Here is a 56,729-nt window from a genome sequence, read left to right as displayed (position 1 = left end):
CTTCGGCGGTGTTGAAGGCCTTGCAGAAGGCATGGGCGGCAATCCTGCGAACCTGGTTTATGAAGCATCCAACGGTCTTTTAGGCGCATTTGGTGGCTTCCTTGCGGTGCTCGGCGTGATTATTCTGCCAATCACTTCTGGCGATACTGCATTCCGCTCAGCGCGCCTGATCCTTGCTGAGTTCTTCAACATGCCACAGAACCAGATGCCAAAGCGCTTACTGCTGGCGATCCCCCTGTTCATTGGAGGAGCACTCCTTACTCAAGTGGATTTCGGCGTGATCTGGCGTTACTTCGGCGTCGCCAATCAGGCAACTGCCGCACTGATGCTTTGGACTGCAGCTGCCTATCTGCTGCGCCATAACAAGCTGCATTGGATCTGCACTATTCCGGCAACCTTCATGACTACCGTTGTTGTGACCTTCCTGCTGAACTCCACCAAACTTGGGTTTGGCCTGCCAATGACGGTCTCCACCATCGGCGGCATCCTCGCAGCCCTGCTGATTGCCTCAGCAGTCTGGGTGAAGGTGAAGGGTAAAGTCGTCGACCACGAAGACGTGCTTGAACCTGGCGAGTAACCCTCCCTCCACTCGCCAAAGCAAAACAGCGCAAGGACCCTAGTCCCTGCGCTGTTTTTTTGTACTTACCAGCCTTCCAAATTTCACTATAAATAAGAAAAACTTATCGCATCGTGCAAAAGATGCAATTTCACTTAATGTGTTTGGCGACCTATATTCAGTCTAGAATTTGCTGGATGCATCGTTTCGTCTCACCGCTTAAGGTAAACGCTACGTCAAAACCAGCAAGAGCCAAATTAGATAGTGGAGACAGCAATGCACGGTAACGATGTCAAGACAGCCGGTGTTTGTCCGGTGGTACATGGCGCGAATACATCGATGGATAAGCCGGTTACCCGATGGTGGCCTGATGCTTTGAATCTCGACATCCTCCATCAACATGGTGCGCGTACCAACCCGATGGACCCAGGCTTCAACTATCATGATGCTGTCAAATCACTCGACTTCGAAGCGGTGAAGGCAGACGTCCATGCGCTTATGACCGACAGTCAGGACTGGTGGCCAGCGGATTGGGGCCATTATGGCGGCCTGATGATCCGCCTTTCATGGCACACAGCTGGCTCTTATCGTCTTGCAGATGGTCGCGGTGGTGGCGGTTCCGGTAACATTCGCTTTGCCCCGCTTAACTCCTGGCCTGATAACGCAAGCCTCGATAAAGCGCGCCGTTTGCTTTGGCCTATCAAGAAGAAGTACGGCAATGCTCTTTCCTGGGCTGATTTGATTATCCTCGCAGGTACAATCGCCTATGACTCCATGGGTCTGAAAACCTTTGGTTTCGGATTTGGCCGTGAGGACATCTGGGGGCCAGAAATCGACACCTATTGGGGATCTGAAAAAGAATGGCTCGCACGTAGTGAAGAGCGTTATGACGATCTGGATGATCCTTCAACGCTAGAAAACCCGCTTGCCGCTACTCATATGGGCCTGATCTACGTGAACCCGGAAGGCGTGAATGGCGTTCCCGGTCCGCAAAAAACGGCTGATCAGATCCGAGAAACTTTTGCTCGTATGGCAATGAATGACGAGGAAACTGCAGCGTTGACCTGTGGTGGTCATACTGTTGGTAAGACCCATGGACGGGGTGCCGTCGACAACATCGGTGTCGCACCAGAAGCCGCTGGTCTGGACGAACAGGGATTGGGCTGGTCCAATCCTGGACAAGACGGCAAGGCAACGAATGCCTTTACCTCTGGCATAGAAGGTGCGTGGACCACACACCCAACCACATTTGATATGGGCTTTTTCGATATGCTGTTCGGCCATGAATGGGAGCAGGTAAAATCTCCCGCTGGCGCGTGGCAATGGGAACCCGTCTCCATCAAGGAAGAAGACAAGCCTATCGATCCAACCGACCCGTCCGTTCGTCATAATCCAATCATGACTGATGCGGATATGGCGATGAAGGTTGACCCGATCTACAACGAATACTGTCAGAAGTTCATCGCAGATCCTGAATATTTCAGAGATACATTTGCACGTGCGTGGTTCAAGCTGACCCACCGCGACATGGGACCGAAGGCAAACTATCTTGGCCCGGATGTACCGAAAGAAGAGCTCATCTGGCAGGATCCTGTTCCAGCAGGCAGCACCAACTATGATGTTGCTGCTGTGAAAGCAAAAATCTCATCAAGTGGTTTGAGCAATGAAGACCTGATCAAAACCGCTTGGGACAGCGCGCGGACCTATCGCGGTTCCGATATGCGCGGTGGTGCTAACGGTGCTCGCATCCGCCTTGCTCCTCAAAAGGATTGGGTTGGTAATGAGCCTGACCGCCTGACCAAAGTTCTGGCTGTGCTTGAACCGATTGCGGCAGAGGCAGGAGCCTCAGTTGCAGATGTGATCGTGCTGGCAGGGAACGTTGGTTTAGAAAATGCCATCAAGGCAGCTGGTTTCAACGTAGAAGTTCCATTTGCTTCTGGTCGTGGAGATGCCACTGATGCGATGACTGATGCCACATCCTTCTCTGTATTGGAGCCTATTTCTGATGGCTTCCGTAACTGGCAGAAGCAAGAGTACGCTGTTAGCCCGGAAGAAATGATGCTGGATCGTGCACAGCTCCTCCGCCTGACCGGATGGGAAATGACTGCGCTCGTTGGTGGTCTGCGTGTTCTTGGTGCCAATTATGGCGGATCAAAGCACGGTGTCTTCACTGACCGAGAAGGTCAGCTGACGACAGACTTCTTTGTCAACCTGACCGACATGGACAACAGCTGGCATCCACTCAAGGATGGTACCTATGAGATCCGTGACCGGAAATCTGGCAAGCCAAAGTGGACTGCAACCAGCGCTGACCTTGTGTTTGGCTCCAACTCAGTCCTACGAGCATACGCTGAAGTGTACGCTCAAGATGACAACCACGAAAAGTTCGTCCGCGACTTCGTGGCAACATGGACCAAGGTCATGAACGCCGACCGCTTTGACCTGGCAGCCTAATAAATAAGATAAGCCCGGACAGGACACTGCCCGGGCTTCCTCTTGCAACTCCATACAGGTGCCCTCTCTACCCCAGCTATATCCGGTTGCGCTCCTGTGGTTTTCCGGTTAAGAACCTCTTGACCTCGGGGTGCGCGTATTTGTCGTGCTGAGATGCTTTAGTGGCGAACCCGTTGAACCTGAACCGGCTAGAACCGGCGGAGGGAAGGGTACCGGTTTCATCCATCCTTGCCCTCTCGCCGCAATGGAGGATGACTTGAAACATCTGTTAATTGCTGCGGGACTACTCACTGCAACATCAGCGATGGCTGCTGAGAAGCCTCAACTGACAGTTTACACCTATGACAGCTTTGTTTCTGACTGGGGCCCAGGCCCAAAAGTGGAAGAAGCGTTTGAAGCTGTATGTGAGTGTGACCTGAAACTTGTTGGCATCGAAGACGGCGCAGCACTGCTTTCCCGCATTCGCCTTGAGGGTCAAAACTCAGATGCCGATGTGGTACTGGGCTTAGATACCAATCTTGTTGAGACTGCCAAGAAAACTGGCCTGTTTGCACCGCACGCTGTTGAGGCCCAATACACGCTGCCAGTGGAATGGGCTGATGAAACCTTTGTGCCGTACGACTGGGGCTACTTTGCCTTCGTACACAAGAATGGCGAAACCGTACCAACCAACTTCCGCGAGCTTGCAAAGAGTGATGCCAAGATCCTTATTCAGGACCCACGCTCCTCAACGCCAGGCCTTGGCCTGCTGCTATGGGTGAAAGCGGCTTACGGAGATGAAGCTGCTGATGTCTGGGCGGACCTTTCCGACAACATCGTGACCGTTACAAAAGGCTGGTCCGAAGCTTATGGTCTTTTCCTTGATGGGGAAGCGGACATGGTGCTCAGCTACACCACATCACCGGCATATCATCTGATTGCTGAAGAAGATAACAGTAAGACCACTGCCGCGTTTGAAGAAGGCCATTACATGCAGGTTGAAGTGGCGGCAAAACTTGCCGGAACTGATCAGCCTGAGCTGGCAGACAAATTCCTGAACTTCATGGTTTCAGACGCTTTCCAGACAATCATTCCAACGACCAACTGGATGTATCCTGCTGTGACACCAGAAGGTGGTTTGCCTGCTGGCTTTGACACATTAAAGGTGCCTGAGAAAGCTTTGTTCTTTAAACCTGAAGAAGCTGCTGCTGCAAGAAGTGAGGCTCTGCCGGAATGGCTAGAAGCGCTCAGCCAGTAAGTTCGCTTCCCGGTGTTGCCGCGGCATTTCTTGTCGCGGCACTTATACTTGGCACGCTGGCTGCAGTTGCATTGCGTGCAGAAGCGGGCCATGGCTTTTCCTCTTCCGACTGGCCTGCTCTCAAGTTTACGCTTACTCAAGCCGTGCTTTCTGCCGTGATCAGTGTGGCACTGGCTGTGCCCGTTGCACGGGCCTTGGCACGACGTCGGTTTCCAGGTCGCAGTTTGCTCATAGCATTGCTTGGTGCCCCCTTCATTCTTCCAGTTATCGTTGCCATTCTTGGGCTACTGCAAGTGTTTGGCCGTGCAGGCTGGATATCTGATGTGCTTGTCTATTTCGGCGCTTCGCCTATCCGCATCTATGGCCTCCACGGTGTTGTGTTGGCCCATGTTTTCTTCAACCTTCCGCTTGCAACTCGATTAATTTTACAAGGGTGGCAAGAAGTCCCTTCAGAGCGTTTTCGCCTTGCTGCACAGCTGGGGTGTGATGGAAAAGCTCTGTTTCGACTGATCGAACTGCCCATGCTCACCCGCATTTTACCCGGCGCACTGGCTGTGATCTTTGCTATCTGCCTGACAAGCTTTGCTGTTGCTCTGACACTTGGTGGGGGGCCACGGGCAACAACGATTGAGCTGGCGATCTATCAGGCATTTACATATGACTTTGATCTTGGACGGGCCGCGCTGCTTTCTGCATTGCAACTCACGCTCACTGCTGCAGCAGCCTTTGCAGCCCTAAAGCTTTCGCGCGGTGAAGGGTTTGGTGCAGGACTGGACCGAGCGATCCAGCGCTGGGATGGTGGTGCACCTGTTGCAGACGCCTTCTGGATTTTGCTTGCAACGTTCTTTTTACTTTTGCCGCTCAGTGCCGTTGTTCTTTCAGGCCTTAGCGGTCTGTTTCTGATGCCCTTTATTGTGTTGAAGGCGGCGCTTGTTTCCGTTGCTGTCGCTGCAGCCAGCACGGTGATCTTGTTGCTGTTCGCATTGCCTATGGCAGCAGCCGTTGCCGTTCGCCGACATAGTGTGGTTGAACTTGCTGGAATTTTGGGATTAGCGGCATCCCCGCTGGTGATTGGAACGGGTTTGTTTATCATTATACGTCCATGGGCAAACCCGTCAGACCTTGCTCTTCCTGTGACAGCACTCGTCAATGCGGCGATGGCATTGCCGTTTGCACTTCGCATTCTTGTCCCTGCTGCGCGAGATACGGTTTCACGTCATGGACGGTTGGCCTTGTCTCTAAATATGGAAGGCTGGGTGTTCTTTTCACGCGTCCTCATTCCACGTATGCGGCCACAGATCGGGTTTGCTGCGGGGCTTGCTGCGGCGCTTTCCATGGGAGACCTTGGCGTGATTGCCCTGTTTGCAGATCCGGAAATTGCAACGCTGCCTTTACAGATTTACCGCTTGATGGGGGCATACAAAATGCAAGCAGCAGCCGGCGGAGCTCTTTTACTGCTTGTGCTTTCAATGGCACTATTCTGGATTTTAGATCGGGGAGGTCGCTGGCATGCTGAAGCTTAGCTCTTGTCTCATTGCAAATGGCCGGTTCCAGTTGCAGGCCAATTTGTACGTTGAAGCTGGCAGCAGCGTCGCCGTTATTGGCCCCTCCGGCGCAGGGAAATCAACTCTGCTTGAGGCCATTGCTGGATTCCGCGAGATATCGCAGGGGCAGCTTTTCTGGAAAGAAGGTGAACTCACCAAACAGGTTCCAGGAAAACGCCCAATCGCCATGTTATTTCAAGATGGCAACCTGTTCCCTCATTTAACTGCCGCACAAAACGTGGCTCTTGGTTTGCGGTCTAACGGAAGGCTCTCAAAGCCTGAGCAAGAGCAAGTCACAGCTGCTCTTTCACGGGTTGGACTGGCAGCTATGGGAGAGCGTAAGCCAGCTGAGCTATCCGGTGGTCAACAAAGCCGCGTCGCCCTTGCCCGTGTTTTGGTTCAGCACCGTGATCTGTTGTTACTCGACGAGCCCTTCGCCGCCCTCGGCCCTGCTCTTAAGGCCGAAATGCTGGATCTTGTCGCGGAGCTCATCGCAGAAACTGGCACGACGCTTCTTATGGTCAGCCACGACCCACAAGACGCCCGCCGCATTACCAGTCAAGCAATTCTAGTCGCCAACGGGTCAGCGCACCCACCCGCTGAGACCGCCCAACTCCTCAACAACCCTCCGCCAACATTGCGGGAGTATTTGGGGTAGCATCTTCGCTGATGAGGTCCATTTTAAGTTGGCTGGCACCGTCTACTCAAAAGCGTGATTGGTGTAATTGGCGCATCTCTGATTTTATCTAGCGCATCTCTGATACGACAATGTGAATGCCAGATGGCTTCAGTTGATCTTCATGAGAGCATATAATTTTCAGACATATTACTAAAGATGTCTGTCTATGTGAGGTAGCGTTCAGATCATGGGTTTACTTCAAGATGGTCGTTGGGTCGATCAATGGTATGACACTTCAGAAGCAGGTGGTCGTTTTTTGCGCAAGGACTCTCAGTTTCGGAGTTGGATCACTCCTGACGGTGCTTCTGGCCCAAGCGGTCAAGGTGGCTTTAAGGCAGAAGCAAACCGCTATCACCTTTATGTCTCGCTCGCCTGTCCATGGGCACACAGAACTCTGATCTTTCGCAGTCTCAAAGGATTAGAGTCTCAGATCTCGCTTTCTGTTGTACATTGGCACATGGCAGCAAATGGCTGGACATTTAGTGAAGGCGACGGTGTTGAACCAGATCGAATTCATCATTCAGACTTTCTGCATCAAGTGTATACGGCTGCACAGGCCGATTATTCAGGTCGAGTGACCGTCCCGGTTCTATGGGACAAGAAGAGCGGCACTATTGTCTCGAATGAATCCGCAGAAATCATCAGGATGTTTAACTCAGCTTTTGACGAGATTGGTGCAAAGCGTGGAGACTATTATCCTAAAGCATTGCGATCTGAAATTGACGCACTGAACGAACGTATCTATTCCAACGTTAACAATGGTGTTTACAAAGCTGGTTTTGCCACCTCCCAAGCTGCCTATGAAGAAACCGTCGTCCCTTTATTTGATACATTAGACTGGCTTGAGAACCGGCTCGACGCCCAGCGTTATCTAACAGGCAATGAAATCACAGAGGCTGATTGGCGCTTGTTCACGACACTTATCCGATTTGATCCTGTCTATGTCGGGCATTTCAAATGTAACTTGCAGCGTATAACGGATTATCCAAATTTATCAGGTTATGTGCGGGATCTTTATCAACAACCGGGCGTCGCAGAGACTGTTAATATGGACCACATCAAAGGCCACTATTACACCAGTCATGACACAATAAACCCAACGCGGATTATTCCGGCTGGCCCACTGATCGATTACTCCCTACCCCATCAGCGTGAAGTGTTGGGATAATCTGCGATACCAGCTAAGTACTGTTCTCTAAGACTTCGCCTTTCGGAATACTGCGGGGGTGGCGCCGGTCCAGCGTTTGAAGGCGACGGAGAAGGCGGCTTGGTCGGCGAAGTCGAGTAGGAATGCGACTTGCGCGATGCTGTCAGTTCCCACCAACAAGCGCTTTGCCAGATCACAGCGGGCAGACTCTACCAGAGACTTGAAATTGGTGCCTTCCTCGGAGAGTTTGCGCGTCAGGGTCCGGCGGGTCATGCAGAGTTCTTTGGCAACTTCATCGCCGCTCGGCAGGCTACCGGGCAAACGGGAACGCACCAGTTTGATGACTTTGGCAGACAAACCAGTTCGGTTCTTTGGCAACTGGCTCAGTCGCTCCTCTCCATGCTTTACAAGGTGCTCGCGCAAAGCTGTGTCGGAAGTAGCGATCTGAAACTCGAACCCACCAGTGGGCAACCTCACACCGTTGATCGATTGAACGCCTGTAACCGCGCAGTCTGCCAGCTCAGAAAGACGCGCGCAGTGCTCTGTGTCCTCACATTCCAACATGACGGACATTTTTCCAAAGCCATCGCCCGCAATTTGCTCTGTGCGCTTGAGCAAGCCAAATACCAGAAACTCACGATGTCTTGGAAACTGATGCGCGCTCAAAATAGTGCTGCTCAGGCAAATCGTGGGCTCAGTCTCGCTTCCATCCAGCTCAAACTGTAGATCGGGGTCTTCCAGAGCGTAGAACCGCTGCACGAAGCGAAAGACCTGCCCAATATTGTCGCTGGCCTGCGCCAGATAAGCCAGAAGTGTTTTTGCGCCGGGGGAAGCCAGTCCCGCGCGAGCTGCAAAGGTTGGGTCTTCCAAAGCCTCGCAGGCTGTTTCCAGCGCGGCGGCTTCGCGTTGCAGATCTATTCTGGCTGTTGCGTCGCTCAGCTCCTCAACTGAAACACCGACAGCCTCCAGGATCTTGTCAAAGCCGAGAGCCGCGTTTGGCTCCCGTCCATATACTTGCGCTGCATGGCGCAATCGGTAGGCGCTTATGCGTGTCATGCTGACTCCACCATTCTTAAAGAAGCCAGTTTTCTGCTTATCTGCAGATTTAGCCTCTCAAATGTCCAGAAATCAAAAACCGATGACCAGAACTCTAAAGAACGTCCTTTGCTCATCCGTTAATTTACGGACATCAACAAACGGTGCTGCCTAGGACGGTAGCTTTCTAATCAAAGCAAAGGACATTCACCGTGAAGTCGATCATCCTTTCAAGCGTCATGGTAATGGGCGCATTCACCACGCAAGCCTCAGCGGCAGGTGGTGAACCAAGCTGGTGGGTTCCACCAGGACAATCTGACAGCTACTCCATTGTTAGTCTTGTTGTTTTCTTTCTGGCCTTTCTTTTGGTTGTGCATCTTTATTCCCGTTTTGACCGCTATGCGGAACACAAAGCAAAGGGAACACCGCTTCGCACAACAGTGCCCGTGATGCTCACAGTGGCTCTTGCTTACGAGGTTATGCCCGCGCTGTCTCATTTCAGTGTGTTGCTTCCAGCGGCTCTTATCCTCACAGCCATCGCTCGCGATTTTATGCTGTGGTGGACTCCTAAAATGCAGGAGGCAGGCAAATGATTGAGCTTCTTGTAACCTCTTTTCCCTTCGTGTTGCGGGTATGGTACCTGCGCTGGAAGGGCATGCCGATCACCCTTTACAACGTGCACTACGCCTTGGTTTTGTGGATATTTATGGCTCTCGCCGTCTTCTTTGCGGTGTTCTATTACTACCCGAAGTCGTTCACCGGCATCGTGCCTTTCAAAACGGTTCCTGTCGTTGCCGAAAATGGCGGAACAGTCACCGAGGTCTTCGTAGAAGGTGGAGACCACGTCAAAGTGGGTGATCCATTGTTCACCACTGAAAGTGCGATGGAAAAAGCCAAGGTTGAGCATGCCAGCCGCAAGATTGATGAAATCAAGAGCTCCATTAAAACAGCGCATCTTGAAGTGGAAACAGCTGATGCAGCCCTGGATGCCGCCAAAACTGGCTTGAAACAGGCTGAAATGACACTGGCGGACCACGAAGAGCTTAAATTGAAGAACTCCGCCGCATTTCAGCGTGGCAGACATGAGCGTGCAATCTCTCAAAGAGACACAAGCGTTGCTGATGTGAAAGCGGCAAAAGCGAAACTGGAAGCAGCTAAAGTTCAGGCTCATTCTACGCTTCCTTCCCAGTTGGCCAGTGCGAAAGCCACGTTGGAGCAGGCAGAAATTGAGCTGAAGAAAACAAAAGTTTACAGCCTGGTTGATGGTGTGGTTGAGCAAGTGACCTTGCATGTTGGAGCACGAGCTGCTCAGGCGGCAATGGCCCCCGCAATGGTCATCATCCCGGACCGGACAAAGCGCGAAGGTTCCCGAGTGGTTGCTGGTTTCTCTCAGGTTTCTCGCACCGAACTTTACGAAGGCATGGCTGCTGAGATCGCTTGTGAAAGCAACTTCAACATCGCGATGTACCACACAGTTCTTCCAGCACGGATCACTCGCATTCAGGAATCTATTTCTTCAGGTCAGATGGCGCCAACAGGTCGGCTGATGGAACCAGGAGAACGTGCGAAACGCGGTCAGGTCGTGGCTCACCTCGATCTGGTCTACCCGGAACACCAGAAGTTTCTCGTTCCTGGCAGTGGATGTGTTGTTCAGACTTACACAACAGACCTGAAAGATGACATGGCAGGCGGTGTAACAGCCCACGTGATCTCAGCCCTCGGCGTCATCAAAGCAGTCGGTCTTCGAGTGAAAGCATGGCTCGGCCTTGCGATCGGAATTGGCCTTGCAGGATCCACTCACTAAGAGCGCAGTTTCAAAAAGTTTCTCCTGATGTCGGAAAGCAAACCGATCAAGAACTTAAAGATCCGGACTGGTTCCGCTCGGGAGTACCATCGAAGAGAGCAGCCCCAACTGGCAATCTGAGCAATCCGTTCTCTTCAAAGCAACCCAGTGGTCAGAGCAGTAAGGACTAACGGCGAGAACCCTGAAAGCCGAAGCAAAGCCTTACGACCACCAATAAAAAGAAGAAGAAAAATGTCTATTAAAGCCCTGACAATCGCAGCAGTTGCCCTCTCCGTTGGTTACACAGTCGACTATAACCCAAGACCTTCACAGCTTGGCACCAAGTCCATCTCACCAATCTCCTTCAAGATAGGTGAGGCAAATGCCCAGACAGCAGAACGCAACGCAGCCCGCCGGACCGCACGCCGCACATCCCGCCGCGTCAACCGTCGCCAAGACATCGCAGGCTGCACACCTTACAACGCTTACTACAACTGCGGTGGCGTCTATTACCAAGCCGTCGTTGAAAACGGCGCAACAGTTTATGTGGTTGTAAATCCATAAGGGAGATTACCGTCCCTCCCAGATGTCCCACCGTCCTGGCATCATGGATGGACAACCACAAAAGGCCTCTCCTCCGAGAGGCCTTTTTTCTGTTTGCGGTTAGTGTGTGAGAGTGCAGGATTTCAGATTAAAGCAGCCCCTTGTCCCAATAGGGCTTATCGCCGCCGATTTCGGTGGAGATGAAATCGATGAAGCTACGGGTTTTGGTGGGGAGGTATTGGCGGTTGGGGTAGACGGCGTACATGTATTGAGTTGGTAAGGTGTATTCTGGCAAGACTTGGCGTAACTCTCCTGATCTTAAGTAGTCACCTGCAGCGAAGGTGGTCAGTCGACCGATCCCGCAACCTCCTAAAACTGCGATTGTGAGAGCATCGCCATTGTTGACCTGGAAATTACCGGAAGCTGCAATTTTGACTTGTCCGTCAGGGCCTTCTAGGGTCCATTCTTGCTGATCACTAAAATATGCGTAATGCAGGCAGTTATGGTAGAGCAGGTCTTCCGGGATCACTGGGACTCCGAACTCTTCCAAGTAACTTGCAGAGGCTGCCAGCATGTTGCGGCACGGCGCTATCTTTCGAGCGATTAAAGACGAGTCCTGAAGGCGCCCTCCTCTGATTGCCAGATCAAATCCACCATCGACTAGATCCACCCGGCGATCATCCATGATCATGTCGATGCTGATTTCTGGATTATTTTTGAGGAACTTAGGGATCAGGGGAGCTATATGTAGCCGGCCAAATGTCATTGGGACATTTATCTTTAACCGCCCCTTCGGCTTGCCCTGTAGCTGCGCAACGGCACTTTCTGCTTCCTGTGCTGCTGCCAAAGCATCTACTGCGCGAGCGTAGTAAAGTTCTCCTGCTTCAGTGAGGCTAATGTTGCGGGTGGAGCGGTGGAGAAGGCGAGCTCCAAGATGCTCCTCCAACAAAGATATACGCTTGCTGATAGCTGACTTAGAGACACCGAGTTGCCGAGCAGCAGCGGCAAATCCCTTTTGCTCAACCACCGCAACAAAAACGGGTAGTGCACCTATATGTTCCATTAGTCTGCTCTATTCGTTCTCTTTTTCTCACCAACAAGTTTCCATATTAGGTGATTATCGTAAAATGGGAAACTGACTAAGTTCTCTTCAGAAGAAGAGGACAGTCCAATGGCTATGATGCTGATCAATGGGCAACTGCATGAAAAACCCAAAAGCAGTGACGGAACCTATCGCCCTATCAGCAGCGATATTCGTAACTGGATAGAGCCGGATGCAGCTGCTGAGTTTCATGTAGAAGAAAACCGCTATCACCTTTACACATCACATGCTTGTCCGTGGTGCCATCGCGTGATGGTTATGCGGTCACTGATGGGCTTGCAAAGGATCATTTCTGTCAGCGAGATGCATCCAATCATGGAAGATAAGGGATGGCGGATCGACCAAACCTTATTTGACGATACTGCAAGTGTCCCGAGAGACACATTTATCTATGAAGTCTATTTACGGGCCTTCCCCCAATATACTGGCGCGCTTACCGTTCCGCTCTTGATCGATAAGAAGACAAACAAGATCGTCAGCAATAACTCAGCAGACATCATGCGGATGCTGAACACGTCTTTTGCTGGTTTGGCCTCCTCAAGCACCAATTATTATCCAGCAGCACTGCGGAGTGAGATTGATGAGCTTGCTGACTTCATTCAGGAAAACGTGAGTTCTGGTGTCTATCGCGCTGGCTTTGCAACGTCTCAGAGTGCCTATGATGCTGCTGTTTCCAAGTTGTTTGAAGCTTTCGATCTCTTGGAGGTGCGGCTGAGTGTTCGACGGTATTTGGCGGGTGCTCAAATCACTGAAGTTGATTGGAAGTTTTTTGCCACTCTCATTCGGTTCGATGCTGTTTACGTAACGCATTTCAAGACTGATCTCTGGCGTATCGCAGATTATCCCAATCTCAGCTCTTATCTCCGTGAGCTCTACCAGCATCCTGGCATCGCTGAGACAGTGAACTTCCAACGCATGCGGGAGCATTACTTCCGCAGCCACCGTCATCTCAACCCCGCAGGTATCGTTTCAATTGGACCGCAGTCGGACCTGCTGAAACCACATGGGCGCGACCAGATCAGGATCTTCCAGAAAGGAGCTGCGTAATGGATCGGCAGGTAACTTATCCAGAAATTGAAAAACACAAGAATCCAACAGGTTACATCACCCTGATCGGGGCAATTGTTGGCGTTAATTACGCTCTTGCCAAGTTTGTGACGAAAGCTGGGATCACGGCGTTGAGCGCAACATTTGCGCAGTTACTATTGGCAGGTTTGTTCCTCTACCTCTTGCTTCACCTGAAGCATGAGAGCCTCTCGCTGAAACGCCGCCATATCAAGTATTACATCATCAATGGCTTTCTTGGGATCACTGTCCCCTCGCTTGTTGCTTACCTGGTCCTACAGCATATTCCGGCTTGGCTTTTGACTGTTCTGGTAACTTTATCGCCTTTGATTACGGCAGGATTCTCATCAATCATTGACCGAAAGCTGATTGCGCTACAGCGACTTATCGGGATTTTGATTGGGCTTGCCGGGATTAGTTTTGTAACGCTCAGCAGTGCTCAAGTCAGTCAGTTTGACCCTATCTGGATTTTGATTGGGGCAGGCATGCCTTTCTCTCTGGCTATTGCAAACATCTACCGCAACAAAGCCTATCCTAAAGACGCCTCCTCAGTGGGTACAGCAACTGGAACCATGTTCTCGCAAGTGCTGCTGCTGCTGCCACTCCTTCTTCTCAGTGATAGCCCGTCAGCACTTGTTGAACCGATGATGGACATCTGGTGGATGATTCTGGGCGTTGGTTTTCTTAGTGCAGCTAGTTATGCGCTGACGTTCTTTATTCAAGACAGAACGGACAGTGTTGGCTTCAGTCAAGTCGGATACTTCGCCACAGTTTCCGGCATTTTGGTTGCTGCGCTGGTGTTTTCAGAACCCATCAGCATGGCCATCTTCGCTGCCATTGCCGTTCTCTTCGTTGGGCTGGCACTGACGAACGGACACATTCAACTCACAAAATCTCAAGCTTCCTGAACACTGAGCTTTCAGATGCAGAAATCCTCCCCCCAACCTAAAAGAACGATAGGAAAGAAAATGTCATCACTCACTAAGGCACACGTAGATGCACGCGACTTTGCCAATAAGCTCTATCAAGCTGTCGACTCTTTGAACGCTGATGCTGTCGGATCCTTCCTTGCACAAGACGTAAGGTTCCAGCTTGGAAATTTTGATGAGATTTCAGGTTACAAGCAGGTTGTCGATGCAAATGCGGCCTTTTTCCAATCCATCGCAGCGATGTCCCACACACTCAAAGACGCCTGGAGTGTTGGTGATACGGTCATTTGCACGGGCGCAGTGCATTACACGCGCAATGACGAAAGCACACTACAAATCCCCTTCTCAGCTGTTCTGAAGCTCAAAGATACTCTGATTTATGACTATCAAGTCTATGTCGACATTTCTCCGCTTTAGGAAAAATACCTGAGCTGGACAGAGAGACTCATTTAAAAGCACGGCGTAAAACTTTTGGTTTTGCGCCGTGCATTCTATTGTAAAACACCATGTTTTCTACTGGACTTTACTTAGCTCCCCAAGCTGAGAGCATTCGCCAAGAACCGGCATCAGAAAATTTTTAGCCCTAAGATACTGAATATTAGTCACTAATTCACCCACCTCTTAGATTGTCAGACAATATTGATTTTTCTCAAGACTTGATATGCATTTTATGCAATAGTCGATTGTAGGACAATCGACGGAGTACATTATGATCAAGGCACTTCGCCTTAATGCTGCAGACAATGTTGCAACCTTGCTGGAAGATGCCGGCAAGGGTGAAACAGTTCTGGTGATCTCCGAACAGAACGAAACTTTGGGAGAGCTGGAACTTTTGCAAGCTATTCCCTTCGGCAACAAAGTCGCGCTGCGCCCCATGAAACCAGAGGACCACCTGATTAAAGGTGGCGTCGCAGTCGGCAAAGCAATCAAACCTGTTCCTCAGGGTCAGCTTGCTCACGTTCAAAATATTCGAAGCTTAAATCTGGATATCCCTGAGGTAATGATCAACGAAATCATCACCCAAATGGAAATTGAGGTGGACTGATGCAGACGTTCAGAGGCTATCAGCGAGAAGATGGATCTGTCGGCATCCGCAATCTCATCATGGTTATCGCTGCCGATGAGTGCGCGGAAGGCATCGCCCGTGCGATCTCCGAGAAGACGCCCGATACTGTTGTCGTCACCAATTACAATACCTGCATGTATGGTGGCAACGAAGAGATGATTGGCACCATGATCAATGCAGCGACCAACCCGAATATCGCCGGGGCGCTGGTGATCAATATGGGTTGCGGCAGCATTACACCCGACCTCGTGGCTGGGCCGATCCGTGCAACCGGGCGTCCCGTAGAGACCCTCACCTGCATTAAAGAGAGCGGAACAGTTTCGACCATTCGCAAAGGGTTGAAGCGTATTGTTAAGATCGTAGAACATGCAAACGCAACACCCATGGTTGATGCTCCAATTAGCAAGCTTCTCGTGGGCATCAAATGCGGAGGCTCAGACACGAGCTCTGGCATTGCCTCCAACCCAAGTGTTGGTCTTGCTGCAGATAAACTGATTGATATGGGGGCTTCCGCCGTGGCGGGAGAGCTGCTGGAGTTGCTTGGCTGTGAGCATATCCTCAAAGAGCGGGCTGTAACCTTAGAAGTCTCTGAGAAAATCAACCAGCTGATCAGTGATGAAGAAAAGCGCTGGCATGTTGAAGGCACTCAGGTCGAAACCATGAGCGTTGGCAACAGCATCGGCGGTTTGACAACTATTGAAGAGAAGTCGCTCGGAGCTCTTGCAAAGACCGGTACCAAGCCAATTCAGGATATCTTGCGCATCAATGCGACTAAGCTGGAGAAACCAGAGGCTCCAGGCATGTACTTGTCTGAAACGACAATGCTTTGTGGCGGGTCCGCCATGCATTTTGCAGCACTTGGCTGTCAGGTGATCCTTTGGACCACTGGTGGGGCCGGGTTCAATAATCCAATTGTTCCCGTCATCCGCGTCAGTGGCAACAGCCAATTGATCAATGAAGACATTGATATTGATGCAACCGGCGTCATGCGCGGTGAAGACAGCCTTGAGAATGTCTCCGAGCAAATCCTGAAAACACTTGAAGGCGTGATCAATGGCGAGAAAACCGCCATCGAAGACTTTGGCTACGCTTACTGTTCACTCATTCAGAAAGATCAGCGCGTCGAGCGTTTGCTTTCCATCCCCGCAGAATAATTAAAACAACGCGCAGGCCTTCTTGGAGGACCGGCGCATCAGGGAGAATAAAATGAAGATCACTGATGTTGAGGTCATCCATCTTCGCGTCCCGCTGCTCGCACAAAATTGCGAGTGGGGCGAAGATGCACTGATCGTACGCATCCACACCGACACTGGTCTGGTGGGGCTTGGGGAGTCAGACAGCTCGCCAACCGTGATTGCAGCTCTCATTGAAGCACCGCAATCCAACTTGTATTGCACCGGACTCAAGTCTCTGCTGATCGGCGAGAACCCGCTTGAAATCAGCCGCTTATGGAACAAGATGTATTGGTCCAGCAACTATGTTGGTCGTCGCGGTGCTGGCATTCATGCCATGAGCGCTATCGATATTGCACTGTGGGACATCTCCGCCAAGCACTATGGTGTGCCACTGCATATTCTGCTGGGAGCGAAGTACCGTGACCGGATTCCGGCTTACGGCACTTTCATCCCGGCAGATAACCTAGAAGACAACCGCAAGATCGCACAGGATCTGGTCGCGAAAGGCTTCACTAGTCTGAAATTCGGCGGCGGCATTCTGGGTGATGATCCAGACACTGATTATGAGATTGTACGCGTCGTACGTGAAGCAATCGGTCCAGACATCGAGCTACAGATCGATCTTGCCACCAAGTGGCGCACTGCATCTCATGCTTTGCATATGTGTAAGCGTCTGGAACCTTTCAATCTGCATTGGATTGAAGAGCCAGTCATGGCTGACGATGAACGTGGCTATGTGAAACTTGGAGCTCAGGCTTCTCAAAAGATCGCGGGCGGTGAGGCTCTGACCACATGCCGTGAGTTCCACGACATGCTGGAGCGTTGTGAGCCAGACATCATTCAACCAGACATTACGCGTTGTGGTGGCATCACCGAGATGCGCAAGATTTATGACATGGCGCAGATGCGCGGTGTCCAACTCATTCCTCACGGGTTCAGCACAGACATTCTGCTCGCTGCATCTGTGCATTTCCTTGCCTCCTGCGAGCAAGGAAACCTGATGGAATACTCCCAGAGCAATAGTCCGCTTGTTGCGGGTAACGGGCTGGCTAAAGAGCCAGTGGTCTTCGCTGAGGGGCAGCTTGTTGTTCCTGATCGCCCAGGCCTTGGGATCGAGCTGAACGAAGACCTAATCAAAAAATATCAAGTGAATGCACAACCTGCTTACGCTTGAAGATGGAGGAAAAACAAATGTCTAACACTGGGAAAAGATTAGACACCTTACTGCTTTCAATAAGTCTAGGGTTTGTCATCGCCATTGTTGCTGGCCTGACAATCTTCCCTGAAAAGGGCAACGAGATAGCCAACTACCTGTTCGCTTCATTCAATGCGATCTTCGGCACGCCAGTGCTGCTGCTTGTGTTTGGGTCTGTTATCTTTCTGGCTGCGCTTGGTATCAGTAAATACGGTAATATCCGTCTGGGAGAAGGTAGCCCTGAGTACAGCACGTTCGCATGGGTTTCCATGATGATCTGTGCAGGTCTGGGTTCTGCAACAGTATACTGGGCCTTTACTGAGTGGGCATACTACTTCAACGCCCCCCCTCTGGGAGTTCAGACTGGCACGACTGCTGCGTATGAGCTGGGCACTGCTTACAACCTGTTCCACTGGGGCTTCAGCGCCTGGGCAGCTTACTGCATTGTCTCTCTGCCAGTTGCGTACCACTTCCACGTTCGTAAGAACCCTGGTCTTAGCCTTTCAGCTGTGTGTACTGCTATCCGTGGTGATAAGCCGATCACTCCGCTTTGGCGCTTGATCAGCCGTGTGATTGACGTGATCTTCATCTTCACCATCTTCGGTGCACTTTCCATCACACTTGGTGTGTCTGTGCCGATGGTTTCTGAGATCTTGTCTTCTCTGATTGGTATCGAGCCTACCTTCAATGTGAATCTGGTTCTGATCCTGATTATCTCCGCATTCTTCTCTCTGAGTTCATATGTGGGCATTCAAAAGGGTATGGCACGTATCAGCTCCATGAACACATATCTGGCAATCGGCTTCTGTATTGCTGTGTTCCTGGTTGGCCCAACAATGTTCATTGCGAAGTCTACGGTGAATGGTCTTGGTATCATGATCCAGGATTTCATCCGCATGAGCCTTTACACTGATCCGGTTGACAATGGCGGCTTCCCAGAAGGTTGGACAATCTTTTACTGGCTCTACTGGATCACCTACACTCCATTCGTATCCATCTTCGTGACCAAAATCTCCAAGGGTCGTAGTATCCGCGGCGTCATCACGAACATGCTGCTGAGCGGTAGTGCAGGTTGCTTCTTCTTCTTCGGTATCCTTGGTGGTCTGTCTCAGTCAGCAAACGTAACCGGTCTTGTTGATGTTGCTGGTCTTGTAGCTTCCGGCGAAGGAAATCAGGCGATTGTTCAGGTCATGAACACCCTGCCACTCAGCGCGATCTTCATCGTTCTGTTTGCGCTGGTCTCCGTTCTCTTCCTGGCAACCACTCTGGACTCTGCAGCCTTCACCATGGCAGCGGCTTCTACAAAGGGTCTGAAAGAGAACGAAGAGCCATCTCCAATGCTGCGCCTGTTCTGGTGTGTGATGCTGGCTGCAGTTCCACTTGCGATGATGTTCATTGACGCCCCACTGAACACCATCAAAACATGTGCCATCGTAACCTCTATCCCACTGATGTTTATCATCAGCTACATGGTTTACGGATTCATCAAGTGGATGCGTGAGGACTTCGCTTTAACAAGTGGCGAAGATATTCTCCGGCAGTCCCGCGAAGCAGCTGGTGCTGTTCCTGCGGAATAAGCTTCCTCCTCAGGCAAAGCAAAAGGGCGACCTTCGGGCCGCCCTTTTTTCTGACTATCTCAAATCTTCACGCACTGTCAGTCATCAGTCGCCAGTTTGACATGTTCATGTTTCAGCTTATGACCCATTTCAGTGAAGGTACTGATATTCTCAATAGCGAGCTTGCGGGCTTTTTCCGCCTCACCAGAACAAATGGCTTCCACTAAACCGACATGGGTGTTCGCACTGTCTTCAATATCAAAGTCAAAGTGCGTGATACGAATATAGATTGAAAGCTGATTGATCACGCTCTTGTACATGTGCGCCAAGCGTGCGCTCTCACTCAATTCAATAATCAACTTGTGGAGCTCAAAGTCATAGAACGTGACTTCTGTAAGGGATACACTGTCTTGCTGACAGATCTCCTTAAAGACTTCCAGTTCCTTGCGCAGCCGAACGGCCTTTTCCGGCGTGATGGTTTCAGCTGCCATTTGAGCAGCCTGACTCTCCAACGCCACACGGAGGTGGTAGATTTCCCAGATATCATGGTCCGTCAGTGTCGTCACACTCCAACCCGCGTAAGGCTTCTGTGAGACAAGACCTTCGCTCGAGAGTGTGTTCAACGCCATGCGCACAGTTGTGCGTGAAAGCTCCAGACCTTTCGCAAGCGTACTTTCCGTAAGCTTGTCACCTGAGACATAATGACCCGCCAAAATCTGCTGCCTCAGAAAATCTGCGGCCTGCTCCTCAAGGCTTTGTTTTGAAATCTTCATTGGAACTCAATTGCGTCCGTCGTGTTCACTCTCTTAGTTGAGCTGTATCACCATTAGCTTGCTGAATAAATGACGAGTTTCTTGCGCCAGATATTTGCTCTGTGATTATTGTAGGATCAGTTGGATTTAGATATATTTTGCGCGTGCACTGGCAAAAAGACGATGTTGGGTTTGTTTTCAGCACCGACAAAGTTTTTAATGACTCTAAACTAGGAATGGTTTATTGTTGAGTTAGAGATGCATATTTTTATTGACGACAGACACCGGAAGACGCATAGCTAATATTATGAGACTCACTCAACAAACCAACTATGCTGTACGTGCCCTGATGTATTGTGCGGCAAATCCTGGCAAGCCAAGCAAAGTTGCTGAGATCGCGGCTTCGTTTTCCATGTCGGAAACTCACCTTTTCAAAATCATGAAGGTGCTCGTTGACGCTGATCTGATGAAAACCATCCGAGGGCGTAACGGTGGTATCGTGTTGCCGCGTCCAGCTGAGCAAATCAGCGTAGGTCAGGTAGTACGTGCGACTGAAGAGTCATTCCTTCTTGCAGAGTGCTTTGACAGTGGCCGTCAGGATTGCCCACTCGTCAACCACTGTGGTTTCAACTCTGTTCTGCATGAAGCGCTGGAAGCATTCCTCGGTGTGCTCGACAAGTGCACGATTGCGGATCTTGCTGACAACCGTGCGAGCATTCGCCACCTGTTGCAGATTGAAGACCCACTTCTGCCAAAGAATATGGCTGCTGCTGAGTAAGCGCGCCATCAGCGACAAGATGATCAGGCAGCGAACATTCGCTGCCTTTTTTGTTACTTTGTCTGGAAGATAATTGAGGTTGCTCTACGCACTGAATTGCCTCTGATTGATGGTGGCAAAGGCGGAAACGGAGCAGCTGCTTTGACCGCTTTCACTGCAGCCTTATCGAAGTTTTTATTCCCGCTTGAGCGCACCATCTGAACTTGTGAGATAGCCCCGCTCCTGAGCACAACATAACCCACTCGAACGCTACCAGATTTGTTACGCCTCTTCTCTCGTCTCGGGTACCGTCTATCCGCAGCACGCTGGATTTTCTTTTGCACCTTGCCCCAGTAATTGCTTGTCACAGTATTGCCAGCGCTGTCGCCGGAGCCCGCAATGTTATTGCCATTCTTTGAGGTATTGGAGCCTTTTCGTGCGACCTTGGAGCCACGAGCAGAATTAACATCCGAGTTACCTGCTTTCGTGGCAGGCTCTTTTTTGGCTTTTGCAGGAGCCTTCTTTGCGGACTTCTTAGGCTTCGTTTTCTGCGGCTGCTTTGGACGTGGCGGCGCAGCTCGCGGGACAGGAACAGTTACTGCAGCAACTTCAGTCTCAACGAGCTTTGCCTCAAGCTCTTTCTTTTCATCAACGGGTTCAACAGACTTCTTTTCTACCGGCTTCAGTTCTTCCGGTGTTTCCTGCTCCACCACTTCCAGTTTTTCTGGTTGAGATGGTTTGGCTTCCTCCGGTTTGACTGGGTCTTGTTGCTCTTTCAGCTTTACAGGATCAACGTCTTTGGTTGGCTCTAATGGTTCTTTCTGCTCAACAGGAAGAACTTTTGCAACTTCGACAGGCTTAACCTCCTGCACTTCCGCAGGTTTGATTTGTTCAGGCTGAAGCTGAAATTTAAGCGGTTCAATCTCTTCCTTTGGCTTGATTGGCTCAATCTCAGCCTTAATAGTAACACCTTCAGCAACAGGTACTGGCAGCGGCTTCACAGCCTGCGTTACGATCGGTTTGATTGGTGTAATCTCTGCTTTTGCCAGCTCAATGGGCTCAACGGCCTCAATCTCTTTGACTTGTTCAACCGGCTGTTCAGCTTCTATCTCACGAGGCTCGATTTCATCTGCTTGTTCTGGCTCAATCGGTTCGACAACTTCCTTGGAACCTGCAATGAGGTCCTCAATTGATCCGACGACAGAAAGTGACGTTGATCGGGTTGAGGCAACCTGAACTTCAGGAGCTCTTGTATAGAACCAAGCAAATCCACCTGCGTGAACACTGACTGACACGAGTAAGGCGGTCGTGAGGACTGAGCCACCGATTTTCCTACGAATTCCCTTCTTCATTGAGCAGCCCTTACGGTGACCAATGTGATATCGGAGAATCCTTGCTTTTTCAGCCCCGCAAGGGTTCTGGCAAGTGTCTGACCAGAAAGTGCCTTGTCAGCAACAACCATCAAAGGATCTTTGTTGCCCTCCAGCGGCATCAGGTCCTCAACAAGAACTGGCTGTTCATTTTGGGTTATCGTTCCATCAGGCGCGATGATCAGCGCTCCGGCAATAAGCTCACGACTAGATTGCTCCTGCGTTTCTGCAGGGCTCACGTTTTTTGCATCGTCTCTATCAATTGAACCTGCAAAGAGGAAGAAGATGAGCATCAGAAACACGATATTGATCAATGGGATCGTGTTCTCAAATTTCCTCTTTTGTGGTTTTGTCTTCAGACGCATTCTTTAAACTTCTTATTTCGCAATATTCTGAATTCAATTGCCAACGATCGTCGCTGACCAGCCTGCTGTTTTAAGCATCTCAAGCGCACTCACGACATCTTGCACCGTGGAATCCTTGGCAGGAATGATCGCCACAGGTCGTATTTTTTCGATGCCTGCGTCGCTGAGCGTCGCGATCAAAGCCTCAACCTTTACCCGATCACCGTTCACCGACAGCTGTCCTTCTGCGAAAACTTGCAGAAGGATTGGGGACTGCTCCATTTGTCCTGCGCCTTCTGCTCCCGATGTCACATCTAACTTTTGATAGATCGAGAACGTTGAGGCGAGCATGAAGAACATCAGCAAAAGGAAGATCACATCAATCAGAGATGTGAGGCCAGGTGCACGGCTTCGTTTTGGAGCCTCACTAAGGCGCATCGTGGACTACCTCAAAGCGCGGCTGTATTCCAACTTGTTCCGCTTCTTCAGTTTGAGTAGCGATGGAGGTGACTGCCCCGGTGAAGAGTTCAGTTACGATCTTTTCCATTGCTCCCTGGTCACGTTCGATGCGGCCTTCGAACAATGACAACATCACGGAAGCTGGGATTGCAACGGCCAGACCAACGGCAGTTGTCAGCAGCGCAACCCAGATGCCACCTGCCAGTGTAGATGGATCGACCTGCGAACCAGCGTCCGCCATAGCCTGAAACGCCCCAATCATCCCAAGCACTGTTCCGAACAGGCCGAGTAGAGGAGCGATCTGGGCAATCATATCCAACGCCCGCAGATAACTGCGAAGATCCGCAAGATGCGTGAAGCAAATGCGCTCGACATCTTCCCGGACTCTTTTCTCTGGCACCTGGGGTTTCATGAGACCGCGCATGGCATGTGCCAGAACGTCGGAGACCGGAGAGCGATCTGTTACCACGATCCTGTAGGCCTGATCACGCTTGCCGACACGCCAGAAGGCCACGGCCTGCTCAGCTTTGCGATGACGACCAACGCCTGCAATCCAGAACTGCCAGAGTTTTGCGATGACAATTGTTAGAGCAAGTACGCTGACAACCAGCAGCAATCCAACGACCACGCCACCTTTCGCAAGCAGATCCATAACAGGTGTCATTGCTGCGGTCAGGCCCAGGTTTTCAATCATGGCATTCATTCTGGAAATCTCGTTGTTTTTCTAATTCGGTTCTGCAGCGGTTCAGAGTGTTAGTTCTATCGCAGCGCGAGAGGATACATTCAATGAGTCTAAGCAGCTAGCCGGAGATACATTTTCAGCTCCTTCACACTGGCTGACATCATTGATAAGTAATGACGAGATGTCTGCACAACTACTGGATGGGAGGTCATACTGCTGAACTCGCGTCTTTCCGGAAGGAAGACGACCTGTCTTCATACTCAGGAAATCAGAGATTCCACCTGTACTATCAAAGACTACCAAGTCCAATGCCAGTTGATTGATCTCATCTTTAAGGTGATTGCGAACAAGAAGGCTTACACGACATCCGTTCTGAGTGGTCTCAGCTTTATTCAACTGGAGAGCGATCACTGGTTCTCTTGTCGTGTTTGCTGCTCCAGCTGCAGTTATTTGCGTTATCCACAAGACAGCAAGAACAAATGAAAACAGCTTAACCAACTTATTCATAGGACCCCAACCCAAAAATTAAAACTTAGTTGCAAATGCAAATCAGTCGCATATATCAAGGATATCGTGGGCTGGCTGGCTGTTGAGGGAGAGAGTAACAGCTGGCTTGCGCATCGATACAAATCCTACTCCAGGACGGTTTGCGGGAGGACGCGATCTCCAGCAATTATTGAGTAGGCATTGCACTTGTAATAAAACATGAATATGAAAGTCAAGAAATAAACGCGATAGAGTCCCCCTAGCTCTTGAGGGTATCGCGACCATCCACGCTAGCCAAAATTGGGGAAAGGCTGAGGCGAATGACTGATATGGAAAAAGCTCAGGAAAGCTCACAAAGTCAGCCACATGAGCGCACTGTTGATAGCAAGGCACTCTTTGGCGATGAGCGCGAGATCACAATCTCCCATCGCGAAGATAACTACCGATTGTCGATCACAAAACTTGGCAAGTTGATTCTTACTAAGTGACGAACTTGCCATGAAAAAAGCCGACCTGAGATGAGGCCGGCTTTTTCCTAATTTTGACTGTTCTGAACCTTAGTTCAGAGCCTGCTGAAGCGCGAATGCATCGCCTTCGACCTTAAACAGGCCGTAGGAACCAGGAACGTCGCCAGCATTGTCGAAGTTCAGGTCGCCAGATGCGCCCTTGTAGTCGATGTCTTTACCAGCTGCGATCAGCTCAACTGCTTTCTTCCATTCACCTGGAAGAACAGCTTCGCCCTGTCCGTTGGACACAGCAGCCATCGCCTCAGAAACCTTAGCAGCCTCGCCACCAGCTTTTTCCAGAGCCAGAGCCATCAGGAATGCAGCATCGTAGGAGTTGGATACGAAGATTGCATCCGGGTTACCGCCAACTGCTTTGTAGGCTTCGTTGAAGAGCTCAAGGCTGTTGGACTTCTCACCTACTGGAGAAGAAGCAATGAATGTGGTCAGGTTTTCAGCACCGAGTTCACGGATGATTGCATCTGACTTCATGCCGTCGCCGCCAACGAAGTTGGTGAAGAAGCCGTTTTCCAGCGCCTGGCGCAGGATGGTCAGGCCAGTGCCATCACCGTAATCGAAGATTACAAGCGTATCTGCACCACCACGGGACAGCTCAGCAAGGTTGGAACGGTAAGATGCCTTACCTTCTTCGTGCGCTGAATATCCAGCAATCTCACCGCCATTTGCTTCAAATTCAACTTTGAAAGCATTTGCAAGGCCACTGCCGTAGTCGTTGTTGAGGTAGGCAACAGCAACTTTCTTTGTGCCGAGGTTCAACAGTGTACGGGCAAGTGAACGGCCCTGGAAGTCATCGGAAGGTACTGTACGGAATACCTGACCTTTGTCTTCCAGACCTGTGATTTCAGGAGAAGTCCCTGATGGCGTGATCAGCGTGATGCCAGCTGGAACAGTCACGGAGTTCGCAACAGCCAGAACGGAACCAGAGCAATGTGGGCCGATAAGACCTGCAACCTGTTCAATGTTTACCAGCTTGGTAGCGGAATCCACGCCGTTCTGTGGGTTACACGCACTGTCGCCTACAACAGCTTCGAGCTTCTGGCCGCCCAGAATGCCGCCCTGCTCGTTCACCTGCTGAATAGCCAGCTTTGCAGAGTCCAGCATTGGTGGAGCCATAGCCGCGATTGGGCCGGAAATACCTCCCAGAAGACCGACTTTTACATCAGCCTGAACAGCGTTGGATGCAAGTGCAGTAGCGCTGAACAAGCCTGCTGCCAATGCGATTTTCTTAAGCATCAGTTCACCTCCAAAGAGCCCTGTTTCAAATACTATCCGGATTAACCAGGGCGTTAAAATTGATTTCCACGAGTGCTGGCGTTACTTCGCTGCACTTTCTTGTTTGTGAAAGGTTTTGGCTTCTGGACTGCCAGCTGTTCCCTGAGGTTCCGGCAAGATTCCTTCCGGTCTGAACCGGAGGACCAATTGCAGAAGCAAGCCAATAATGAACACGCGCATGTACTTGGCTTTAATGGCGTATTCTGTTGGCAGTTGATCCGTTACAAACTCTGACGCAGACCAGATGATCCAGACAACAGCAACGCCGAGAAGGGCTCCGCGGTTGTTACCTGAGCCGCCGAGGATCAACATAATCCAGATCAGGAATGTGGCGATCATTGGATCAATGGCTTCTGGGGTTATGGACCGGTTAAAGTGAGCAAACAGCGCTCCACCAAGTCCCATCACAGCAGCACCGAAGATGAATGCTTCCAGACGACGCGCCTTGATGTCCTTACCCATAGCGGTTGCTGCATCTTCATTGTCACGGATACCGCGCATCATGCGTCCCCAAGGCGCAGAGATCTGACGCTCGATAGCCCAGTACACGACGAGCACGATGGCAAAGACGAGAGCGAGATAAGCCAGCTGGGAATACAGATAGGACAGATCACCAAATGGACGTGGGATCTTGTTCACACCACGTGCGCCACCTGTCATCCAACCTTCTGACTTGACGACCAGACGGATGATTTCCGCCACGCCGATTGTCGCGATTGCAAGATAATCAGAGCGGAAACGCAAGCATACCTTGCCGATTGGCCATGCAATTGCACCAGCGGCGACCATCGCGCCGATCCAACCGACAACAACTGGCAGTTGGTAGCCCCCCAGATGGACAGCGGATTCTGGTGCTGTGAGCAGTGCGGATGAATAAGCTCCAACAGCGAAGAAGCCCGCAATACCTGCGTTAAAGAGACCGGAAAAGCCCCATTGAATGTTAAGACCGAGAGCCAGAAGGGAGTAAATGCCGATAAAGATCGCCATGAACACCGCGTAGTTAAGCAGACCGATGAGTTCCATGGTTCATCTCCCTCCTACAGAACTTTACCCTTGAGCAAGCCGGTTGGCCGCACAAGAAGGATGAGCAGGAGGATCGCAAACGCCATAGCGGCCTTGTACTCTCCCGGGATAAACAGAACAGATGTTTCTTCAGCAATGCCAACAATCAAGCCACCGATCACCGCACCTTCCACACGCCCTACGCCGCCAAGAATTGCAGCTGCAAACATTGGCAGAAGCATTGTCCAGCCCATGAGCGGCTTCAGCTCTGTGTTGATGCCGAGGAAGAAACCGGAGGCAGCGCACAAGATGCCTACGATACCCCAAGTCAGCATTGTGATTTTGCGGTTATCGACACCCGAAAGTAACGCAAGATCAGGGTTGTCAGACATGGCGCGCATGGCCTTGCCCCACTTGGTTTTCTGCAAAAACGCCCACAATGCGCCGACAATCACGAACATTGCGATGATGGTGTAGATCTCACGATCACGGATGCGGACACCCCAGTAATCGTCAGGTCTGACGATACCACGGGTGTAGGTTTCTGTATCAACACCCCAAACCACCTGAACCACGGCACGCAGCATTAGAGCGATACCCAGTGAAGACATCACCACGATGATCTTTGGGCGCTCGGAGAGATAGTCGTAGAATAGCTTGTCGATGCCGATGGCCATAAACGCGCAAACAACCATCGCAACGGGAAGCGCAACCCAAGGGCTAACTCCGAAGATGGTCACCACTCCGAGGGCTGCAAATGCGCCGAGCGTTGCGAGGTCACCGTGCGCAAGGTGCGCAAATCTCAAGATACCGAATACCAGCGTGATACCAACTGCGCCCAGAGCGTAGATTGAGCCCAGTACGATCCCCGGCATGAGGTAAAAATTGACGAATTCCATGAATGGCATTGGATTTTCCCTTACTACCCGCCGAGGAACATTTCAGCGACTTCACGATCTGCGAGCAGCTCTTGCCCCGTTCCTTCATGCCGGTTGCTTCCAGCTGCAAGAACGTAGCCTTTGTCAGCAAATGCCAGCGCTTGCTTGGCGTGCTGCTCTACGAGCAAGATCGAAAGACCTGCATCACGCAGGTTGCGGGTGATCTCAAAAATTTGCTCCATGTATTTTGGAGAGAGACCGGCGGTCGGCTCATCCAGTAAGAGCAAAGACGGGTTGAGCATCAATGCACGGCCCATTGCCACCATCTGCCGTTGACCGCCAGACAGGTTTCCAGCCAACGCACTGCGGCGCTCTTTGAGATCAGGGAACAGGGTGTAGACCCTTTCCAAGCTTTCAGAAATGTCACCTTTCCGAAGGAAGGCTCCCATTTCGAGGTTCTCGTGAATGGTCATCTCACGGAAGATGTTGTTGACCTGAGGAACGTAACAAACACCGTGTTGTACAATACGGTTTGGCTTCCAGCCTGCGATGTCTGTTCCGTTGACGACAATAGAACCGCCACGGACCTTCAGAAGACCAAAGATCGCCTTCATCGCTGTCGACTTGCCAGCTCCATTCGGGCCGACGATTACAACAATTTCCTGCTCGGTTACTTGCATGTCGACACCCTGTAGGATGTCCGCATCGCCATATCCGCCACGAACACCAGTCATGGTGAGGATTGGTTTGCCGGAGTACTTTTGTTGCGCGGAGTTCTTTGACATTGGTTGCTCTGCAATTGCTTGAGACGTCATTAGAGTGCAGCCTCCCCAACCGTTTCACCGAGGTAAGCTTCAAGCACCCGCGCATCAGAACGAACGGTCTGGAAATCGCCTTCAATCAAGACAGAGCCTTCCGCCATACAGATGACAGGATCGCAGAGCTTCTCAATCATCTCCATATCGTGCTCAATCAGGACGAATGTGTAGCCGCGTTCCTGGTTCAGGATTTGGATTTTATCTTCAAGGCGGCGTAGCAATGTTCTGTTAACACCAGCGGCTGGCTCATCCAACAGCACCAGCTTTGCATCAGTCATCATTGTACGGCCAAGCTCAAGAAGCTTCTTCTGCCCGCCAGACAGATTACCTGCACGCTCATTTACAACATGAGACAGCTCCAGAAAATCCAGTGTCTCCAAAGCTTTCTGGCGTACTTCTTCTTCTTGCTTCTTCACGCTGCCAAAGCTGAGCCAGTTCTGGAATAAGTTCTCACCTTTTTGAGAGGGCGGAACCAACATGAGGTTTTCGAGAGCTGACAGACGATGAAACTCATGCGGGATCTGAAATGTACGTACCAAGCCCTTATGAAACAGCTGATCAGAGCTGAGGCGCGTTACATCTTCTCCCAAAAATTTAATTTTTCCAGCAGTAGGCTGTAGAGCACCGGCAATCAAATTGAACGTTGTGGTTTTACCCGCCCCATTTGGACCGACTAAACCTGTGATTGTGCCCTTTTGAACCGAAAATGAGCAATTATTGACGGCTCTAAACCCGCCGAATTGCTTCGACAGCTGTTCGATTTCCAGCATTATTATCCCCCCAGACTGCAAAGGACTGGCGTTTTATTGTTGTCAAGCACCTACCTAATGCCCTTAGTAGCATATTATTTCAAGGCAGGATTCCGCGCCATTTGCAGCCTAATCACTCGATTATTGTGGTTCTATCTGGACAAGTTGAGTGAAACTTTCCAGATTCCACCTCCTAACAACCTTCCCATAAGTTGCGAGGAAATAGCTTCGACTGCGCATATATTGCCTGAAGCATATAGATAATTCCACTTATATGCGCAGTTTGAAGTGTTTTTAGAACAAAATAATTTCACAAATTAGGTAATTTTCGCAGCAATCTTACAGATCGCTGCGCACCTGCCAAAGTTCTGGAAACAGCACAGTATCCAACATTTTTTTCAGGTATGGTGCACCAGAGGTGCCCCCGGTACCCATTTTGCTTCCAATAATACGCTCTACGGTTGTGAGGTGATTGAATCGCCACCGCCGAAAAAAGTCTTCAAAGTCGATTAGCTTCTCCGCGAGATCGTAGAAATGCCAATTATCACGTGGATTGCGATATATTATTTCCCAAGCCTTCTGAACTGACGCATCAGTTGTGTATGGCTTTGTGACGTCTCGGTTGAGTACTTCATCGGATATTTCGAAGCCAGCACGTGCAAGAGCACGCACCATCTGATCATAGATACCTGGAGCCTCGTAGATCTGATGAAGCCATGCTGAGACCTCCGGCATATGCTCATGTGGTTTCATCAAAGCTGGATTTTTGTTGCCAACCACAAATTCGATGGCACGGTACTGGTAGCTCTGAAATCCAGATGACTTGCCAAGGCTATCACGAAACGTGGTGTAATCGCTTGGTGTCATGGTACGCAGAATGTCCCATGCACTGTTGAGCTGCGCGAAGATCTTGTTGACGCGAGCCATTAGCTTTGAAACCTCAGCAAACTCATCCGCTGCCAAAGCTGAGCAAGCCTCCGACATTTCGCGGATCGCCAACTTCATCCAAAGTTCTGCCGTTTGATGCTGAATGATAAACAGCAGTTCATCATGAGCTTCGGTCAACGGAGCTTGCGCACCCAACACGTCGGGAAGACGAAGGTAATCGCCATAAGACATGTTTTCTTTGAAAGAGAGCTCAGCCCCATGATGCTCTAATTTGCGATCAATACTCTCAACCATGCTTATGTAACCTTGCTTTTTTGGTGGTATTCCGGCTTATCCCAGAGATCACCTGCAATAATTTCTTCAAGAATTTCAGCAGCTTTATAAACTTCTGCAAAGGAGAGGTACAAAGGAGCAAACCCGAAACGGATGATGTTTGGTGCTCGGAAGTCTCCAATCACTCCACGATCAATGAGCGCTTGCATGACCGCATAGCCCTGCTCATGGCGGAATGAAACTTGTGAACCGCGCTTAAGCGGATTAATTGGTGACGCAAGTTCCAAATTAGGACAGCGGCGCTTGACCTCGGAAATGAACAACTCACTCAATTCGATGGATTTGCCCTGCAATGCCTCCAAAGAGGTTTCATCGAAGACATCCAAAGATGCATCCAGAGCGGTCATGGCAAGAACCTGAGGCGTGCCAACTCGCATCTGGTCTGTTTTCGCAGATGGGGTGTATCCCAGATCAAAGGCAAACGGCGCATCGTGCCCCATCCAACCCGTTAGCGGATTGCCTGAATGGCTTTGATGTTCGGGTGCTACATAAACAAATGCCGGAGCGCCGGGACCACCATTCAGATATTTGTAGGAGCAACCAACAGCAAAGTCCGCTTTCGCTTCCTTCAGGTGGACCGGGAAAGCACCAGCAGAGTGGCAAAGATCCCACATTGCTAATGCACCAACGGAATGCGCTTTTTCAGTTAACGCTTTCATGTCGTGTTTGCGGCCCGTGCGGTAATCCACCTCAGTGAGCATCATGACTGCGATAGTTTCATCAAGAGCAGCTTCAACCTCTTCCGGAGCGACCAGACGCAGCTCTATGTCGCCGCCGGTCAGTTCTTTCAGGCCTTGCGCCATATAAAGGTCAGTCGGAAAATTTCCGGTATCGGAAAGGATAACTTTACGCTCCGGGCGCATCTTGATGGCAGTCGCCAGAACTTTAAAGACATTCAGAGAGGTGCTGTCAGCGCAGATCAAAGTTCCGTCATCAGCTCCAACGAGCTTGGCAATCCTGTTTCCAACTTTGCTTGGCAGGTCAATCCAGCCGTGGCAATTCCAGCCTTTGATGAGACTTTTACCCCATTGCTCTTCAACTGCACTGGCTAAAACCGCAGACACATTCTTAGGTAGAGCCCCCAGTGAATTTCCGTCCAGATAGATAATCCCATCAGGAATTGAGAAAAGCTGGCGCAATCGAGCGAGCGGGTCAGCTCCATCTCTTTGCTCAATGCTTACTGCATCCAGTTCCACTATCAGCCCCCTATTATCATTTTCATGATCACACTCTTTTTGGCATTAAAGCAATACCGAGCTGCGATTCCATTTTTTAATATTTCAAGTTTAAAGTATTTTTAGCAACAGTCTCGCCATGAAGTCTAGGTAAAAAGTATTATCTGGAATTTTCAGAACAAATATTCTAAATATGTAGAATAGGAAATCAAACTCGCCCAAATGGGCCGCAATCACAGCGATATCTTGCAATAGCGCTGAAAAAATATAAGCAGTACTCTAGATAGTCAGGGGCAGATCTAACTTCCTACCACAAACAAAGGAAAGCTCTGCTCACGGCTGAAGATCTGGATCAAACAAAAATGAAACTAGGCCGGATCACTGTTAAGGAAGAAACCCATGAAGAGTGCCCTTAGAAAGACAGAGGCACAAGTCTGGCCAGAACCAAAACGCCAGTTTGCTGCACTGCCTTTCAAGAAGAATAAAAAAGGTAAGCTACAGATTCTTCTGATTACGTCCCGCGAAACCAAGCGTTGGGTTCTCCCTAAAGGCTGGCCAATGAAGGATCTCAGTGGTGGAGAAGCCGCAGAGCAAGAAGCCTTCGAAGAAGCTGGCATTAAAGGTGAGCTGACAGATCAAGCTGCTGGAATCTATCATTACCCTAAACTTCGGGTCACCAAAGAGCCAATCCCTTGCCGCGTGAAGGTTTTTCCGTTGGAAGTGACTGAAATGCTCGAGGACTGGCCAGAGAAGGACGAACGCACACGGAAATGGTTCTCCGTGAGCGATGCTGTTCATGCCGTTGATGAGCCGGAACTGAAGGCTTTACTGGCAAACTGGTCACCTGAGAAAAACTAGGTAACAGCCTGTTTGCTAGGCATGCTCAGCCTTAAAGCGACGTTCCAGCCAGCGAACCCCTTGTGAGACAATCAGGATCAACACCAGATACTCCAACACAAGGACGCTGTAGATTTCGAGTGGTCGGTATTCTGTGACGACTAGCTCATTTGCACGCCTTGTAAGGTCTTGCAGGCCAATCACAGATACCAAACTCGACATTTTCAGCATGTAGACAAGTTGGTTCCCAAGGGGTGGCAGCATACGGCGGATCGCGAGTGGGAGAATGATAAAACGTAAACGCTGAAAATAGCTCAATCCGAGCGAGCGGCCCGCTTCGATCTGTCCCTTATCGACTGACTGTATGCCTGCTCTGAAAATTTCGGCCTGAAATGCGCTGTCTGACAAGGCAAGAGCCAGTACACCCGCCCAAAATACGTTGATCGAGATGTTTGCAACAACAGGCAAGCCGTAATAGACCCAAAAGATTAGCACCAGACTTGGCACTGAGCGCACCACTTCAACGTAAGTTCGGTTAAAGGCAACTCCGTACTTATTGTCTGAGAGCCCCGGCAGAGCAACAATAAGGCCAACAAACATAGAGATCGCGATTGCAGTGAGCGAGACGCTGACAGTTTCTTGCAGCCCGGCGATCATGAAACCGAGATTGACTCTTCCTGTCTCAGTATTTGGTGAGACTACATACCAGCCCCACTGATCTCCAGTGCAGCCCGCCAAAACGAATGCCAATGCGACGAGCACTGCTGCATTTCGGAAATTCAAGGTATCCACCTTCCAAATTTAAGAAGGCTGCCAACGGAAGCAAAACACGTAAGCAGCTCATGTATCTGCCTCAACACAGATAGATTGCCGGACACAAAACCTAGAGTGTCGTGCGCTCTTATACAAATCTTATAGGGACTTACCGCACACAATAAGTTGAAGTTGGTTTTCTCTCAAAAAACAGCGTTGTAGTTATCGCTAAAATGACTAGGTTTGGACTGGGCCAGATTCCAACTGCGTTTCAAGGAACTTTCATGAAGATGCTACGTTCATTTCTTACTGTAATTTTCGCCGTGGGCACATTGTTCTCCGGCTCTGCATTCGCGCAATCCGCGCTTAACAAAATTCTGGATTCCGGAGAACTGAAGGTTGGTACAACCGGAGACTGGAACCCAATGTCTGTTCGTGATCCTGCCAGCAATGGGTATAAGGGGTACGACATCGACATCATGAACGAACTTGCAAGCGATCTTGGCGTGAAGCTTACCTTTATTCCAACCGATTGGAAAACCTTGGTGAACGGTATCGTTGCAGGCAAGTACAACCTGACTGGGTCTGCCTCAATCTCTCCAAGCCGCATGAAAGTGGCCGGTTATTCTGAGAGCTACATTTCCGTTGAGATCCTGCCATATACGACCAGCAGTAAACTTGGTGAGTTCAACAGCTGGGACAGCATTAACCAAAAAGACGTTACGGTCGCAACCACACTTGGCACTACGTTTGAGAAGCTGAGCAAGGAATGGTTCCCGAATGCAACTATCAAGGTTGTTGAGGCTCCTGCTCGCGGTTATCAGGAAGTCCTCTCAGGTCGCGCTGATGTTTTCATCACCTCCAATATCGAAGGTGCGACGCTGAAAGCGAAGTTCAAGCAGATCACCAACGTGCCGGTTGCTGAAAGCAGAAATCCAACCCCAATCGCAATGCTGATGCCACAGACTGATCAGGTTTGGATCAATTACATCAACAACTGGATCAAGATTAAAAAAATGAATGGTTTCCTTGATGCGACAGCTCAGAAATGGGGTCTGGCGCAGTAACAAACTGCTCATAAAAGATAAGAAAGGCGCCTCGATTTGAGGCGCCTTTCTTATCTTGGGTTCATTGTGCGCTTATGCGTCTACCTGAATAAACTTAGCGACCCAATCCTGCATCGCTTTGCGGTTTATATCGATCGATGTTGCCGCATGAGAAAGAGACTGCATGGCCTGCCACCAGTGTTGGCATTTGGGCTTCAGCATTAGTTCTCCGCCAAACATGCCTGCAAGCTGCTGAGCCTGAGAAAACGTAGTGGCATAGGCAACATCAACGAGTGTTACGTGATGACCTACGGCATAAGGCTCAGCGTCAATCATGTCTTCCAAGCGCTCAAACGCAACACTCATATCATTGATCAACTGCTTGTAGACTTCGTCCCTTGGAGGCTTGCCTGCTTTAATCGGAGCATAAAATGCACGAACAGATGGCTCAATGCGCGTATCGTGCAGGCCTATCAGAGCTCTGACTTTAGCTCGCTCGATAGGATGTTCTGGCAGCAGAGCCGGAGACGGTGCGGTTTCCTCAAGATACTCAAGGATCGCGTTTGAATCCGACAGAGCGGCTTCACCATCCTTCAGGCCGGGGATAGAACCGGCTGGAACAATCTTCTTGTAGGCTGCTGATCCATACCCATCTGGAGGCGGTAGTTCGGCGTAATCCAGATCTTTCATGTCCAAAGCAATTCGAACTTTCGCGCAGAATACGGATTCTGGGTAGGCAAAAAATTGTATCATTGGATCACCAGATTGTGCTTAGCAACGGCGCTGATTTATGCGCACGCTTGGGAACATGCGGCAAACAAGAGCGCCTAGGAAGGAGGACGCAATACAATTTGTGTTGCACTGCAAACGTGGTGTTTTTAGCAGTCTATGAATTGTTTCGCCACTTCAACCTTTGGGTACGCTGTTTTTGGACGGCAAATTGCTTCGCCGCCGCAAGTGTCATCTTTGATAAGCTAGAGCTGCTTGGCGCTGTCCAAGTTCACCTTGAAGATCATCAGATCATCCCGACGCTCGACTTCACCTTCCAGCGAAATCAAAAGAGCGACCCAATCTTCAACCTCAGAGGTCAAAGGCTCACCATTCTCGTCAGCCAACACGAAAAACTCACTTCCCATAAGGGGCGTAGAGGTTACGAAAACGGGAGGAATACCACCAATGATGCAGAGATTTGCGCAGGCCTTGTGGGCTAAGCCAACACCTGGACGCATTGCGCCGTTGTAGCATTTGCCGTCACAGATCTCGCCAGTTAACCGCCATTTGCCTAAATGCTCTGCTGGTGCTGGTGTAAAGTTCTGAACTGGGTTTTCCGCAGCGCGAAGAGAGACCTTTCCTCCGACCTGCAGCATATCCAAATCACCACGCTTCAGCAAAATACCGCCCGCGTCAACAGGTTGCCCAACCAAAGGCCCGGCAAGTTGCTGCATACCCCGTTTGCCAATACCAGAAATCAGCATGGCATGCGGCTTGTCACGCCTATTTTCTCCGGCGGGAAGCCGGAGAAGTGGGTAAGGTTTTGCATCTACATAGCCCGTAAACGTTTGGTATCCAGCACCCCATGCAAAACGAGCATCACCTGGGTCCGGGACAGATGAGCCAATACCAAATGCCACACCAGCTGCTGCGCCAACGAGGATTGCAGAGATCAGGAACAAGAAGCCTTGCAGGCTCTTTGGTGGCTTCTTCGCCCAACCGATAAAGAAGGGGTCAGGTTTCTTTTTGGCCATTAGCTTCCCTCCACCATTATCGGAGAAACAGTAGGTTCAACATACGTTCCCGGTGGCAGAGCTTTTACGTTCAGCCACAAACGACCGTTTTCCAGTTTAAGGCGATATGTGGAAATTTTCTCTGTAAATGGTGGTGGAGATTTTCCATCTTCCAGGCGGTACTGATAGCCATGCCAAGGGCAAGTCACACAGCCATAAACAATCTTGCCTTCTCCCAAAGGTCCGTTCTGGTGGGCGCAAACATTAGAGATCGCAGAGAGCTTCTTGCCATTTCTGAAGATCGCGACACGCTCGTCATCAGTAATGGAGATAATTCTCGCCCGCTTATCAGGAACATCTTTTGGATCACCTGCATCCATCCAGGTGCCGCTGTCATCCATCGTATTCTGCTGCGTATCAAAGAGATGCTCTTTTCTTGCAGCAAGCAGATGCAAGGTAGCGACAAGCGCGACGGACGCCCCGACTGCAGTGGTCATGAAAGGACTAGCAGCGCTTTGCAAAGCACCTAGTGCAACGTGGGCAACAACCAGCGCATACGCCAGATAGATCCCCATATGGAGTGTCTTCCAAAGCGTAGGCTTTAGGAAATGAAGCCAGAAATCATGACTTGTAACTGCGAGAATGGTCAGGATCAGAAGGGCAAAGACTCCTAGGATTTCGAAAGGGAAACCCAGGAAACGATCAAAGCTGGTATTTACAATGAAGACCGAGACGTAACGATTAATCGGCGAGAATGCATTGTACCAGCCGAGGATATTGTCGACATGGAAGTACGCGAGAACGCAAGTGATCACGCCTAGGTGACGGCGGTTATACAGAAGCGGCAGGAAGCGCTTATCCAACCGTGCTAGGGGTCCGATACATAGAATGAACGTGAGCAGGAAGAAGACACAGGTTCCAAATGCCTGAGCTTTGTAGATGTCCCAATCAATCGGTCTTGTGACTGTCTGGAACATCGGCGCAACGTAGATGTAGATTCCCAGATATGCGCCAACAGTTGCCAAGACGACGGCATCATAGACAAATTTTGTACGGTTCCAGATTACCGGTACATATTTAACACTCACTGGTTTGCCTCCAGAGCCGACTTTGCTGTGTCGTCAAGGGGAACAGGCGGCTGTTCGTGCGTTCCTGTCGGACGCATCAAAAGCGCTAGTCCCAAAACGAGGGGAATAAGAATGGCCAGGATGAGCCAAATGGTGCGGTGGGCTTTTCGATAGGCACGCTGCATTACTTCTTGGCCTCCTGCTCTTCGTGGAGTTCTTTTTCTTCTTTATCGAGCAAGATTTTTTCACCGGAGCGTTCCAGTGCAATCCAACGCACAATGACAACTGGCCAAAGAAGGATCAGCCCCGGGATAATCTGCAGGCGGAAGAGAAAAGCTCCACGCGCAGCAAGTTCCACACGCCCCAGGCCAAAACTGATAAAAGCCAGAGCGACGACAAGACCAATCACGCAGTAAATTTGTGCAATCAGAATAATACCTTCAGCAACGATCATTTCTGCACCCTACTGATTTTGTGCTGCCGTTGTTGGCAGGGAGAATTAGTCATTGGGGCCGTGCCCTGCCCAGTTGATGCCAGCAAGCTCCGACATTTCCTTCTTCCAACTCGTGATATCATCGATAGAGAAATCGGAGATATGCGCATGCCCGCAAGCCCGGGCCATCACTTTCATCAGTTCAACTGAGGCCGTGAAAAACTTCTCTAAACGCTTTGCGGACTTTTCAACTTCCAAACGCGCGACCAGATGGTCTTTCTGAGTAGCGATACCGACCGGGCAGTTGTTGGTATGGCACGCTCTCATGGCAATACAGCCAATGGCCTGCATTGGCGCATTCGCCAAGGCTATTGCATCAGCACCCAAGGCCATTGCTTTCACGAAATCTTCCGGTTTACGAAGTCCACCGGTAATGACAAGCGTTACATCCCGTTGACCGCTGCGATCCAGATGACGACGCGCTCGCGCCAATGCCGGAATGGTTGGAACAGAGATATTATCTCGGAACACGAGCGGAGAAGCACCCGTGCCGCCGCCACGCCCATCGAGGATGATGTAATCAACGCCAACTTCCAGAGCCGCATCGATGTCTTTCTCGATGTGCTGTGCGGACAGCTTGAAGCCAATTGGGATCCCGCCAGTTTTATCGCGCACTTCATCTGCAAACTTGCGGAAATCTGCAGGCTTCATCCACTCTGGAAATCTTGCAGGCGAGATGGCGCCCTCTCCTGGCGGCAACCCTCTCACCGCTGCGATTTTCTCAGTCACTTTCGCAGCTGGAAGGTGACCACCAGTTCCGGTTTTTGCCGCCTGTCCGCCTTTGAAATGGAAGGCCTGAACTTTCTCCAGCTGGTCCCATGAAAAGCCGAAGCGCGCAGAAGCTAACTCATAAAAGTAACGCGTATTTTCTGCTTGCTCTTCTGGCAACATCCCACCTTCACCGGAGCAAATACCTGTGCCAACGCTCTCCGCTCCGCGAGCAAGTGCTATTTTTGCTGGTTCAGACAATGCACCGAAGCTCATATCTGAGACGAAGAGCGGGATTTGCAGGTGTAAAGGTTTTTGAGCTTTGGGACCAATAACGATATCTGTTCCAACGGGCTCTTCATCCAAACGCGGCGGCTTCTGCAGCTGCGCTGTCAGTATCTGGATGTCCTCCCATTGAGGCAGTTCTGTCGTTGGCACCCCCATAGCTTCAATTGTGCCGTGATGGCCCGTCTGCTTCAGGCCTGCACGTGCGTATGTTTGAATCAGTTTGTTATGGGGTTCTTCTTCCGTGCCATGAAAGTCCGCATACTCACCCAGATAGGCTTTGCGGAAATAGGGTTGCGGATTGTCCTTTGCCCATGCCTTCACTTCATCTTCATCAACATAGATGTTGCCGTCTTCAACGAAATGCGTGAACTTTCGCAGGCACTCTTTATTGTCATAGGCGCTGACGCCAGAATTCAGGCGATAATCCCATTGGTGCAGTCCACAAATCAGATTGCGACCTCTGACATATCCATCAGAAAGCAATGCACCGCGATGGAGGCAACGGCCGTAGAGGACGGAGATGTCCTCATCAAACTTTACGACAACGAGATCCACCTCGCTAACAAGTGCATGAGCAGGCTTACGATCTTCAAGTTCATCTAATGCAGCAACTTGCACTTTACGCATTAAGCGGATTCCTTACGCTTTGCAGCCCAACAGCTGTTTGAGTGCATTTCAAAATTCAGATCGCCAAGTTATTCTACGTACTTATCCATATCTGTTCTATTTAGCACAGCTGCAGAGTACATGTCCGAAACATCCCGGCGCATCAAAGTTGTAAGCTGAGAGTGTCTTAGAATAACTGCACATGACCTTACCCAAAGTTAGTATCTGACTTGCAAGAGAGCATTACTCTTACGAGTAAAATACATTTCAATCTGTTGCAGCTTCTCCCCCCGGATTACGTAGATAACACCCTAAAAACTTCAGTAATGACGGGATAGTAACGTTTAAACAAAGAAGCGTCAGTCTATCAAAATACACAGTGAGAAACACATGGGGAGTTGAGGGCAAACCTTGGAAAGTAGCTGACTCTCTGGAGGTCTTAAAGAATAAGAGGACAAGGAAAGCAGTAGCCAATTAATGTTTGAACCCAAGCAGTTCCATGCTTACTCTTGCTGTAAATCATCCGTATTTATGAGAGATATCCATGAAAATTGCAGCTGTTACCATCTCCGACCGCGCCAGTGATGGAACTTACGAAGACAAAAGTGGCCCAGCTATTCTCGCATATCTAGAAGAAGCTGTGACTAGCCCATGGGAGCCCGTCCATAAGATCATTCCGGATGGAATCGAAAGCGTCAGCACTACTTTGAAGCAATTGGCCGATGAAGATGGTATCGACCTGATCCTCACAACAGGTGGAACAGGCCCTTCTCCTCGCGACTTGACGCCTGAAGCGATGGAATTGGTGATGGAGAAGGAACTTCGTGGGTTTGGAGAACTGATGCGCCAACTGTCGCTGAAAGAAGTGCCGACTGCAATTCTTTCACGTCAAACAGCTGGCATTCGTGGCAAAAGCCTCATCATCAACCTGCCGGGCAAACCAGCCAGCATCAAAGCCTGCCTTGATGCAGTGTTCCAAGCGGTGCCGTACTGCCTGGATCTGATCGGCGCAGGGCGTATTGAAACAGATCCAAACGTGATCGTGGCGTTTCGTCCAAAGGCGAAGTAAGTACTTTACTCCGGCATCCAGGTTGAATGGATTTCCTGGGCTTCTTGTCTACCCTTGGCGGGTCTTGTTTCATCAACTTTGCCAATGGAGATAAAGCACAGGAACTCCTCATTGTCTGAGAGACCCAGCCCTTTATGGAAGGCAGATGAACGAGCACTGCTGCCGCTGGTAATCCGGGACGCATATCCCATTGCGTGAGCTACAAGCACCATATTTTGCAAAGCTGTTCCTGCTGAGAGCATTTGCTCATATTGGGGAATGCGGGTCTCATCCGAACCGTGAAAACATCCGATCAAAACCAGAAGCACAGGCCCTTTATGCGCTTTTTCCCGTGCACGAGTGAGCGCTTCTTCGGTTGGTTCATCTTGAACCTCTTCAACGGCCTTTACAAAAAGATCTCCCAGATCATTGCGTGCGTCTGTAGGGATCTCCAAAATCCGGAATGGATGTAGATGCCCGTGATCAGGAGCAGCTGCAGCGACCTCAATTATCAGCTTCATCTCTTCTCTATTCGGACCAGGCGCTTTCATGAGCTTAAGTGATGCTGATGTGCGCGAACGAATGATCTCGACCAGTTGTTGAGCGTTCATGATGACGCCTCTCGCCTTTAACTATTTATAGAACCGTAGAAATTCGTTTTCATATTACCCAGAAGCTCCTCTCAGTGACAAGGAGATACAAGCTATACCTTCCCTTGAGCGATGACAGCCCATGGTTGAGGCAACTGGACAAATATGGAATTTACCCTAAGGTAAAGTGATATTTCCCGGTCGGTGACTGCAAACATATTGGGCGTCTATTATGGGTTTCTCTTATTTAAAGGTTGGTTTAGGTGCAATCGTGATCGTAGCTGCAGCGGGATATGGCATCATTCGATCTGGCTATGTTGCCCAATATGTTGATCAGTCCCAAAATCAGGTTGTCGAACACACTCCCTATTCCATCAGCGCAGACGCACAGGCTTTGCACGACAAGCTGCGGATTGCAGACCTGCATAATGATGTTTTGCTTTGGGGCAGGAACATATCTCAGGAGTCAGAGATCGGTCACTCTGATCTGCCACGCTTCAAAAAAGGTAATGTAGGAGTGCAAATCTTCACAAGCGTTACCAAGTCACCTCGTGGCCAGAACTACAAGAAGAACTCGGCTGAGGCCTTTGACAACATTACCTTGCTGGGTTGGCTGCAAAGCTGGCCGTCTAACGCATTAAACAAGCTTTCTGAGCGTGCGCTGTTGCAAGCGCAGCGCCTTTACGATCTGGAGAAGAAGCATCCAGACGAGATTGCCGTTGTGCATGATAGAGAAGAACTGGAAGCTGTCCTGACAGCCAGAGCTCAAGGCTCTAAAATGATTGCTGGCGTCTTAGGCACAGAAGGCGGGCATGCACTGGATGGTGATATCAAGAACGTGGACCGGCTTTACGAGGGCGGATTGCGGCTGATGGGCCTACAACACTTCTTCGACAACAAATTGGGCGGCTCCCTCCACGGTCAATCCAAAGCAGGGCTCACCGATTTTGGCAAGGATGTGGTTCGGCTTATGGAGAAGAAGGAGATGATTGTCGATGTTGCTCATTCCTCTCTAGCAGTGGTTGAAGATGTGTTGGCAATGGCTACGCGACCGATTGTCGTTTCTCATACAGGTGTAAAGGGGATTTGTGACACTCCTCGCAATCTCACAGATGACCAGGTCAGAGCAATTTCAGCAAAAGGTGGGTTGATTGGTATCGGTTTTTGGGATGCTGCAGCTTGCGACATTAGCCCAAAGGGCGTTGCAGCTTCAATTGACTATGCTGTTTCAATTGCGGGTATCGACCATGTGGCATTGGGATCGGACTTCGATGGCTCTGTTACGACTGCGTTCGATACATCCGAATATGCGGTTTTGACGCAGGAACTTTTGAAAAGAGGTTTCACAGAAAAACAGATCGCAGCAGTGATGGGCGAAAACATCATCAGGTTTTTGCTCGAGAACCTTCCACAAGGGCAAAGCGAAGAAGAAACTCTCGCCTCAAGCAATTAAGCGCTCGAAGAGTTTAGTAAGCGCAATTCATCTATCTGATGAAACTGATAAATTTTAGGGGAAAGAAAATTGGCGCACCGGGGAGGATTCGAACCCCCGACCCCCAGATTCGTAGTCTGGTGCTCTATCCAGCTGAGCTACCGGTGCGCTGTTTCTTGCGAACAAGAATTATATGTTGGCCTAGTGCTATTTAAGCCATCTACTCTTTAGAGGAGAGTAAATGGCGCACCGGGGAGGATTCGAACCCCCGACCCCCAGATTCGTAGTCTGGTGCTCTATCCAGCTGAGCTACCGGTGCAGGCCGCGTTCCCTGCGGAACGGGGGTCTATGTAGCCGCCTTACTGGACCTTGGCAAGCGCTTTAGAGAAGTTTTTTGAAGTGAATTTGCGTTTTGGGGATAACAATTTCTGACTATCAGAACAAAGACGTAGGGCATTGCAGCCTAAACGTGAGAAAAACTGCACTTGCACAGTGCAGCTTTTCCAGAGATTAGCCCTTGCTGCTGTCAGCAGGGAATAGTCTCGTAACTTTTTCAGTCGCTTGCGCCCCATGCCGATATGGAAGCTGGATTTTAAAACAAGCTCCCGTCGTCACATCTTTCTCTAATGTGATCTTACCGCCATGCGCCACAATGATCTCTGCTGCAATCGCCAGACCCAGTCCTGTTCCGCCAACCTTGCCAGATGTCTGGAAGGCTTTGAATAGCCCCTCCTGGGCTTTTGCAGGGATGCCTGGTCCCGTATCAGAGACATAGATGGACAGCATGCCGTCTTTTACCTCTGAATTAATCTCGATACGGCAAACAACACCAGACGCACCTTTGGACGTTTCCATTGCTTGTACCGAGTTCCGGCAGAGGTTGAGCAGTACGCGGAATATCTGCTCAGGATCTGCTTCCAGCTCCTGCGTCTCCGGTACGTTGACGTGCATCTCGATACCGTCAGCATATCTGGACAGGCCAAGGACCTCCTCCACATCACGCAGGACGGATGCCAGGCGTATGACACGCAGCTCAGGAGCAGCTTCCTGTGCCTTGCCGTAGGACAGCACTGCACTGGTGTAAGCGGCCGCTCGGTCAAGTGTCGCAAGAATCTTGGGTGCAACACGTTGTACTGTCGGGTCGGGCAGTAACTCTAACCTCTCAAGGAACAACTGTGCTGACGCCAGCAAATTCCGCATGTCATGGTTGATCTTGGAAACAGCTAGTCCCAGGGCTGCCATACGGCGTTGCTGGTTCAATGTCTGGTTCAGAGACTTCTGCATGGACTGCAGCTGCATTTCAGCCTCACCCAACTCATCCGTACGTCCGCTTGGCTTGATAATCTCCCGAGCGTTCTCAGGGGATTCAGCAAACCGCATCATGGAGCCAGTGAGCCGCTGCAAAGGACGCAACAGCAATGACCGAATGGACAGGTAAACGAGCGCGGCTGTCAGGCATGAGATGAGGAGAGATAACTGCAGAATGTTCAGAGCATACTTCTGCAAATCGTCTCGCAGCAAAGATGCTGGGAAGACCATATCCACTCTGCCGCCTGAGCGCATATCGATATCGCCGATGACGCGGATCTGGCCGGTTCGCGTTCCAGTCAGAAACTGAAGGCTGCATCCGATCGCATCCCAGGGAGAATCTTGTGTCATGTCAATCGTTTTGGTGACGTTCATTTCTGAACTCTCCATAGCGATCAAATTACGGCGTTCTCCAAAGGCAAGAGAGATGGCCTGCGCACCAGTTGCTTCCAGTAGTTTGTGCTGGACCTGCGGAGACAGTGTCTCACTTTCTGACAACAATGTCGCAGCAACACCGCCGACTGCCAAACGGTCACTTAGCCAAGTGTTACGATAATTTGCAATTGAAGGTACGAAAATAAGAATTTCGCTGAGCATGACAAACGAGATCGTCAACATCAGAAGTTTGCCAGAGAGTCCCATGCCCCCGCGAAATAATCTGCGGTGTTTGCCTTTCGGAGTACCATCCGAGTTCAATTTTTTCGGTGTGACCTCTGTATCAGAGGTCACTCTCCCATTATTTTGAGCCATCCACCTACCTGATGAGTTGGTACACAATGATCGTGCAGCGCAGATTGTTGTTACGCGCTATGCCTTACTCATTTTTAGCAGATGACGTGTGTCAAGCAACACACTTCTCTCACAGCTGATCACAACTGCGTCATCCAAGCTTTCTCAGAAACGCCAGAATTCTGCGGACCCACGGATTTTTGGGGGCATCCGCATAATACGTAAGTGCAGCCCTACGAATTGCTTCATTTAGTGTCGGGTACGGGAGGACCACTCCTAAGAGAGCACCGACCTTCAACTTCTGAGAGATCATTAGAGCCAGCAGACCAATCTGCTCACCAGCGCCTGGGCCCACAATAGATGCTCCAACGAGCTGTCCTTTTCCGTTAGTCAGGAGCTTAACCTGGCCCTTGCCTTTGCCTTCAGCAAGCGCTCTGTCGTTTCCGGAAAACTCTGCGGTCAAGATTTTCAGTTTATCGCCCAGCTGTTCGCGTGCTTGCTGCTCTGAAAGACCGACCTGCCCAATCTCAGGCTCAGTGTAGGTCACTGCAGGCATTGTTATGTTGTTGTGGTTGACCGGCATGCGGAACAGGATTGAGCGAATGACGAGTGAGGCGTGTGCACCTGCCGCATGTGTAAACTGCGCTCCACCGGCGACATCACCAATCGCATAGACTTTTCGGTTTGTGGTGCGCAATCCGTCATCTGCTTTGATGCCTTTGCGGGTGTATTCGATGCCAGCCGCTTCCAAGCCAAGAGAAGAGACGTTCGGCGCACGACCTGCCGCGATCAGAAGATGGGAGCCTTCAACGGTTCCTTCGGCTTCATCATCAACCTTGATGGTAACTTTTACACTAGTGTCAGTGCGTTCGACGCTATTCACCTTGGTGTTTGCAAGGATCTCAACACCTTCTGATTCCATCTTCTCTATGACTTGAGCAGCATGGGTAGGATCGGTCACCGCCAATGGACGCAGCGCTTCGATGACTGTAACACGGCTTCCCAAACGACGGTGAGCCTGTGCCATCTCCATTCCAATTGGCCCCGCACCAATAATGATCAGGTGCTCTGGGCGTTCTTTCAGTTCAAACAGATTTTCGTTGGTCAGGTAAGGTGTGTTTTCGATACCAGGGATCGGAGGGACCGCAGCGCTGGAGCCAGTGGCAATGACAAACCGGCGCGCTTTGATGAGTTGCTCTCCGACTTTGACGGTATCTGCGGAGATAAACTCACCCGCGCCTTGAATAACATTTACACCCAAACCCTCGAAGCGCTCAACAGAGTCATGCGGCGCTATGGTGGCGATAACGTCATGAACGTGATCATTCACCTTAGAGAAGTCGATCTCAGGCTCCTGAGCACCAACCCCAAATTTTTCGGATGAACGGAAGGTGGCCGCGGCTTTACCTGCTGCAATAATTGCTTTGGATGGGACGCAGCCATAGTTCAGGCAGTCACCACCCATCTTACCCTTTTCAATCAGGACAACATCCACGCCAAAGGCTGCTGCAGCTGCTGCAACTGAGAGGCCGCCTGAACCAGCGCCAATAACACAGATGTCTGGGGTCAATGTTTTTGCATTATTGTTATTTGTCATCGAGAAAGTCCGTAAATTCGAAATTGATCTGTTCTGAGAATTATTTGCCGCGAAAACGCTGAACAATCGGCGGGATGAGCGCAACCAAGCCAAGCGCTGCAAATGCCCAAATCAGCTCAGGCGTTATGAGTGCGGAGATCTCCACTTCGCACGTCCCAGCAGCTGAACAACCCGGGTTTGCCTGCTCTTGCGCCAGGATCACACTATCCAGACCGGCACCAACGAAGGCATACGCGAATGTACCAGGGATGATACCAACGAATGTGGCGATCAAATATGTGCTCAACGGAACATGGAACAGTGCAGGTGCAATGTTGACGAGCCAGAACGGAAACACTGGAGTAAGACGCAGGAAGAGAAGGTAACTGAACGCGTTCTTGCGAAAGCCCTCAGACATCTTATCGAGGAACGGCCCTGCCCTTGCTTTGAGCGTTGCGCCAACCGATGTTTTTGCAGCAATGAACAGCAATGCAGCACCAATTGTTGCTGCGAGAACTGTGAGCAGGCCACCGAAGAACCACCCAAACAAAAAACCACCTGCAATGGTGAGCAAAGATGCGCCTGGGAAAGATAGCGCAACAGCGAGGGTGTAGACGACGAAATAGATGAGAGGTGTCAGGATTGGATATTCTGCCAGATAACCAGAGAGCAGTTGCTGGTTTTTGATCAGATTGCTGATTGTGATTTGCTGATGCCAGCCCTGAGAGATGCCATAGGCGGACACGGCAAGGATAACAAAGAGTAGTCCCCAGCGTTTGATGAAGCCCAAAGCTCCCTCGGCTGATGACTTGTTATCATTGTGTTCCGTGATTCCCATGTGCTTTTCCTTAGATGGTTTCAACGTTCAGACCTGAAAAGAACCGAAACCTCAGTGTTCTTGCCTAGTCTAGACTGAATAAGTTACTATGTTTTTTGCAGGCTCAATCGCCTAATGAATTGATGCTTTACAATTTTCATACAATCAGAAAGACCTCCGGTGTTATCACAGGTTCGTGCGTTACCCGTAGTTTCACTCTGTTTTGAATGAGGGGTAACAGCTCTACACGAGGCTGTGAGACAATAAAGAGTCAGGATATCGTAGATTCCGGCACAGCAATTATTGACTTGAAGCACGCACACTAATATAAGCGCCGACGAATAGGAGTGCGGATCCCCTGTGCAAAGTCCTGCAACTTGAATAAAGTCGCGGTGACTTCGGGGAGAAGACGCACAATCCAAATTAACGTTTAAGTTGGAGCCAACGGCTCTGCTAGGGTAATAAAATGAAGCGTACTTTCCAACCGAGCAACCTTGTTCGCAAGCGTCGCCACGGCTTCCGGGCACGTATGGCAACTAAAAATGGCCGTCAGGTACTGGCACGTCGTCGTTCTAAAGGCCGTAAGCGTCTTAGCGCTTAATCGCGACGTTGCGCGGCGGCATTCATTTCATATCCATTGAACAAAAGTTCCGCCGCAAAAACATGAAAACACTCAAAAAGCGCTCCGAGTTTCTTACCGTCGCAAAAGGCGGAAGGACAGCTCGGCGCGCTTTTGTCCTTCAAGCGGCTAAAACCCGCAGTGATGGCGACCCTCGAATGGGTTATACGGTCACCAAGAAAACCGGAAACTCTGTTGAGCGCAGTCGAATAAAGCGCCGACTCCGAGCCGCTGTCGCCTTCCTTGATTTGGATATTGCCCAGATAGGCGCTGACTATGTTTTGGTTGGCAGACGAGCTGCGCTTTCACAACCTTTCGAGGATCTTTTGAAAGACCTCAAAGGCAGTGTAAGAAATGCGTTCAAGCCTCGTAAACCTCGCCCTATCCGATCAAAACCGAACTCGCTGGCAAATTCTAAACCTCCACATGATAAAGTTGAGGCCAACTGACCAGTGATGACTAATAATTCCACCCTTTTGAAAATGAGTGATCCAGTCGATGAACGATAATCGCAATATGATCGTAGCGATCGTAATGTCGCTGGTTGTGCTATTGGGCTGGCAATATTTTATTGCCGGACCACAGTTAGAAGCTCAGCAGGACGCGCAACAGGCGCAGCTGGCAGACGATGCACAACAAGCCGGTTCCAGCTCACCCGTTGCACTGCCTGAAGGTGCATCCGGTCAAGTGGCTGCTCCTGGCACCGATAGCGGGACCGCGGCGCAATCATTCGTCAGTCGCGCACAAGCACTGGCTGCATCTCCTCGCCTGACCATTGACACCCCTAGCCTCTCCGGCTCTGTCAATTTGCAAGGCGCGAAGCTGGATGACCTTCGCCTGAATGACTACCGTCAGACACAGGCCAAGGACAGTGAAACTGTTGTTCTTTTCTCGCCGAAAGGCAGCCCAGAGCCATACTACGCTGAGCATGGTTGGGTTGCAGATCCAGGTGCACAGGTTAAGCTTCCGAATGCTGAAACTGTCTGGACTGCAGAGACTTCTGGTAACCTGACACCGTCTTCCCCTATCGCTCTGAGCTGGGACAATGGCGAAGGGCTGGTGTTCAAGCGCACTTTCTCCGTCGACGAGAACTATATGTTCACTGTTGACCAGGAAGTGCAGAACAGCGCTGGCCAGAACGTTCAGCTTTATCCTTATGGGTTGATTGCGCGTAACGGCGAGCCAGAAACCGCTGGCTTCTTCGTACTGCATGAAGGTCTTATCGGCGTTATCGGCGAAGAAGGCCTCCAGGAAATCAACTATTCTGACCTGATTGAGGATGGAAGCATTCGCCCAGGTCGCGCTAACACGGGTTGGCTCGGCTTTACTGATAAGTACTGGGCTGCAACACTGATCCCAACTCCGGGCACTGAGTTCCAGCCAAACTTCTCCTACAACGCCCGCACTCAGAACTTCCAGAGTGACTATCTTGGTGACGCGGTTCAGATAGCTGATGGCACTAAAATCACCAGCTCATCACTGCTCTATGCAGGTGCAAAAGTTACCAAGCTGATCGAAGGCTATCAGGCATCCTACAACATCGAAAGCTTCGATCTCATGATCGACTGGGGTTGGTTCTACTTCCTGACCAAGCCGATGTTCTGGGCAATTGACTGGCTCTATTCTCTGGTTGGCAACTTCGGTGTCGCTATCCTGCTTGTGACCGTTATTGTGAAGGCCCTGTTCTTCCCGCTGGCAAACAAGTCCTACGTCTCCATGAGTAAAATGAAGCTCGTGCAGCCGCAGATGACTGAGATCCGCGAGAAGTTCAAGGACGACAAGCAGAAACAGCAGCAAGCCATGATGGAGCTGTACAAGAAGGAAAAGATCAACCCATTGGCAGGGTGTTTGCCGATGGTTATTCAGATCCCAGTCTTCTTCTCGCTCTATAAGGTTCTGTTCGTTACCATCGAGATGCGTCATGCGCCATTCTTCGGATGGATTCAGGATCTTTCTGCTCCAGACCCAACCACAATCTTCAACCTGTTCGGTCTGATCCCATGGGATCCGCCAAGCTTCCTGATGATTGGTGTCTGGCCTCTGATCATGGGTGTAACCATGTTCCTGCAGATGAAGATGAACCCAGCACCAGCTGAGCCTGCACAGCAGATGATCTTCAACTGGATGCCTGTTCTGTTCACCTTCATGCTGGCAACCTTCCCAGCTGGTCTCGTGATCTACTGGGCATGGAACAACACGCTTTCTGTTGCACAGCAGGGAATCATCATGCGTCGTCAGGGCGTGAAGCTTGAGCTCTTTGATAACTTGAAGAGCATGTTCAAGCGCAAGCCTAAGGAAGAAAGCAAGTAAGCTTTCCTCTTTGAATAAGACTTCGAAAACGCGGCCTCTGGGTCGCGTTTTTTGTTTGGGGTTAGCACCTTTTGTGGTGAAGCTTCACCATGGCAAACATTAGGGCTGTGCTTTGGAAAACAGCACTCGACCAAATCAAGATTGCAGGTTAAAAGGCAGGGCATGAGCTCAGAAAAAGAATATTCAGCAGAACAACTGGAGGCGGGACGCCTTCTGTTTGCGCGTCCTTGGGATTTTATTACCAGTGTGAAAGAGATGCATCAGCTTCCTGAGCTGGATGGTATCGAGATCGCGTTTGCCGGTCGTTCCAATGTTGGCAAGTCCAGTCTGATCAACAAGCTCACTGGCAAGAAAACGTTGGCTCGCACATCCAACACACCGGGCCGGACCCAGATGCTGAACTTCTTTGGGGCAGAGCACTCCATCTTAAAGATTGTCGATATGCCAGGCTACGGATACGCCGAAGCACCAAAAGGTATGGTCGATGCGTGGACATCACTTATTTTTGACTATCTGCGTGGTCGAAGCACCTTGCGTCGTGTGTTCTCTTTGATCGACTCACGTCACGGCATCAAAAAGAACGACCTTGACGCCATGGCGATTCTGGACAAGTCCGCTGTGCCTTATCAGGTCGTGCTGACCAAGGCTGATAAACTGAAGCCGGGGCAACTGCAGCGCATGAAAGACGAGACGCTGAAAGTACTCGCGAAGCGTCCAGCTGCACATCCGGAAGTCATTGCCACATCTTCAGAAAAAGGCAACGGCCTGGATGAATTGCGCGCAGAGATCGCGCAGCTGGTCAGTTACGGCTAATCAATTGCAGGTGCAGGGGGCATATTTCCCTGCGCCCTCCTTTTTCGGATAGCGGCTCTGCAAACATATCCAACACGCCTTGTCCATCCTGCAATTCCCCTGTTCTCACGTTTTGCTGCCTTTTCCCCAGCCCGCCTTAACCCGTTCTTGACCTTGGGTCAATTTACCCCCCGAATATAGACAGACCGTCGTCGAAGGGGAGGTCGTCGAATGTCTGGAAAAGACAAGCAAGATTACAATCACAGTGCTAAAATCAGTCAAAGGGGATGATGTATGTGTGCAACTCCGTCCCTCCGTCACCATTGGGCTCTTGTGCCAGAGCATGCCATTACCAATGCGTTGACCTATGTTTGGCGTTTCATTCATGCGCTACCAACACTGCTGTTGGCAGGGCTGAATTTGAAGAAGTGGTACAAAGCTCGCCAGCTTGGGCCTACCCCGCTGGAACGCTCTCTGATTTCTGCCTACCTCCGTGATGAGTTCGTGCTGCACTATCAGCCGATCGTGCGAGTTGCTGATCGCAAGCTGGTTGGGGCTGAAGCTCTGATCAGATGGGAACACCCTGAGAGCGGCTTACTGCCCCCTTCCCGTTTCATCACCACTTTGTGCCGGAGCTGTCTTGGCAAGGATGTGGGCTACTGGGTCATTCGAGAAGCCTGTAAAGCGCGCAGCGGATGGAGCAATCTTGTTGATCCCAACTTCAAAATCTCCGTGAACATTTGCGGTAGAATGTTTGTTGACCAATACATCGTCTCCCGCGTCCAAAAGATTTTACAGGATACTGGCACACCCGGGCATTTCTTAGAGCTTGAAGTCACAGAACGGATTGATCTGGACAGAGCTCCTCATGCCATGGAGAGTATGCGCAAGCTGCAGGAGATGGGGATCTCAGTGGCCTTTGACGACTTTGGTACTGGCTTCGCCTCTATGAAGCATCTGTTGGATTGTCCTGTTGACCGGATCAAGATTGATCGCAGTTTCCTGTCTGGTGTGCCGACCTCAGCTGTTCATAGCACCGCTTGCGCTCACTTGATTGAACTCGCTCACTTACTTGACATGGAAGTGACTGCTGAAGGTGTTGAGACGGAAGAGCAGATGCAGTTGCTAGAAAGTAGCGGCTGCACCAATGCTCAGGGCTTTTTGTTCTCCCCTCCCGCGGGTGAAGACGGTTTTGCAGATTATTTGCGCGAGAGGCATTAGACAATTTCCTCGATTACTTGAGTAAATCCACGCAGGTTGGGATGACTGAACATTTGTGACGTGATCATAATGCGGTTATATACTTCACACGCAGTCCGTGTGATTTGCGTATCAGTCCTTTGTCTTCTCCAGGTGTACAAATCGCTATGAGTTTCTCGGAATCCAGTAATCGTGCGCACGTCATTGCCCAAGCTCTTCCTTATATGCAGCGCTATGATGACCGACGTGTTGTTGTAAAATACGGCGGCAATGCAATGGGAGATGACTCCCTTTCCCGCGCTTTTGCCCGAGATATCACTCTGTTGCGCCAGTCTGGTGTTCATCCGGTTGTTGTTCACGGTGGTGGTCCTCAGATTGGTTCGATGCTTGATCGTCTCAACATCAAGAGCGAGTTTAAAGGCGGCCTTCGTGTGACGGATCAGGCGACCGTTGAGGTTGTCGAAATGGTGCTGGCCGGCTCCATCAACAAAGGCATTGTGGCAAGCATCAACCGCGAAGGTGGACGTGCTGTTGGTCTTTGTGGCAAAGACGGTGACATGGTCACTGCACGTAAATTGCACCGCAAGCACCGCGATCCAGATTCCAAGATCGAAGAGGTTCTGGACCTTGGGTTTGTTGGCGAGCCCGAAGCAGTCAACGCCAAGGTGCTTGAGCTGATCCTTGAACGTGATCTCATTCCTGTTGTTGCTCCTGTTGCGCCGGGTCGTGATGGTGCGACTTACAACATCAATGCAGATACCTTTGCTGGTGCGATTGCGGGCTCTTTGAACGCCAAACGCTTGCTGTTCCTTACCGACGTTCCGGGTGTTCTGGACAAAGACGGCAAGCTTATCAAGCAGCTGACCCGTGCCGGAGCCCGGGCTCTTATTGAGGATGGCACAATCTCCGGCGGCATGATTCCGAAGGTTGAGACCTGTCTCGAAGCCCTTGAACAGGGTGTTGAAGGCGTTGTTATTGTTGACGGAAAAGTCGCCCACGCCGTTCTTCTGGAACTCTTCACCGACCACGGTGCAGGTACTCTGATCGTACCTTGATAATTGATGCAGGGAGGCGAAAGACGCTCGCCTCTCTTGCTATCCTTATTCTTTCCTGTTTTGCTTGGTATCAAACAACACTTATCGGCATAGCTGATAACTGAACGGATAAGCATGACCAATTCCCCATTTGCCAGCGTTGAAAGCTGGGTTTTCGATCTGGATAATACTCTCTACCCTCACCATTCAAACCTGTTCGATCAAATCGATCAGCGGATGTCTGAGTTTGTACAAAAGCTCACTGGAAAGCCGGCTGAGCAGGCGAGAGAGTTGCAGATCTCCTATTACAAAGAGTATGGAACCACTCTGCGTGGTTTGATGCTTGAACATAACATTGAACCTGATGAGTTCCTTGAATACGTGCATGACATTGACCACTCCGTGTTGGACCCTAACCCCCAGCTTGCAGATGCGATCAACCAACTGCCGGGCAAGTGCTACATCCTGACAAACGGAACGCGAAAACATGCGGAATCCGTTGCCAATCGTCTGGGTATCACACAGCACTTCGAAGACATCTTCGGGATTATGGAAGCAGATTTGATCCCGAAACCTGCAGAAGAAACCTACCAGCGGTTTTTGGAGAAGAACGGCATTCTTCCGCAGAAAGCAGCCATGTTTGAGGATCTTTCACGCAATCTGGTTGTTCCTAACTCTCTTGGAATGCGCACTGTGCTTGTTATTCCGGACGGAACACGCGAGGTTTTCCGCGAAGATTGGGAACTTTCGAGCGGCAGCGAGCCTCACGTGGATTTTGTGACAGATCATCTGGATGGCTTCCTCTATAATATCCTAGGGGAACTCAAGAATTAGAGGAATTCCTTCGAAACACGAAGGTGCCTCTGTTTCGCATCTCAAACTCCTGTAGGGGCAGTTTCGACCAAAAATTGCAATTTTTGCGCATAATAAGGCGCAAAGAGAAAAAATATCACGATCGTCTAGACGAATGCCGTTTTTCCCTTTATTGAGATTAATTCAAGAACTCATAAGGAAGGGCATTCGTCATGGTTTCACTGCGCGCGCTACACGCATTTTCACTGTTGGCCAAACACGGCCGAGCAGCTCGTGCCGCAGAGGATCTTGGCGTTACACCATCAGCCCTGACGCATCTGCTCCGATCATTGGAGAACGAACTTGGCGCCGCGCTTGTTATTCGTGATGGCCGAGGGCTTGCATTGACAGAGGAAGGCCAGCGTCTATCCACTAACCTTGGCAATTCTTTTGACCAGATCGAGCATGCTGTTGAAGCGTTCCGGCGCAGAAGCCGGACTGAGTTGCGCATTTCTACCCTTTCTACAGTTGCAACACGCTGGCTTATTCCACGCTTGCCGGACTTTCAGGAAAAGCATCCGGATATTGAGCTGCTTATCTCGACAAGTATGCGCGTCGTGGATCTTGACCGGGAGTCCTATGATTGCGCAATCCGGTTGGGGGATGGGGCCTGGCCGCATGTTGAGCGGCACCAGCTCTGGCAGGAAGATCTGGTTGTTGCCTTTGCTCCTCAGCTGAGCAACGGCGATCCGAACCCTGATATTAAGCTGCTTGATAAACTGAAGTTGCTGCATACCTCCTCCAGACGTGAAGACTGGCCGCGTTGGTTGAATGGCACCGGCCTGCCTCATCCGGATCAGACCTCTGGTGCGATGTTTGAAAGCCGGAACATGGCTATTCAGGCTGCTGTTGCGGGTATGGGTGCGATTGCGATTGATACCCGCTTTGTTGAACAGGAAGTGGCAGCTGGTCATCTGGTGGTTCCGGATTGGCCGCGTCTTTCTCTGGAAAGTGGCTATTGGTTTGTACGTAATGCGAACCGTCCTTTGACCCGTCCGGTGGCTTCCTTCCACAAATGGCTGATGGAACAATCCCAGCAGCCATTCAAGGCACATGAAGCAACCTAAATCGATACATGAGACAACCGGAAGTCTGAGAGTATTGACTTCTGGTTGGGGCTTGCGTACCCCTCGGTAGCTCTAATTCGAAACCCATTAATTATGAGAGTCTGCCGCCAATGAGCCAGATTGATCTTGCTGCCCTTGAGGCCACCATCAACGCTGCATTTGATGACCGTGATAACATCAGCACTGACACCACAGGTGACGTGCGTGATGCAGTAAACACCGCACTGAACCTTATGGATCACGGCAAGCTGCGCGTTGCGGAAAAAACCTCTGGCGACTGGGTTGTTAATCAGTGGGCCAAGAAGGCAGTTCTGCTTTCTTTCCGTCTGAACCCAATGCAGATCATCAAAGGTGGTCCGGATCAGGCTCCTTGGTGGGATAAAGTTCCTTCCAAGTTTGACGGCTGGAGCGCGATCGACTTTGAAGAAGCTGGCTTCCGCGCTGTTCCTGGTTCCATCGTTCGTCGCTCTGCATTCGTTGGCAAGTCCGCTGTTTTGATGCCATCCTTCGTAAACCTTGGTGCGTTTGTTGACGAAGGCACAATGGTTGACACCTGGGTGACTGTTGGTTCCTGTGCTCAGATCGGTAAAAACGTTCACCTTTCTGGTGGTGTTGGCATCGGCGGTGTTCTTGAGCCACTTCAGGCAGGACCGGTTATCATTGAAGACAACTGCTTCATCGGTGCTCGCTCCGAGGTTGTTGAAGGCGTTGTTGTTCGTGAAGGTGCAGTGCTTTCCATGGGCGTCTTCATCTCCGCGACCACCAAGATCATCGACCGCAATACTGGCGAAATCTTCGTGGGTGAAGTTCCTGCGTACTCTGTTGTTGTTCCGGGCTCCATGCCAGGCAAACCGCTTCCAGACGGCACTCCGGGTCCAAACCTGGGCTGTGCGGTTATCGTGAAGCGTGTTGACGCACAGACCCGTGCAAAGACCTCTGTGAACGATCTTCTGCGCGACTAAGTTTAAGGTCAGATCTGATCGATTAAAGCCGGGGCAATTGCTTCGGCTTTTTTCTTGTCTAACCGGCGCGAGTTTCACGTGTTTAAACGCACCTCTTAACCTAAAAACCGGCTCTGTTAGGCTATGAACACATTACCTCAAGATGCTTGTTGCTTCGCTGGAGCGCATGAGTATATTGCGCTTAGAATTTGTGAGGCCCCATGAATAAGAATAGCAATCTGCACAAACTTGTTTTCCAGCTGGATCCACATGACTGGCACGGCATTGACAGTGAAACTGTGTGGGTACGCTCGCTCGGTGGCAATCGCTATAAGCTTGAAAACACACCCTTCTTTGCTTGCGGCGTTGCCAATGGTGACGAGCTGCTTGCCAACCGGCAAAAAGGGCAGCTTGTTTTTGACAGGGTCGATAAGGCATCGGGTCATTCAACCTACCGGATCATGGTGGAAGAGACGACACAGCCAGAAGAATTCTCCAAGCAGTGGTCCAAGTTGGAAAAACTTGGCTGTACATGCGAGGACATTGACGCTGATCCACCGCTGTTCAGCGTAGATATTCCGGCAAAGGTCGACATCCACGTCGCCTACTCCATTCTGGAAGAAGGCGAAGGTCTTGGTATCTGGGCTTTTGAAGAAGGTCACTGCGGGCACAAGGTCTAGCATTTCAGCCCGCTCAAACTGACAAGCACGAATATCACCGCTGGATCATCCCGGCGGTGTTTGTGTTTGAGGTTCCCGCTTAAACGGGTGGAGCAAGACGAACAGGCTTTGCCTGCGCTACTTGTTGGATATGTTTCTTCGGCAATGGCTGTTCGCCTCGCCCGGGCCTTTTCTCATGAACACGCGGGCTCCCTCACGGACAGACGCGACTGACACGTTTGCGCATCACAGATGCGCTTCCATGCCTTTGACAGTTTCCTGTCACCACCGGACGTTCTCCGGAACGATCCCAAGCTCCCTACTACCACTGTGGTCTCAATAGGGTATGGCGCTTCACCGGACCTCCCGACACGATACGTTACCTCATGCCGGTAGCCCAACCCCGCCCACGCCGCGGAATGGACGGTCCACTCCTGCCCGAATGCGTGGGCACGGGACTAAGAGTAAGCAGGATTTTGGAGAGGGGGATAAGTTTTGTAGGCGAAAGTCAGTTGCTCTTTGTCTCAGTCCGCCGCCGTCATCCCGCATATGATGTACATACCGGAGACATAGGTGACAGGTGTTCGGAGAGATGGTTGACACATTAACATGGCATTCAGGGAGGGACCGGGATGCCTTGGAAAGAGTGTTCAACAATGAAACTTCGAGAAGAGTTTG

General features: G+C 50.6%; 57 protein-coding genes, 2 tRNA genes and 1 riboswitch (1 of these 60 running past the window's edge). Of the genes, 32 read left to right on the top strand and 27 right to left on the bottom strand.

The features are described 5' to 3' along the window. The 6 genes from PsAD26_RS05430 to PsAD26_RS05405 form a co-directional block, all read left to right on the top strand. On the top strand, positions 1-577 hold the end of the coding sequence (locus PsAD26_RS05430) for a carbon starvation protein A (protein WP_063309595.1). Its footprint begins 869 nt before the window's first position; 577 of the gene's 1,446 nt are visible here — the last part of the coding sequence; its start codon lies off the left edge, out of view; the stop codon is at positions 575-577. Between the two features lie 255 nt (positions 578-832). Further along, positions 833-3,010 carry a catalase/peroxidase HPI gene (katG, locus tag PsAD26_RS05425; protein WP_063309594.1) on the top strand — a complete coding sequence of 726 codons (2,178 nt, stop codon included), beginning with the start codon at positions 833-835 and terminating at the stop codon, positions 3,008-3,010. A gap of 116 nt (positions 3,011-3,126) precedes the next feature. Continuing rightward, positions 3,127-3,233, top strand: a riboswitch (TPP riboswitch). A gap of 33 nt (positions 3,234-3,266) precedes the next feature. Next, on the top strand, positions 3,267-4,247 hold the full coding sequence (gene thiB / locus PsAD26_RS05420; RefSeq protein WP_063309603.1) for a thiamine ABC transporter substrate binding subunit: 981 nt from the start codon (positions 3,267-3,269) through the stop codon (positions 4,245-4,247). Beyond that, positions 4,223-5,770 carry a thiamine/thiamine pyrophosphate ABC transporter permease ThiP gene (locus PsAD26_RS05415; protein WP_063309593.1) on the top strand — a complete coding sequence of 516 codons (1,548 nt, stop codon included), beginning with the start codon at positions 4,223-4,225 and terminating at the stop codon, positions 5,768-5,770. The genes thiB and PsAD26_RS05415 overlap by 25 nt, the downstream gene beginning before the upstream one ends. Continuing rightward, a complete protein-coding gene (locus PsAD26_RS05410; protein ID WP_063309592.1) occupies positions 5,757-6,449 on the top strand; it encodes an ATP-binding cassette domain-containing protein in 693 nt (230 codons plus the stop codon). Before PsAD26_RS05415 ends, PsAD26_RS05410 begins: the two co-directional genes overlap by 14 nt. A 208-nt stretch (positions 6,450-6,657) precedes the next feature. Further along, positions 6,658-7,638, top strand: coding sequence for a glutathione S-transferase family protein (locus PsAD26_RS05405; RefSeq protein WP_063309591.1), 981 nt, complete (start codon positions 6,658-6,660; stop codon positions 7,636-7,638). 27 nt (positions 7,639-7,665) lie between these two features. Here PsAD26_RS05405 and PsAD26_RS05400 read toward each other — a convergent pair whose 3' ends face one another. Beyond that, positions 7,666-8,673, bottom strand: coding sequence for an AraC family transcriptional regulator (locus PsAD26_RS05400; protein ID WP_208985527.1), 1,008 nt, complete (start codon positions 8,671-8,673; stop codon positions 7,666-7,668). 191 nt (positions 8,674-8,864) lie between these two features. Here PsAD26_RS05400 and PsAD26_RS05395 point away from each other — a divergent pair, with 191 nt between their 5' ends. The 3 genes from PsAD26_RS05395 to PsAD26_RS05385 all read left to right on the top strand — a co-directional run bounded on the left by PsAD26_RS05395 (position 8,865) and on the right by PsAD26_RS05385 (position 10,999). Next, complete coding sequence (locus PsAD26_RS05395) at positions 8,865-9,245, top strand: hypothetical protein (RefSeq protein WP_153041457.1); 381 nt, start codon at positions 8,865-8,867, stop codon at positions 9,243-9,245. Then, complete coding sequence (locus PsAD26_RS05390) at positions 9,242-10,456, top strand: biotin/lipoyl-binding protein (RefSeq protein WP_063309589.1); 1,215 nt, start codon at positions 9,242-9,244, stop codon at positions 10,454-10,456. Before PsAD26_RS05395 ends, PsAD26_RS05390 begins: the two co-directional genes overlap by 4 nt. A gap of 231 nt (positions 10,457-10,687) precedes the next feature. Then, positions 10,688-10,999, top strand: coding sequence for a hypothetical protein (locus PsAD26_RS05385; RefSeq protein ID WP_063309588.1), 312 nt, complete (start codon positions 10,688-10,690; stop codon positions 10,997-10,999). A 127-nt stretch (positions 11,000-11,126) separates the two neighbouring features. Here PsAD26_RS05385 and PsAD26_RS05380 read toward each other — a convergent pair whose 3' ends face one another. Continuing rightward, complete coding sequence (locus PsAD26_RS05380) at positions 11,127-12,041, bottom strand: LysR family transcriptional regulator (protein WP_063309587.1); 915 nt, start codon at positions 12,039-12,041, stop codon at positions 11,127-11,129. Between the two features lie 108 nt (positions 12,042-12,149). On the opposite strand from PsAD26_RS05380, the gene PsAD26_RS05375 reads away from it, so the two are divergent. The 7 genes from PsAD26_RS05375 to PsAD26_RS05345 all read left to right on the top strand — a co-directional run bounded on the left by PsAD26_RS05375 (position 12,150) and on the right by PsAD26_RS05345 (position 19,087). After that, on the top strand, positions 12,150-13,127 hold the full coding sequence (locus PsAD26_RS05375; RefSeq protein WP_208985526.1) for a glutathione S-transferase C-terminal domain-containing protein: 978 nt from the start codon (positions 12,150-12,152) through the stop codon (positions 13,125-13,127). Further along, positions 13,127-14,053: a DMT family transporter gene (locus tag PsAD26_RS05370; protein WP_063309586.1), complete on the top strand. Its 927-nt coding sequence runs from the start codon at positions 13,127-13,129 to the stop codon at positions 14,051-14,053. Before PsAD26_RS05375 ends, PsAD26_RS05370 begins: the two co-directional genes overlap by 1 nt. Before the next feature lie 60 nt (positions 14,054-14,113). Then, entirely contained in the window at positions 14,114-14,491 is a 378-nt protein-coding gene (locus PsAD26_RS05365; RefSeq protein ID WP_063309585.1) for a nuclear transport factor 2 family protein, read from the top strand. Between the two features lie 292 nt (positions 14,492-14,783). Continuing rightward, entirely contained in the window at positions 14,784-15,119 is a 336-nt protein-coding gene (locus PsAD26_RS05360; protein WP_063309584.1) for an SAF domain-containing protein, read from the top strand. Next, positions 15,119-16,294, top strand: a complete 1,176-nt coding sequence (locus PsAD26_RS05355; RefSeq protein WP_063309583.1) for a UxaA family hydrolase — start codon at positions 15,119-15,121, stop codon at positions 16,292-16,294. Before PsAD26_RS05360 ends, PsAD26_RS05355 begins: the two co-directional genes overlap by 1 nt. 52 nt (positions 16,295-16,346) lie before the next feature. Further along, entirely contained in the window at positions 16,347-17,489 is a 1,143-nt protein-coding gene (locus PsAD26_RS05350; protein ID WP_063309582.1) for a mandelate racemase/muconate lactonizing enzyme family protein, read from the top strand. A gap of 17 nt (positions 17,490-17,506) precedes the next feature. After that, a complete protein-coding gene (locus PsAD26_RS05345; protein ID WP_063309601.1) occupies positions 17,507-19,087 on the top strand; it encodes a BCCT family transporter in 1,581 nt (526 codons plus the stop codon). A gap of 77 nt (positions 19,088-19,164) precedes the next feature. Here the strand turns inward: PsAD26_RS05345 and PsAD26_RS05340 are convergent, their stop codons facing one another. Further along, the gene (locus PsAD26_RS05340) at positions 19,165-19,839 is read right to left on the bottom strand and encodes a GntR family transcriptional regulator (protein ID WP_063309581.1); all 675 of its coding nucleotides are present in this window, start codon (positions 19,837-19,839) and stop codon (positions 19,165-19,167) included. Between the two features lie 286 nt (positions 19,840-20,125). On the opposite strand from PsAD26_RS05340, the gene rirA reads away from it, so the two are divergent. Then, on the top strand, positions 20,126-20,596 hold the full coding sequence (gene rirA / locus PsAD26_RS05335) for an iron-responsive transcriptional regulator RirA (protein WP_082596779.1): 471 nt from the start codon (positions 20,126-20,128) through the stop codon (positions 20,594-20,596). 53 nt (positions 20,597-20,649) lie between these two features. On the opposite strand, the gene PsAD26_RS05330 is transcribed toward rirA, so the two are convergent. Genes PsAD26_RS05330 through PsAD26_RS05315 form a run of 4 tightly spaced genes read right to left on the bottom strand, consistent with a single transcriptional unit; the run spans position 20,650 to position 23,442 of the window. Further along, positions 20,650-21,927, bottom strand: a complete 1,278-nt coding sequence (locus PsAD26_RS05330; RefSeq protein WP_063309580.1) for a TonB family protein — start codon at positions 21,925-21,927, stop codon at positions 20,650-20,652. Continuing rightward, a complete protein-coding gene (locus PsAD26_RS05325; RefSeq protein WP_063309579.1) occupies positions 21,924-22,310 on the bottom strand; it encodes a biopolymer transporter ExbD in 387 nt (128 codons plus the stop codon). Before PsAD26_RS05325 ends, PsAD26_RS05330 begins: the two co-directional genes overlap by 4 nt. 33 nt (positions 22,311-22,343) lie before the next feature. Then, positions 22,344-22,727 (bottom strand): biopolymer transporter ExbD, encoded by a 384-nt coding sequence (locus PsAD26_RS05320; protein WP_063309578.1) that lies wholly within the window; start codon positions 22,725-22,727, stop codon positions 22,344-22,346. After that, positions 22,717-23,442, bottom strand: coding sequence for a MotA/TolQ/ExbB proton channel family protein (locus PsAD26_RS05315; RefSeq protein WP_208985525.1), 726 nt, complete (start codon positions 23,440-23,442; stop codon positions 22,717-22,719). The genes PsAD26_RS05320 and PsAD26_RS05315 overlap by 11 nt, the downstream gene beginning before the upstream one ends. A 794-nt stretch (positions 23,443-24,236) precedes the next feature. Between PsAD26_RS05315 and PsAD26_RS28735 the strand changes: the two genes are divergently transcribed. Then, a complete protein-coding gene (locus PsAD26_RS28735; protein ID WP_082596781.1) occupies positions 24,237-24,404 on the top strand; it encodes a hemin uptake protein HemP in 168 nt (55 codons plus the stop codon). Positions 24,405-24,473: 69 nt separating this feature from the next. On the opposite strand, the gene PsAD26_RS05305 is transcribed toward PsAD26_RS28735, so the two are convergent. The 7 genes from PsAD26_RS05305 to kynU form a co-directional block, all read right to left on the bottom strand. Further along, on the bottom strand, positions 24,474-25,673 hold the full coding sequence (locus PsAD26_RS05305; protein WP_063309575.1) for an ABC transporter substrate-binding protein: 1,200 nt from the start codon (positions 25,671-25,673) through the stop codon (positions 24,474-24,476). 81 nt (positions 25,674-25,754) lie between these two features. Then, entirely contained in the window at positions 25,755-26,735 is a 981-nt protein-coding gene (locus PsAD26_RS05300; protein ID WP_063309574.1) for a branched-chain amino acid ABC transporter permease, read from the bottom strand. A 14-nt stretch (positions 26,736-26,749) separates the two neighbouring features. Continuing rightward, on the bottom strand, positions 26,750-27,622 hold the full coding sequence (locus PsAD26_RS05295; protein WP_063309573.1) for a branched-chain amino acid ABC transporter permease: 873 nt from the start codon (positions 27,620-27,622) through the stop codon (positions 26,750-26,752). A 14-nt stretch (positions 27,623-27,636) separates the two neighbouring features. Further along, entirely contained in the window at positions 27,637-28,407 is a 771-nt protein-coding gene (locus PsAD26_RS05290; RefSeq protein ID WP_244278159.1) for an ABC transporter ATP-binding protein, read from the bottom strand. Beyond that, positions 28,407-29,180 (bottom strand): ABC transporter ATP-binding protein, encoded by a 774-nt coding sequence (locus tag PsAD26_RS05285; protein WP_063309572.1) that lies wholly within the window; start codon positions 29,178-29,180, stop codon positions 28,407-28,409. Before PsAD26_RS05285 ends, PsAD26_RS05290 begins: the two co-directional genes overlap by 1 nt. Before the next feature lie 318 nt (positions 29,181-29,498). After that, a complete protein-coding gene (gene kynA / locus PsAD26_RS05280; RefSeq protein ID WP_063309571.1) occupies positions 29,499-30,341 on the bottom strand; it encodes a tryptophan 2,3-dioxygenase in 843 nt (280 codons plus the stop codon). Positions 30,342-30,343: 2 nt separating this feature from the next. Continuing rightward, positions 30,344-31,576 carry a kynureninase gene (gene kynU, locus PsAD26_RS05275; protein WP_063309570.1) on the bottom strand — a complete coding sequence of 411 codons (1,233 nt, stop codon included), beginning with the start codon at positions 31,574-31,576 and terminating at the stop codon, positions 30,344-30,346. 378 nt (positions 31,577-31,954) lie between these two features. Here kynU and PsAD26_RS05270 point away from each other — a divergent pair, with 378 nt between their 5' ends. Next, positions 31,955-32,413: an NUDIX hydrolase gene (locus tag PsAD26_RS05270; protein ID WP_063309569.1), complete on the top strand. Its 459-nt coding sequence runs from the start codon at positions 31,955-31,957 to the stop codon at positions 32,411-32,413. A gap of 15 nt (positions 32,414-32,428) precedes the next feature. On the opposite strand, the gene PsAD26_RS05265 is transcribed toward PsAD26_RS05270, so the two are convergent. Next, positions 32,429-33,184 (bottom strand): amino acid ABC transporter permease, encoded by a 756-nt coding sequence (locus PsAD26_RS05265; RefSeq protein WP_206599990.1) that lies wholly within the window; start codon positions 33,182-33,184, stop codon positions 32,429-32,431. A gap of 245 nt (positions 33,185-33,429) precedes the next feature. Here PsAD26_RS05265 and PsAD26_RS05260 point away from each other — a divergent pair, with 245 nt between their 5' ends. Beyond that, positions 33,430-34,212, top strand: a complete 783-nt coding sequence (locus PsAD26_RS05260; protein WP_208860239.1) for a transporter substrate-binding domain-containing protein — start codon at positions 33,430-33,432, stop codon at positions 34,210-34,212. Between the two features lie 72 nt (positions 34,213-34,284). On the opposite strand, the gene PsAD26_RS05255 is transcribed toward PsAD26_RS05260, so the two are convergent. The 6 genes from PsAD26_RS05255 to PsAD26_RS05235 form a co-directional block, all read right to left on the bottom strand. After that, entirely contained in the window at positions 34,285-34,944 is a 660-nt protein-coding gene (locus PsAD26_RS05255) for a glutathione S-transferase N-terminal domain-containing protein (RefSeq protein ID WP_063309567.1), read from the bottom strand. Between the two features lie 221 nt (positions 34,945-35,165). Continuing rightward, on the bottom strand, positions 35,166-35,936 hold the full coding sequence (locus PsAD26_RS05250; protein WP_063309566.1) for a hypothetical protein: 771 nt from the start codon (positions 35,934-35,936) through the stop codon (positions 35,166-35,168). Beyond that, the gene (locus tag PsAD26_RS05245) at positions 35,936-37,003 is read right to left on the bottom strand and encodes a Rieske 2Fe-2S domain-containing protein (RefSeq protein ID WP_063309565.1); all 1,068 of its coding nucleotides are present in this window, start codon (positions 37,001-37,003) and stop codon (positions 35,936-35,938) included. Before PsAD26_RS05245 ends, PsAD26_RS05250 begins: the two co-directional genes overlap by 1 nt. Beyond that, positions 37,000-37,167, bottom strand: coding sequence for a hypothetical protein (locus PsAD26_RS29620; RefSeq protein WP_159096913.1), 168 nt, complete (start codon positions 37,165-37,167; stop codon positions 37,000-37,002). Before PsAD26_RS29620 ends, PsAD26_RS05245 begins: the two co-directional genes overlap by 4 nt. Then, the gene (locus tag PsAD26_RS05240) at positions 37,167-37,436 is read right to left on the bottom strand and encodes a hypothetical protein (RefSeq protein ID WP_063309564.1); all 270 of its coding nucleotides are present in this window, start codon (positions 37,434-37,436) and stop codon (positions 37,167-37,169) included. The genes PsAD26_RS29620 and PsAD26_RS05240 overlap by 1 nt, the downstream gene beginning before the upstream one ends. A 45-nt stretch (positions 37,437-37,481) precedes the next feature. After that, entirely contained in the window at positions 37,482-39,098 is a 1,617-nt protein-coding gene (locus PsAD26_RS05235) for a glutamate synthase-related protein (protein ID WP_063309563.1), read from the bottom strand. Between the two features lie 523 nt (positions 39,099-39,621). Here PsAD26_RS05235 and mog point away from each other — a divergent pair. Further along, positions 39,622-40,146: a molybdopterin adenylyltransferase gene (gene mog, locus PsAD26_RS05230; RefSeq protein WP_063309562.1), complete on the top strand. Its 525-nt coding sequence runs from the start codon at positions 39,622-39,624 to the stop codon at positions 40,144-40,146. Between the two features lie 5 nt (positions 40,147-40,151). On the opposite strand, the gene PsAD26_RS05225 is transcribed toward mog, so the two are convergent. Next, a complete protein-coding gene (locus tag PsAD26_RS05225) occupies positions 40,152-40,736 on the bottom strand; it encodes a nitroreductase (protein ID WP_063309561.1) in 585 nt (194 codons plus the stop codon). Between the two features lie 211 nt (positions 40,737-40,947). Here PsAD26_RS05225 and PsAD26_RS05220 point away from each other — a divergent pair, with 211 nt between their 5' ends. Continuing rightward, positions 40,948-42,168, top strand: a complete 1,221-nt coding sequence (locus tag PsAD26_RS05220) for a dipeptidase (protein WP_063309560.1) — start codon at positions 40,948-40,950, stop codon at positions 42,166-42,168. Between the two features lie 70 nt (positions 42,169-42,238). On the opposite strand, the gene PsAD26_RS05215 is transcribed toward PsAD26_RS05220, so the two are convergent. From PsAD26_RS05215 to PsAD26_RS05195, 5 genes are all read right to left on the bottom strand, one after another. Continuing rightward, positions 42,239-42,315, bottom strand: a tRNA-Arg gene (locus PsAD26_RS05215). Between the two features lie 74 nt (positions 42,316-42,389). After that, positions 42,390-42,466 (bottom strand) — tRNA-Arg (locus PsAD26_RS05210). A 191-nt stretch (positions 42,467-42,657) separates the two neighbouring features. Further along, positions 42,658-44,073 (bottom strand): HAMP domain-containing sensor histidine kinase, encoded by a 1,416-nt coding sequence (locus PsAD26_RS05205; protein ID WP_208985524.1) that lies wholly within the window; start codon positions 44,071-44,073, stop codon positions 42,658-42,660. A 262-nt stretch (positions 44,074-44,335) separates the two neighbouring features. Continuing rightward, the gene (locus PsAD26_RS05200) at positions 44,336-45,781 is read right to left on the bottom strand and encodes an FAD-dependent oxidoreductase (protein WP_063309558.1); all 1,446 of its coding nucleotides are present in this window, start codon (positions 45,779-45,781) and stop codon (positions 44,336-44,338) included. 40 nt (positions 45,782-45,821) lie between these two features. Further along, positions 45,822-46,598 carry a VTT domain-containing protein gene (locus PsAD26_RS05195; protein WP_063309557.1) on the bottom strand — a complete coding sequence of 259 codons (777 nt, stop codon included), beginning with the start codon at positions 46,596-46,598 and terminating at the stop codon, positions 45,822-45,824. Between the two features lie 445 nt (positions 46,599-47,043). On the opposite strand from PsAD26_RS05195, the gene rpmH reads away from it, so the two are divergent. From rpmH to PsAD26_RS05150, 10 genes are all read left to right on the top strand, one after another. Continuing rightward, positions 47,044-47,178, top strand: coding sequence for a 50S ribosomal protein L34 (gene rpmH, locus PsAD26_RS28730; protein ID WP_082596783.1), 135 nt, complete (start codon positions 47,044-47,046; stop codon positions 47,176-47,178). A 62-nt stretch (positions 47,179-47,240) separates the two neighbouring features. After that, positions 47,241-47,645, top strand: coding sequence for a ribonuclease P protein component (gene rnpA / locus PsAD26_RS05190; protein WP_208981682.1), 405 nt, complete (start codon positions 47,241-47,243; stop codon positions 47,643-47,645). 49 nt (positions 47,646-47,694) lie between these two features. After that, positions 47,695-49,506 (top strand): membrane protein insertase YidC, encoded by a 1,812-nt coding sequence (gene yidC / locus PsAD26_RS05185; RefSeq protein WP_063309556.1) that lies wholly within the window; start codon positions 47,695-47,697, stop codon positions 49,504-49,506. 162 nt (positions 49,507-49,668) lie between these two features. Continuing rightward, positions 49,669-50,319, top strand: a complete 651-nt coding sequence (gene yihA / locus PsAD26_RS05180; protein WP_057462867.1) for a ribosome biogenesis GTP-binding protein YihA/YsxC — start codon at positions 49,669-49,671, stop codon at positions 50,317-50,319. A gap of 273 nt (positions 50,320-50,592) precedes the next feature. Then, positions 50,593-51,519: an EAL domain-containing protein gene (locus PsAD26_RS05175; protein ID WP_063309555.1), complete on the top strand. Its 927-nt coding sequence runs from the start codon at positions 50,593-50,595 to the stop codon at positions 51,517-51,519. A 146-nt stretch (positions 51,520-51,665) separates the two neighbouring features. Beyond that, the gene (argB, locus tag PsAD26_RS05170; protein ID WP_063291370.1) at positions 51,666-52,553 is read left to right on the top strand and encodes an acetylglutamate kinase; all 888 of its coding nucleotides are present in this window, start codon (positions 51,666-51,668) and stop codon (positions 52,551-52,553) included. Positions 52,554-52,667: 114 nt separating this feature from the next. Continuing rightward, on the top strand, positions 52,668-53,366 hold the full coding sequence (locus tag PsAD26_RS05165; RefSeq protein ID WP_063309554.1) for a pyrimidine 5'-nucleotidase: 699 nt from the start codon (positions 52,668-52,670) through the stop codon (positions 53,364-53,366). Positions 53,367-53,557: 191 nt separating this feature from the next. After that, the gene (locus tag PsAD26_RS05160; RefSeq protein WP_063309553.1) at positions 53,558-54,451 is read left to right on the top strand and encodes a LysR substrate-binding domain-containing protein; all 894 of its coding nucleotides are present in this window, start codon (positions 53,558-53,560) and stop codon (positions 54,449-54,451) included. Positions 54,452-54,561: 110 nt separating this feature from the next. Next, positions 54,562-55,413 (top strand): 2,3,4,5-tetrahydropyridine-2,6-dicarboxylate N-succinyltransferase, encoded by an 852-nt coding sequence (gene dapD / locus PsAD26_RS05155; RefSeq protein ID WP_063309552.1) that lies wholly within the window; start codon positions 54,562-54,564, stop codon positions 55,411-55,413. Between the two features lie 200 nt (positions 55,414-55,613). After that, a complete protein-coding gene (locus PsAD26_RS05150) occupies positions 55,614-56,072 on the top strand; it encodes a DUF4265 domain-containing protein (protein ID WP_063309551.1) in 459 nt (152 codons plus the stop codon). Positions 56,073-56,729 lie beyond the last annotated feature (657 nt).

The organism is Pseudovibrio sp. Ad26 (genome assembly GCF_001623285.1).
Classification (GTDB): domain Bacteria; phylum Pseudomonadota; class Alphaproteobacteria; order Rhizobiales; family Stappiaceae; genus Pseudovibrio; species Pseudovibrio ascidiaceicola.
Note: the sequence above shows the minus strand (reverse complement) of the source record. Positions and strands in the feature narration are given on the sequence as shown.

Coding starts and splice junctions, on each gene's coding strand:
- rnpA (WP_208981682.1), top strand. CDS start 47,241: ATGAAAACACTCAAAAAGCGCTCCGAGTTTCTTACCGTCGCAAAAGGC.
- PsAD26_RS05205 (WP_208985524.1), bottom strand. CDS start 44,073: ATGTTGACGATCTCGTTTGTCATGCTCAGCGAAATTCTTATTTTCGTA.
- PsAD26_RS05255 (WP_063309567.1), bottom strand. CDS start 34,944: ATGATACAATTTTTTGCCTACCCAGAATCCGTATTCTGCGCGAAAGTT.
- PsAD26_RS05390 (WP_063309589.1), top strand. CDS start 9,242: ATGATTGAGCTTCTTGTAACCTCTTTTCCCTTCGTGTTGCGGGTATGG.
- PsAD26_RS05300 (WP_063309574.1), bottom strand. CDS start 26,735: ATGGAACTCATCGGTCTGCTTAACTACGCGGTGTTCATGGCGATCTTT.
- PsAD26_RS05370 (WP_063309586.1), top strand. CDS start 13,127: ATGGATCGGCAGGTAACTTATCCAGAAATTGAAAAACACAAGAATCCA.
- kynA (WP_063309571.1), bottom strand. CDS start 30,341: ATGGTTGAGAGTATTGATCGCAAATTAGAGCATCATGGGGCTGAGCTC.
- PsAD26_RS05375 (WP_208985526.1), top strand. CDS start 12,150: ATGGCTATGATGCTGATCAATGGGCAACTGCATGAAAAACCCAAAAGC.
- PsAD26_RS05410 (WP_063309592.1), top strand. CDS start 5,757: ATGCTGAAGCTTAGCTCTTGTCTCATTGCAAATGGCCGGTTCCAGTTG.
- PsAD26_RS05330 (WP_063309580.1), bottom strand. CDS start 21,927: ATGAAGAAGGGAATTCGTAGGAAAATCGGTGGCTCAGTCCTCACGACC.
- PsAD26_RS05175 (WP_063309555.1), top strand. CDS start 50,593: ATGTGTGCAACTCCGTCCCTCCGTCACCATTGGGCTCTTGTGCCAGAG.
- PsAD26_RS05270 (WP_063309569.1), top strand. CDS start 31,955: ATGAAGAGTGCCCTTAGAAAGACAGAGGCACAAGTCTGGCCAGAACCA.
- PsAD26_RS05295 (WP_063309573.1), bottom strand. CDS start 27,622: ATGCCATTCATGGAATTCGTCAATTTTTACCTCATGCCGGGGATCGTA.
- PsAD26_RS05225 (WP_063309561.1), bottom strand. CDS start 40,736: ATGAACGCTCAACAACTGGTCGAGATCATTCGTTCGCGCACATCAGCA.
- PsAD26_RS28735 (WP_082596781.1), top strand. CDS start 24,237: ATGACTGATATGGAAAAAGCTCAGGAAAGCTCACAAAGTCAGCCACAT.
- PsAD26_RS05150 (WP_063309551.1), top strand. CDS start 55,614: ATGAATAAGAATAGCAATCTGCACAAACTTGTTTTCCAGCTGGATCCA.
- PsAD26_RS05400 (WP_208985527.1), bottom strand. CDS start 8,673: ATGACACGCATAAGCGCCTACCGATTGCGCCATGCAGCGCAAGTATAT.
- dapD (WP_063309552.1), top strand. CDS start 54,562: ATGAGCCAGATTGATCTTGCTGCCCTTGAGGCCACCATCAACGCTGCA.
- PsAD26_RS05220 (WP_063309560.1), top strand. CDS start 40,948: ATGGGTTTCTCTTATTTAAAGGTTGGTTTAGGTGCAATCGTGATCGTA.
- PsAD26_RS05235 (WP_063309563.1), bottom strand. CDS start 39,098: ATGCGTAAAGTGCAAGTTGCTGCATTAGATGAACTTGAAGATCGTAAG.
- PsAD26_RS05320 (WP_063309578.1), bottom strand. CDS start 22,727: ATGCGCCTTAGTGAGGCTCCAAAACGAAGCCGTGCACCTGGCCTCACA.
- yihA (WP_057462867.1), top strand. CDS start 49,669: ATGAGCTCAGAAAAAGAATATTCAGCAGAACAACTGGAGGCGGGACGC.
- PsAD26_RS05285 (WP_063309572.1), bottom strand. CDS start 29,180: ATGCTGGAAATCGAACAGCTGTCGAAGCAATTCGGCGGGTTTAGAGCC.
- mog (WP_063309562.1), top strand. CDS start 39,622: ATGAAAATTGCAGCTGTTACCATCTCCGACCGCGCCAGTGATGGAACT.
- PsAD26_RS05240 (WP_063309564.1), bottom strand. CDS start 37,436: ATGATCGTTGCTGAAGGTATTATTCTGATTGCACAAATTTACTGCGTG.
- PsAD26_RS05195 (WP_063309557.1), bottom strand. CDS start 46,598: ATGGGAATCACGGAACACAATGATAACAAGTCATCAGCCGAGGGAGCT.
- PsAD26_RS05160 (WP_063309553.1), top strand. CDS start 53,558: ATGGTTTCACTGCGCGCGCTACACGCATTTTCACTGTTGGCCAAACAC.
- PsAD26_RS29620 (WP_159096913.1), bottom strand. CDS start 37,167: ATGCAGCGTGCCTATCGAAAAGCCCACCGCACCATTTGGCTCATCCTG.
- PsAD26_RS05165 (WP_063309554.1), top strand. CDS start 52,668: ATGACCAATTCCCCATTTGCCAGCGTTGAAAGCTGGGTTTTCGATCTG.
- rpmH (WP_082596783.1), top strand. CDS start 47,044: ATGAAGCGTACTTTCCAACCGAGCAACCTTGTTCGCAAGCGTCGCCAC.
- PsAD26_RS05380 (WP_063309587.1), bottom strand. CDS start 12,041: ATGGAACATATAGGTGCACTACCCGTTTTTGTTGCGGTGGTTGAGCAA.
- PsAD26_RS05325 (WP_063309579.1), bottom strand. CDS start 22,310: ATGCGTCTGAAGACAAAACCACAAAAGAGGAAATTTGAGAACACGATC.
- PsAD26_RS05260 (WP_208860239.1), top strand. CDS start 33,430: ATGAAGATGCTACGTTCATTTCTTACTGTAATTTTCGCCGTGGGCACA.
- PsAD26_RS05360 (WP_063309584.1), top strand. CDS start 14,784: ATGATCAAGGCACTTCGCCTTAATGCTGCAGACAATGTTGCAACCTTG.
- PsAD26_RS05200 (WP_063309558.1), bottom strand. CDS start 45,781: ATGACAAATAACAATAATGCAAAAACATTGACCCCAGACATCTGTGTT.
- katG (WP_063309594.1), top strand. CDS start 833: ATGCACGGTAACGATGTCAAGACAGCCGGTGTTTGTCCGGTGGTACAT.
- PsAD26_RS05405 (WP_063309591.1), top strand. CDS start 6,658: ATGGGTTTACTTCAAGATGGTCGTTGGGTCGATCAATGGTATGACACT.
- PsAD26_RS05415 (WP_063309593.1), top strand. CDS start 4,223: ATGGCTAGAAGCGCTCAGCCAGTAAGTTCGCTTCCCGGTGTTGCCGCG.
- rirA (WP_082596779.1), top strand. CDS start 20,126: ATGAGACTCACTCAACAAACCAACTATGCTGTACGTGCCCTGATGTAT.
- PsAD26_RS05315 (WP_208985525.1), bottom strand. CDS start 23,442: ATGATTGAAAACCTGGGCCTGACCGCAGCAATGACACCTGTTATGGAT.
- argB (WP_063291370.1), top strand. CDS start 51,666: ATGAGTTTCTCGGAATCCAGTAATCGTGCGCACGTCATTGCCCAAGCT.
- PsAD26_RS05385 (WP_063309588.1), top strand. CDS start 10,688: ATGTCTATTAAAGCCCTGACAATCGCAGCAGTTGCCCTCTCCGTTGGT.
- PsAD26_RS05250 (WP_063309566.1), bottom strand. CDS start 35,936: ATGGCCAAAAAGAAACCTGACCCCTTCTTTATCGGTTGGGCGAAGAAG.
- PsAD26_RS05340 (WP_063309581.1), bottom strand. CDS start 19,839: ATGAAGATTTCAAAACAAAGCCTTGAGGAGCAGGCCGCAGATTTTCTG.
- PsAD26_RS05365 (WP_063309585.1), top strand. CDS start 14,114: ATGTCATCACTCACTAAGGCACACGTAGATGCACGCGACTTTGCCAAT.
- PsAD26_RS05290 (WP_244278159.1), bottom strand. CDS start 28,407: ATGACGTCTCAAGCAATTGCAGAGCAACCAATGTCAAAGAACTCCGCG.
- yidC (WP_063309556.1), top strand. CDS start 47,695: ATGAACGATAATCGCAATATGATCGTAGCGATCGTAATGTCGCTGGTT.
- PsAD26_RS05305 (WP_063309575.1), bottom strand. CDS start 25,673: ATGCTTAAGAAAATCGCATTGGCAGCAGGCTTGTTCAGCGCTACTGCA.
- PsAD26_RS05355 (WP_063309583.1), top strand. CDS start 15,119: ATGCAGACGTTCAGAGGCTATCAGCGAGAAGATGGATCTGTCGGCATC.
- PsAD26_RS05345 (WP_063309601.1), top strand. CDS start 17,507: ATGTCTAACACTGGGAAAAGATTAGACACCTTACTGCTTTCAATAAGT.
- PsAD26_RS05350 (WP_063309582.1), top strand. CDS start 16,347: ATGAAGATCACTGATGTTGAGGTCATCCATCTTCGCGTCCCGCTGCTC.